The organism is Mesorhizobium sp. WSM4820 (genome assembly GCF_055811075.1).
Genome location: NZ_JBVVQN010000006.1, coordinates 1 through 56644 on the forward strand (window position 1 = coordinate 1; position 56644 = coordinate 56644).

At 64.4% G+C, this 56644-nt stretch carries 55 protein-coding genes, 1 tRNA gene and 1 riboswitch (1 of these 57 cut by a window edge); of the genes, 29 read left to right on the top strand and 27 right to left on the bottom strand.

All coding sequences use genetic code 11. The annotated features are described in order from the left end of the window. Positions 1-146: 146 nt before the first annotated feature. A riboswitch (cobalamin riboswitch) is annotated at positions 147-350 on the top strand. A 38-nt stretch (positions 351-388) separates the two neighbouring features. The 7 genes from AC0L2R_RS11575 to AC0L2R_RS11605 are packed head-to-tail and all read left to right on the top strand — an operon-like array spanning position 389 to position 9155. Beyond that, a complete protein-coding gene (locus AC0L2R_RS11575; protein WP_287056179.1) occupies positions 389-823 on the top strand; it encodes a DUF1636 family protein in 435 nt (144 codons plus the stop codon). Beyond that, positions 820-1857 (top strand): cobalamin biosynthesis protein CobW, encoded by a 1038-nt coding sequence (cobW, locus tag AC0L2R_RS11580; protein WP_023798847.1) that lies wholly within the window; start codon positions 820-822, stop codon positions 1855-1857. The genes AC0L2R_RS11575 and cobW overlap by 4 nt, the downstream gene beginning before the upstream one ends. A gap of 18 nt (positions 1858-1875) precedes the next feature. After that, positions 1876-5505 carry a cobaltochelatase subunit CobN gene (gene cobN, locus AC0L2R_RS11585; RefSeq protein ID WP_473508982.1) on the top strand — a complete coding sequence of 1210 codons (3630 nt, stop codon included), beginning with the start codon at positions 1876-1878 and terminating at the stop codon, positions 5503-5505. After that, positions 5502-7001 (top strand): precorrin-3B synthase, encoded by a 1500-nt coding sequence (cobG, locus tag AC0L2R_RS11590; RefSeq protein ID WP_473508984.1) that lies wholly within the window; start codon positions 5502-5504, stop codon positions 6999-7001. Before cobN ends, cobG begins: the two co-directional genes overlap by 4 nt. Beyond that, positions 6998-7639 carry a precorrin-8X methylmutase gene (locus AC0L2R_RS11595; protein ID WP_473508986.1) on the top strand — a complete coding sequence of 214 codons (642 nt, stop codon included), beginning with the start codon at positions 6998-7000 and terminating at the stop codon, positions 7637-7639. The genes cobG and AC0L2R_RS11595 overlap by 4 nt, the downstream gene beginning before the upstream one ends. Next, on the top strand, positions 7636-8394 hold the full coding sequence (locus tag AC0L2R_RS11600; RefSeq protein WP_287192445.1) for a precorrin-2 C(20)-methyltransferase: 759 nt from the start codon (positions 7636-7638) through the stop codon (positions 8392-8394). The genes AC0L2R_RS11595 and AC0L2R_RS11600 overlap by 4 nt, the downstream gene beginning before the upstream one ends. Further along, on the top strand, positions 8391-9155 hold the full coding sequence (locus AC0L2R_RS11605) for a precorrin-3B C(17)-methyltransferase (RefSeq protein WP_473508988.1): 765 nt from the start codon (positions 8391-8393) through the stop codon (positions 9153-9155). The genes AC0L2R_RS11600 and AC0L2R_RS11605 overlap by 4 nt, the downstream gene beginning before the upstream one ends. On the opposite strand, the gene AC0L2R_RS11610 is transcribed toward AC0L2R_RS11605, so the two are convergent. Then, on the bottom strand, positions 9119-9898 hold the full coding sequence (locus AC0L2R_RS11610) for a cobalt-precorrin-6A reductase (protein WP_473508990.1): 780 nt from the start codon (positions 9896-9898) through the stop codon (positions 9119-9121). The genes AC0L2R_RS11605 and AC0L2R_RS11610 overlap by 37 nt on opposite strands. 154 nt (positions 9899-10052) lie before the next feature. Between AC0L2R_RS11610 and cbiE the strand changes: the two genes are divergently transcribed. The 8 genes from cbiE (at position 10053) to AC0L2R_RS11650 (ending at position 17166) form a co-directional block, all read left to right on the top strand. Further along, the gene (gene cbiE / locus AC0L2R_RS11615) at positions 10053-11282 is read left to right on the top strand and encodes a precorrin-6y C5,15-methyltransferase (decarboxylating) subunit CbiE (RefSeq protein ID WP_473508992.1); all 1230 of its coding nucleotides are present in this window, start codon (positions 10053-10055) and stop codon (positions 11280-11282) included. Continuing rightward, on the top strand, positions 11279-11788 hold the full coding sequence (locus AC0L2R_RS11620) for a cobalamin biosynthesis protein (RefSeq protein WP_473508994.1): 510 nt from the start codon (positions 11279-11281) through the stop codon (positions 11786-11788). The genes cbiE and AC0L2R_RS11620 overlap by 4 nt, the downstream gene beginning before the upstream one ends. Beyond that, complete coding sequence (cobM, locus tag AC0L2R_RS11625) at positions 11785-12549, top strand: precorrin-4 C(11)-methyltransferase (RefSeq protein WP_473508995.1); 765 nt, start codon at positions 11785-11787, stop codon at positions 12547-12549. Before AC0L2R_RS11620 ends, cobM begins: the two co-directional genes overlap by 4 nt. Then, entirely contained in the window at positions 12546-13364 is an 819-nt protein-coding gene (cobA, locus tag AC0L2R_RS11630; RefSeq protein WP_473508997.1) for a uroporphyrinogen-III C-methyltransferase, read from the top strand. The genes cobM and cobA overlap by 4 nt, the downstream gene beginning before the upstream one ends. Beyond that, positions 13361-14671: a cobyrinate a,c-diamide synthase gene (locus tag AC0L2R_RS11635; protein ID WP_473508999.1), complete on the top strand. Its 1311-nt coding sequence runs from the start codon at positions 13361-13363 to the stop codon at positions 14669-14671. The genes cobA and AC0L2R_RS11635 overlap by 4 nt, the downstream gene beginning before the upstream one ends. 63 nt (positions 14672-14734) lie before the next feature. Beyond that, entirely contained in the window at positions 14735-15514 is a 780-nt protein-coding gene (gene cobS / locus AC0L2R_RS11640) for an adenosylcobinamide-GDP ribazoletransferase (RefSeq protein WP_473509001.1), read from the top strand. A 24-nt stretch (positions 15515-15538) separates the two neighbouring features. Next, positions 15539-16549: a nicotinate-nucleotide--dimethylbenzimidazole phosphoribosyltransferase gene (gene cobT, locus AC0L2R_RS11645; RefSeq protein WP_473509003.1), complete on the top strand. Its 1011-nt coding sequence runs from the start codon at positions 15539-15541 to the stop codon at positions 16547-16549. Between the two features lie 80 nt (positions 16550-16629). Beyond that, positions 16630-17166 (top strand): MgtC/SapB family protein, encoded by a 537-nt coding sequence (locus AC0L2R_RS11650; protein WP_473509004.1) that lies wholly within the window; start codon positions 16630-16632, stop codon positions 17164-17166. Positions 17167-17296: 130 nt separating this feature from the next. Here AC0L2R_RS11650 and AC0L2R_RS11655 read toward each other — a convergent pair. Together AC0L2R_RS11655 and AC0L2R_RS11660 are read right to left on the bottom strand one after the other, a co-directional pair. Continuing rightward, positions 17297-17372: transfer RNA gene (locus AC0L2R_RS11655), tRNA-Lys, on the bottom strand. Between the two features lie 105 nt (positions 17373-17477). Next, complete coding sequence (locus AC0L2R_RS11660) at positions 17478-18389, bottom strand: PhzF family phenazine biosynthesis protein (RefSeq protein WP_473509006.1); 912 nt, start codon at positions 18387-18389, stop codon at positions 17478-17480. 126 nt (positions 18390-18515) lie between these two features. On the opposite strand from AC0L2R_RS11660, the gene AC0L2R_RS11665 reads away from it, so the two are divergent. From AC0L2R_RS11665 to AC0L2R_RS11680, 4 genes are all read left to right on the top strand, one after another. Continuing rightward, positions 18516-19808 carry an efflux RND transporter periplasmic adaptor subunit gene (locus AC0L2R_RS11665; RefSeq protein ID WP_473509008.1) on the top strand — a complete coding sequence of 431 codons (1293 nt, stop codon included), beginning with the start codon at positions 18516-18518 and terminating at the stop codon, positions 19806-19808. 4 nt (positions 19809-19812) lie between these two features. After that, positions 19813-20517 carry an ABC transporter ATP-binding protein gene (locus tag AC0L2R_RS11670; protein WP_473509010.1) on the top strand — a complete coding sequence of 235 codons (705 nt, stop codon included), beginning with the start codon at positions 19813-19815 and terminating at the stop codon, positions 20515-20517. Positions 20518-20519: 2 nt separating this feature from the next. After that, positions 20520-21737 carry an ABC transporter permease gene (locus AC0L2R_RS11675; RefSeq protein WP_473509012.1) on the top strand — a complete coding sequence of 406 codons (1218 nt, stop codon included), beginning with the start codon at positions 20520-20522 and terminating at the stop codon, positions 21735-21737. 208 nt (positions 21738-21945) lie between these two features. After that, positions 21946-22101 (top strand): hypothetical protein, encoded by a 156-nt coding sequence (locus AC0L2R_RS11680; RefSeq protein ID WP_473509014.1) that lies wholly within the window; start codon positions 21946-21948, stop codon positions 22099-22101. Positions 22102-22129: 28 nt separating this feature from the next. Here the strand turns inward: AC0L2R_RS11680 and AC0L2R_RS11685 are convergent, their stop codons facing one another. Together AC0L2R_RS11685 and AC0L2R_RS11690 are read right to left on the bottom strand one after the other, a co-directional pair. Further along, positions 22130-22846, bottom strand: a complete 717-nt coding sequence (locus tag AC0L2R_RS11685) for a hypothetical protein (RefSeq protein ID WP_473509016.1) — start codon at positions 22844-22846, stop codon at positions 22130-22132. Between the two features lie 12 nt (positions 22847-22858). Then, on the bottom strand, positions 22859-23971 hold the full coding sequence (locus tag AC0L2R_RS11690) for an endonuclease/exonuclease/phosphatase family protein (RefSeq protein WP_473509018.1): 1113 nt from the start codon (positions 23969-23971) through the stop codon (positions 22859-22861). Positions 23972-24130: 159 nt separating this feature from the next. Between AC0L2R_RS11690 and AC0L2R_RS11695 the strand changes: the two genes are divergently transcribed. Together AC0L2R_RS11695 and AC0L2R_RS11700 are read left to right on the top strand one after the other, a co-directional pair. Next, a complete protein-coding gene (locus AC0L2R_RS11695; protein ID WP_473509020.1) occupies positions 24131-24697 on the top strand; it encodes a BA14K family protein in 567 nt (188 codons plus the stop codon). Between the two features lie 158 nt (positions 24698-24855). Beyond that, on the top strand, positions 24856-25140 hold the full coding sequence (locus AC0L2R_RS11700; RefSeq protein ID WP_473509022.1) for a PilZ domain-containing protein: 285 nt from the start codon (positions 24856-24858) through the stop codon (positions 25138-25140). 202 nt (positions 25141-25342) lie between these two features. On the opposite strand, the gene ilvC is transcribed toward AC0L2R_RS11700, so the two are convergent. Both ilvC and AC0L2R_RS11710 read right to left on the bottom strand, forming a co-directional pair. Further along, positions 25343-26362: a ketol-acid reductoisomerase gene (ilvC, locus tag AC0L2R_RS11705; protein WP_473491206.1), complete on the bottom strand. Its 1020-nt coding sequence runs from the start codon at positions 26360-26362 to the stop codon at positions 25343-25345. A gap of 137 nt (positions 26363-26499) precedes the next feature. After that, positions 26500-27153 (bottom strand): TetR/AcrR family transcriptional regulator, encoded by a 654-nt coding sequence (locus AC0L2R_RS11710; RefSeq protein ID WP_473509024.1) that lies wholly within the window; start codon positions 27151-27153, stop codon positions 26500-26502. A gap of 180 nt (positions 27154-27333) precedes the next feature. Here AC0L2R_RS11710 and AC0L2R_RS11715 point away from each other — a divergent pair, with 180 nt between their 5' ends. Next, positions 27334-27762, top strand: a complete 429-nt coding sequence (locus tag AC0L2R_RS11715; protein WP_473509026.1) for an anthrone oxygenase family protein — start codon at positions 27334-27336, stop codon at positions 27760-27762. A gap of 36 nt (positions 27763-27798) precedes the next feature. On the opposite strand, the gene AC0L2R_RS11720 is transcribed toward AC0L2R_RS11715, so the two are convergent. Next, positions 27799-28251, bottom strand: a complete 453-nt coding sequence (locus tag AC0L2R_RS11720) for a MarR family winged helix-turn-helix transcriptional regulator (protein WP_473509028.1) — start codon at positions 28249-28251, stop codon at positions 27799-27801. Positions 28252-28349: 98 nt separating this feature from the next. Between AC0L2R_RS11720 and AC0L2R_RS11725 the strand changes: the two genes are divergently transcribed. Further along, a complete protein-coding gene (locus tag AC0L2R_RS11725) occupies positions 28350-29111 on the top strand; it encodes a glutathione S-transferase family protein (protein ID WP_473509030.1) in 762 nt (253 codons plus the stop codon). Here the strand turns inward: AC0L2R_RS11725 and AC0L2R_RS11730 are convergent. Beyond that, a complete protein-coding gene (locus tag AC0L2R_RS11730; RefSeq protein ID WP_473509032.1) occupies positions 29074-30312 on the bottom strand; it encodes an FAD-dependent oxidoreductase in 1239 nt (412 codons plus the stop codon). The two genes, AC0L2R_RS11725 and AC0L2R_RS11730, sit on opposite strands and share 38 nt — an antisense overlap. Before the next feature lie 81 nt (positions 30313-30393). After that, positions 30394-30804 (bottom strand): winged helix-turn-helix transcriptional regulator, encoded by a 411-nt coding sequence (locus tag AC0L2R_RS11735; protein ID WP_023798817.1) that lies wholly within the window; start codon positions 30802-30804, stop codon positions 30394-30396. Between the two features lie 136 nt (positions 30805-30940). On the opposite strand from AC0L2R_RS11735, the gene AC0L2R_RS11740 reads away from it, so the two are divergent. Continuing rightward, on the top strand, positions 30941-31831 hold the full coding sequence (locus tag AC0L2R_RS11740) for an SDR family oxidoreductase (RefSeq protein ID WP_473509034.1): 891 nt from the start codon (positions 30941-30943) through the stop codon (positions 31829-31831). Between the two features lie 54 nt (positions 31832-31885). Here AC0L2R_RS11740 and AC0L2R_RS11745 read toward each other — a convergent pair whose 3' ends face one another. Beyond that, on the bottom strand, positions 31886-33799 hold the full coding sequence (locus AC0L2R_RS11745; RefSeq protein WP_027154982.1) for a potassium transporter Kup: 1914 nt from the start codon (positions 33797-33799) through the stop codon (positions 31886-31888). A 103-nt stretch (positions 33800-33902) separates the two neighbouring features. Continuing rightward, on the bottom strand, positions 33903-34643 hold the full coding sequence (locus AC0L2R_RS11750; RefSeq protein ID WP_473509036.1) for a pyridoxine 5'-phosphate synthase: 741 nt from the start codon (positions 34641-34643) through the stop codon (positions 33903-33905). Positions 34644-34755: 112 nt separating this feature from the next. Between AC0L2R_RS11750 and AC0L2R_RS11755 the strand changes: the two genes are divergently transcribed. Continuing rightward, on the top strand, positions 34756-35160 hold the full coding sequence (locus AC0L2R_RS11755) for a SpoIIAA family protein (protein ID WP_473509037.1): 405 nt from the start codon (positions 34756-34758) through the stop codon (positions 35158-35160). 58 nt (positions 35161-35218) lie between these two features. Here the strand turns inward: AC0L2R_RS11755 and AC0L2R_RS11760 are convergent, their stop codons facing one another. The 9 genes from AC0L2R_RS11760 to AC0L2R_RS11800 all read right to left on the bottom strand — a co-directional run bounded on the left by AC0L2R_RS11760 (position 35219) and on the right by AC0L2R_RS11800 (position 45960). Continuing rightward, positions 35219-36346 carry an ATP-dependent DNA helicase gene (locus AC0L2R_RS11760; protein ID WP_473491388.1) on the bottom strand — a complete coding sequence of 376 codons (1128 nt, stop codon included), beginning with the start codon at positions 36344-36346 and terminating at the stop codon, positions 35219-35221. Positions 36347-36472: 126 nt separating this feature from the next. Then, on the bottom strand, positions 36473-36895 hold the full coding sequence (locus AC0L2R_RS11765) for a nitrile hydratase accessory protein (RefSeq protein ID WP_473509039.1): 423 nt from the start codon (positions 36893-36895) through the stop codon (positions 36473-36475). Beyond that, complete coding sequence (gene nthB, locus AC0L2R_RS11770) at positions 36882-37541, bottom strand: nitrile hydratase subunit beta (protein WP_473509041.1); 660 nt, start codon at positions 37539-37541, stop codon at positions 36882-36884. The genes AC0L2R_RS11765 and nthB overlap by 14 nt, the downstream gene beginning before the upstream one ends. After that, entirely contained in the window at positions 37538-38143 is a 606-nt protein-coding gene (gene nthA / locus AC0L2R_RS11775) for a nitrile hydratase subunit alpha (RefSeq protein ID WP_473509043.1), read from the bottom strand. Before nthA ends, nthB begins: the two co-directional genes overlap by 4 nt. Before the next feature lie 65 nt (positions 38144-38208). Then, a complete protein-coding gene (locus AC0L2R_RS11780) occupies positions 38209-41373 on the bottom strand; it encodes an efflux RND transporter permease subunit (RefSeq protein ID WP_473509045.1) in 3165 nt (1054 codons plus the stop codon). Beyond that, the gene (locus AC0L2R_RS11785; protein WP_473509047.1) at positions 41370-42602 is read right to left on the bottom strand and encodes an efflux RND transporter periplasmic adaptor subunit; all 1233 of its coding nucleotides are present in this window, start codon (positions 42600-42602) and stop codon (positions 41370-41372) included. Before AC0L2R_RS11785 ends, AC0L2R_RS11780 begins: the two co-directional genes overlap by 4 nt. Positions 42603-42769: 167 nt before the next feature. Beyond that, positions 42770-43366 carry a LysE family translocator gene (locus AC0L2R_RS11790; protein ID WP_473509049.1) on the bottom strand — a complete coding sequence of 199 codons (597 nt, stop codon included), beginning with the start codon at positions 43364-43366 and terminating at the stop codon, positions 42770-42772. 150 nt (positions 43367-43516) lie between these two features. Next, on the bottom strand, positions 43517-44092 hold the full coding sequence (gene ilvN / locus AC0L2R_RS11795; RefSeq protein ID WP_091594244.1) for an acetolactate synthase small subunit: 576 nt from the start codon (positions 44090-44092) through the stop codon (positions 43517-43519). An 86-nt stretch (positions 44093-44178) separates the two neighbouring features. Then, positions 44179-45960 (bottom strand): acetolactate synthase 3 large subunit, encoded by a 1782-nt coding sequence (locus AC0L2R_RS11800; protein WP_473509051.1) that lies wholly within the window; start codon positions 45958-45960, stop codon positions 44179-44181. Positions 45961-46431: 471 nt separating this feature from the next. On the opposite strand from AC0L2R_RS11800, the gene AC0L2R_RS11805 reads away from it, so the two are divergent. Both AC0L2R_RS11805 and AC0L2R_RS11810 read left to right on the top strand, forming a co-directional pair. Then, positions 46432-48234, top strand: coding sequence for an NAD(P)-binding domain-containing protein (locus tag AC0L2R_RS11805; protein ID WP_473509053.1), 1803 nt, complete (start codon positions 46432-46434; stop codon positions 48232-48234). A 160-nt stretch (positions 48235-48394) separates the two neighbouring features. Further along, positions 48395-50233: an ATP-binding protein gene (locus tag AC0L2R_RS11810; protein WP_473509355.1), complete on the top strand. Its 1839-nt coding sequence runs from the start codon at positions 48395-48397 to the stop codon at positions 50231-50233. 216 nt (positions 50234-50449) lie between these two features. Here AC0L2R_RS11810 and AC0L2R_RS11815 read toward each other — a convergent pair whose 3' ends face one another. Continuing rightward, positions 50450-51241, bottom strand: coding sequence for a GGDEF domain-containing protein (locus AC0L2R_RS11815; protein ID WP_473509055.1), 792 nt, complete (start codon positions 51239-51241; stop codon positions 50450-50452). Positions 51242-51344: 103 nt separating this feature from the next. Further along, positions 51345-52313, bottom strand: a complete 969-nt coding sequence (gene miaA, locus AC0L2R_RS11820) for a tRNA (adenosine(37)-N6)-dimethylallyltransferase MiaA (RefSeq protein ID WP_473509357.1) — start codon at positions 52311-52313, stop codon at positions 51345-51347. On the opposite strand from miaA, the gene serB reads away from it, so the two are divergent. Both serB and AC0L2R_RS11830 read left to right on the top strand, forming a co-directional pair. Then, a complete protein-coding gene (gene serB, locus AC0L2R_RS11825; RefSeq protein ID WP_473509057.1) occupies positions 52303-53190 on the top strand; it encodes a phosphoserine phosphatase SerB in 888 nt (295 codons plus the stop codon). The genes miaA and serB overlap by 11 nt on opposite strands. Next, entirely contained in the window at positions 53187-53750 is a 564-nt protein-coding gene (locus AC0L2R_RS11830; protein ID WP_473509058.1) for a GNAT family N-acetyltransferase, read from the top strand. The genes serB and AC0L2R_RS11830 overlap by 4 nt, the downstream gene beginning before the upstream one ends. A 32-nt stretch (positions 53751-53782) precedes the next feature. Here AC0L2R_RS11830 and AC0L2R_RS11835 read toward each other — a convergent pair whose 3' ends face one another. The 4 genes from AC0L2R_RS11835 to hflC form a co-directional block, all read right to left on the bottom strand. Then, the gene (locus tag AC0L2R_RS11835) at positions 53783-53914 is read right to left on the bottom strand and encodes a hypothetical protein (RefSeq protein ID WP_473509060.1); all 132 of its coding nucleotides are present in this window, start codon (positions 53912-53914) and stop codon (positions 53783-53785) included. A 75-nt stretch (positions 53915-53989) separates the two neighbouring features. Continuing rightward, on the bottom strand, positions 53990-55504 hold the full coding sequence (locus AC0L2R_RS11840) for a DegQ family serine endoprotease (protein WP_473509062.1): 1515 nt from the start codon (positions 55502-55504) through the stop codon (positions 53990-53992). Between the two features lie 138 nt (positions 55505-55642). Beyond that, positions 55643-55855, bottom strand: coding sequence for a DUF2065 domain-containing protein (locus tag AC0L2R_RS11845; protein WP_287056277.1), 213 nt, complete (start codon positions 55853-55855; stop codon positions 55643-55645). A gap of 84 nt (positions 55856-55939) precedes the next feature. Beyond that, positions 55940-56644, bottom strand: the 3' portion of a protein-coding gene (gene hflC, locus AC0L2R_RS11850; protein ID WP_473509064.1) for a protease modulator HflC. 264 nt of this gene lie beyond the right edge of the window; only the last 705 of its 969 coding nucleotides appear in the window; its start codon lies off the right edge, out of view; its stop codon occupies positions 55940-55942.

Here is a 56644-nt window from a genome sequence, read left to right on the forward strand (position 1 = left end):
GCCGTTGCGGCCAGCTCTTTCTCCCCGTCACTATACGGGGAGAAATGCCCGGCAGGGCAATGAGGGGCAGCGCCGACGCGAAAATTGCCCCGCAGCGTTTCCCTCGCCGCGTCGTAGACGTGCGTTGACACGACTGCCTCCACAAGCCTAAATCCGGTTGAGACGGTCTCCTCTCGGCAAAGGGAGGAGCCAAGAGGGAATGCGGTGCGAAATCTCGATTTCAAATCCGCGGCTGTCCCCGCAACTGTAAGCGACGAGCCAAGGCCGATAACCACTGGGAAAATCCCGGGAAGGCGGCACCAAGGCGATGACCCGCGAGCCAGGAGACCTGCCGTCTAGGACATAAAAATCCGATCGCCTGGCGGGTTTTCCGGGCAAGGAGCCTGATTTGGAACGCGACAGCAGTTTTTCGGCTGAGACAGCGGGCGTATTGTCCGGCGATGATGATGCTCTGGCCGACGTCACCGTGATCGTCTGCGCCTCCTGCCGTGATGAGACCGGCTCCGACGGCCATCCTCGCGCCGGCGAATTGTTGGCCGAAGACACGCGCCGCGCCGCCTCTGGCGAAAATATCCGTATCCGCAGCGTCGAATGCCTCGGCAACTGCAAGCGCCGGCTCAGCGCCGCTATCCTGCGCGACGGCTGCTGGAGCTATGTCTTCGGCGACCTGACCGCGACCAGCGGCGCCGATCTCATCACCGGCGCAAAACTCTTCGCCACCTCGACCGACGGCCTCATCCCATGGCGCGGCCGCCCCGATTGCCTGAAGCGCGGCCTCGTTGCCCGCATCCCACCCCTCGACCTTTTGAAGGACCAGATATGACCACTTCCGTCTCGCGTGTGCCCTGCACCGTCGTCACCGGCTTCCTCGGCGCCGGCAAGACGACGCTGATCCGCCATCTGCTCGAAAACGCCGGCGGCAAGCGGCTGGCCATCATCGTCAACGAGTTCGGCGACATCGGCATCGATGGCGAGATTCTTAAGGGATGCGGCATCGACACCTGCCCTGAGGAAAACATCGTCGAACTGGCCAATGGCTGCATCTGCTGCACCGTCGCCGACGATTTCGTCCCGGCGCTCGACCAGATCCTGTCGCTGACGCCCAGGGTCGACCATATCCTGATCGAAACCTCCGGGCTGGCGCTGCCCAAGCCGCTGGTCCAGGCCTTCCAGTGGCCGACGGTGAAGAGCCGGGTGACGGTCGACGGCGTCATTGCTGTGGTCGACGGACCGGCGCTGGCCGAAGGCCGCGTTGCCAACGACATGGACGCCCTGCAGGCGCAGCGCGCGCAGGACGAGACGCTCGACCACGACGATCCGGTCGAGGAGGTGTTCGAGGACCAGCTCGCCTGCGCCGACCTGATCATATTGTCGAAGAGCGACCTGATGGACGCCGCCGGCTCGGCCCGCGCCAATGCCGTCATCGGCAAGCACGCCGCCCGCGCGGTGAAGATCGTGCCGGCCTCGCAGGGCAAGGTCGATCCGTCCGTGCTGCTCGGCCTCGGCCTTGCCGTCGAGGACGACATCGAGAACCGCAAGACCCACCACGACGACGAGCTCGATCACGAGCATGACGATTTCGACTCGTTCGTCATCGACATTCCGTCGATTGCCAATCCCGATGAGCTGGCGTTGCGTGTCGCCACGGCGGCGGAGGAAGAAAACGTGCTGCGCGTCAAAGGCTTCGTCGAGGTCGGCGGCAAGCCGATGCGGCTGTTGCTGCAGGCCGTCGGGCCGCGCGTCAACCACTATTACGACCGCGCCTGGACTGCCGACGACGACCGCCGCTCGCGCCTCGTCGTCATCGGCCTGAAAGGGCTGAACCGCCCGGCCATCGAGCGTATTCTCGCCGGCTGACCTCAGGCACGAGCCGCGATGCACATCCTCACCACCACATCCGCCTCGCTCGACGATCTTGCTGAGCCTGTCGATCTCAGGCAGACGCCTGCGGATGTCGTGGCGCTGTCCTTCACCGACAGCGATCTGGCCGGGCTGGCGGCGGCATGGCAGGCAGACGCGGATCGGCTGCCGTCGATGCGGCTGGCCGCCTTGCGCGATCTGCGCCATCCGATGTCCGTCGACCTGTGGATCGACAGTGTCGCCCGGCACGCCAGGGTTGTTCTGGTTCGCATCCTCGGCGGTTACGACTGGTGGCGCTACGGCTGCGACCAGCTCGCCTCGACCGCCCGCGCGCACGGCATAAAACTGGCGCTGCTGCCCGGCGAATGCCGCGACGAGGATTTGCGGCTGATCGAAGGCTCGACGCTGCCGCGCCAGGAGCTCGACGGCCTGCTCGGCTATTTCCGCGAAGGCGGCCCGGAGAATATGACGGCGCTGGTGCATCGGCTGGCAGGTCTCGCCGGATCAGATGTGGCGGTCGCGGAGCCGGTTGTCGTGCCGAAGGCGGGATTTTATGAGCCCGGACGCGGCGTCGTAGAGAGGCGGGACCTTTCGAATGTCGGCGTTCGGTCACACCCCCCTCTGTCCTACCGGACATCTCCCCCGCAAGGGGGGAGATCTGCCGTCACCAACACCGGCGCATTTCCTACATCGTCGGAGCTATCTTCAATATCTGCGATTGGCGAAAGCATCGATGGCGGCACAATCTCCCCCCTTGCGGGGGAGATGTCCGGCAGGACAGAGGGGGGTGGGACGGAGCTCGACGCCGGCAATACCTACGTGGGCGCCCCCATCATCCCCATCCTCTTCTACCGCTCGATGCTGCTCGCCGCTGATGTCGCGCCGATCGACGCGCTTTTTGAAGCGCTCGGGCAGCGTGGCATGGCCCCCGTGCCGATCTTCGTCTCCAGCCTCAAGGACCCGGCCTCGCTCGCCTTTGTCGAGACCGCGCTTGCCGCGCTGAAGCCGGCCGCCATCATCACCGCGACCGCCTTCGCCTCGGGTGCTGATCCCGGCGTCGAAACCCTGTTCGACCGCGCCGGCGTTCCTGTTTTTCAGGTCATCGTCGCGACGACACGCCGCGATATCTGGCAAGACAACCAGCGCGGCCTGGCGCCCGCCGACCTCGCCATGCATGTCGTCCTGCCGGAACTCGACGGCCGCATTCTCGCCGGCGCCGTTTCCTTCAAGGGCGAAAGCGAGGTCGATCCAGCATTGGCTTTCCGCGCCTTCGCCAACCGGCCGGAGCCTGACCGGGTCGCGCAGGTGGCGAACCGCGTCGAGGCGTTCGTGCGCCTGCAGCGCACGCCGCGCGAAAAACGCAAGCTCGCCATCCTGATACCCGACTATCCGAGCGCGCCAGGCCGCACCGGCTACGCCGTCGGCCTCGACGTGCCGTCCAGCGTGGTGGCGATGCTGCACGACCTGAGCGAACAGGGCTACGTCGTTGAAGGGATTCCGCAAACGCCGCGTGCATTGCTGGAGATGCTGGAGTGTGGTGGCGAAGGGTTGAGGTTGGAGGAGTATCTGACCTTCTCGGCGGAATTGCCGGCAGCGGCCATCGCTGAGGTGACGGCCGCATGGGGTAAGGCCGAAGATGAAACAGGTTTGCGCGAGGCACCCCCCTCTGTCCTGCCCGGCAGGACAGAGGGGGGTGTTCAAGCGCCTGCTTCTGCAAATTTCCCCTTCCGCGCCGCCACCTTCGGCAACATCACCGTAGCACTTGCCCCCGACCGCGGGCGTTCAGTCGACCGTCGCGCCGACTATCACGACCCGACGCTGCCGCCGCGCCATGCGCTGATTGCCTTTGGCCTGTGGCTGCGCAAGTCGCTCGATGTCCATGCCCTCGTCCATGTCGGCGCCCACGGCACACTGGAATGGCTGCCCGGCAAGACAGTGGCGCTCAGCGAATCCTGTTTTCCCGAGATCGTCACCGGGCCCCTGCCCGTCATCTATCCCTTCATCGTCTCCAACCCGGGAGAGGCGGCACAAGCCAAGCGGCGCATTGCCGCCGTCACCCTCGGCCATCTGCCGCCGCCTCTGACCGGCGCCGGTCTGGACGAGAACCAGCAGCAGCTCGAGCGGCTGGTCGACGAATATGCCCAGGCCGACGGGCTCGACCGCCGCCGCCGCGACCGCCTGGCGAGGCTGATCGTCGAAACCGCTGAAAAGACCGATCTCGCCTCCGAGGCCGGCGTCGCCGGAACCGACGCGCCCGACGAAGCGCTGCGCCGCATCGATGCCTGGCTCTGCGACCTCAAGGACTTCGCCATCAAGGACGGGCTGCACATCTTTGGCCGCTCGCCCGAGGGCGAGACCGATCCGCTGCGCCAGCAAAGTGCAGCAGCCGAGAAGTCAGCATTTTTCGCGGCCCTCGACGGCCGCCATGTCGCTGCCGGGCCGGCCGGCGCACCGGCGCGTGGCCGGCGCGATGTGCTGCCGACCGGCCGCAACCTGTTCACATCGGATCCACGCACCATGCCGACACCGACATCCTTCGATCTCGGCAGGGCGGCGTCCGACGAGGTCTTGCGCAGCTACATGCAGGCGCATGGCGACTGGCCGCGCTCGCTGGTTATCGACCTCTGGGGCTCGGCCTCGATGCGCACCGGCGGCGAAGAGATCGCACAAGGCCTGGCGCTGATGGGCTGCCGGCCGCAATGGGATGGCGCCACCGGCCGCGTCACCGGCATCGAGGTGCTGCCGCCGGCCACCCTTGGCCGCCCGCGCGTCGATGTCACTTGGCGCATCTCAGGCCTGTTCCGCGACATGTTCCCGACCCAGATCGCCCTGATCGATGCCGCCGCCAACGCCGTCGCCGCCCGCGACGAGGACGCGACGGAAAACCCGCTCGCCGCAAAAACCCGCGCCGATGGCAAGGTCAGCCCGCGCATTTTCGGCACCTCGCCCGGCACCTACGGCGCCGGTATCGAGGCGTTGCTGTCGAGCGGCGACTGGGCGGCGCGCGAAGAAATCGGTCGCGCCTATCTCGACGCCACCTCGCATGCCTATGGCGGCGCCGAGGGCGAAGCGATTTCGTCGCCCGGCGCGTTCGAGCGTCGCGTCGCCGAGGCCGACCTCCTCGTCCATACCGGAGACGACCCCGGCCGCGACATTTTGGAAGGCTCCGCCGATGTCGCCTTCATCGGCGGTTTTTCGGCAGCGCTTGCAGCGCTTGGCAAGAACGCCGACGTCATCGTCCTCGACACCACGGATCCGCAAGAGCCGAAGCCGCGCTCGCTTGGAGAAGCCGTATCTCGGGTCGTTCGCGCCCGCGCGGTCAACCCGCGCTTCATTGCCGGCCAGATGCGGCACGGGCCGCGCGGCGCTTCGGAATTCGCCGAGACCGTCGACCGTCTCGTCGGTTTCGCCGAGACCACCCATGCCATACCGGGCACGCTGATCGAGGCCGTGCACGACGCCTATCTCGGCGATCCCGAGGTGAGCGCCTTCATCCTGCGCGAAAATCCGGCGGCCGCGAAAATCATCGCCGAGCGTTTTTTGTCGGCGCGGCGGCGCGGTCTCTGGCACCCGCTGCGCAATTCCGTCGACGACGACCTCGCCGCCCTGATCGCCGAAGCCCGCGCGCTGGGGGTGGCGGCATGAACGCCTTCTCCCGACGCGGCGCCTGCCCTGCTTTGTCCGTGCCGATGCAGACCGGCGACGGGCTTCTGGTGCGGCTCAACCCGGTCGCTGGAGGACTCTCGCCGAAATCCTTGATCGGGCTCGGTGAATCCGCCTTGCGGCATGGCAACGGCATCATCGAAGTGACCGCGCGTGGCAGCCTGCAGATCCGCGGCCTGACATCGGCAAGCGCCCGGTTGCTGGCAATGGAGGTCGACGCGCTCGGCATCGCAGTGCGCACCGGCGTGCCGGTCGAGACCGGACCGCTGGCCGGACTGGATCCGCAGGAGATCGCCGACCCCCGCCCGCTGGCGGAGCGGATTCGGGCAGCGATTGCTGAAGCCGGGCTGGCACAGCGCCTTGGCCCGAAGGTTTCGGTGGTTATCGATGGCGGCGGACGGCTTGGCATGGATGCGGTGACGGCCGATGTCAGGTTGGCTGCAACGCGCACCAATGCGGGAATCAGGTGGCAGATGTCTGTTGCGGGTGATGGGCAGAATGCGAAGCCGCTCGCGACGGTGGGAGACGATGCGGCGCGCGATATCGCCATCGCGATGCTGAGGATGGTCGCCGAAAAGGGCCGCGATGCCCATGCAAGGGATTTGACGGAGAGGCAGTTAGTATCCCTCGCAAGCTGGCATTCCTTCACACCCCCCTCTGTCCTGCCGGACATCTCCCCCGCAAGGGGGGAGATTGAGCTCTCATCACCGCTTTCGCCAATCACTGGCCTTGCAGGACGAGCGGCGGCGTCGGAACTGCCGATCTCCCCCGTTGCGGGGGAGATGTCCGGCAGGACAGAGGGGGGTGCGCAGGATCGCCTGCCTGTCAAATTGTCCGAACCAATACCTTCGCCGATCGGCCTCTTTCCTCTCGCCAGCAACACGGCCGCCCTCGGCATCGGCCTGCCCTTCGGCAGCATGCCGGCGCAAAAACTCATCGGCCTCACGCAACACGCCCTCATCCTTGGCGCGGCCGAAATCCGCCTGGCGCCACGACGCGCACTGCTTTTCATCGGCCTCTCCCTGACCGCCTGCCACGCGCTTCAGCAGGCCGCCGCCAGCCTCGGCTTCGTCACCGATGCTGCCGACCCGCGCACGAAAATCTGCTCTTGCCCCGGTGCGCCGGCCTGCGCCTCCGGCCGGATCGCCGCGCGCGACATCGCCGAGACCATCGCCGTAGAAAACCGCGACCTCCTCGATGCCTCCGTCACCCTGCACATTTCCGGCTGCGCCAAGGGCTGCGCCCATCCCGGCCGGGCGGCGCTGACACTGGTCGGCGGCGATAACGGAGCCGGACTTGTCGTGGACGGGACGGCAAAGGCCCTTCCTGCCGGATACAGGCCAGGCTATGACGCCGCGCGCGGCGTTGGCCGCATTGCCGCAGCGATCCGCGAAGCACGATTTCGAGGCGAGACCACCGCCGCCTGCCTGACAAGGCTTGGCGCGGCCGGTGTCACCGAACCCTACCGACAGGAATGAACATGCCCGCCCCCTACGACTACATCCATGACGGCACGGCGATCTATGAGCGCTCCTTTGCCATCATTCGCGCCGAGGCCGACCTGTCGCGCTTTTCCAATGCCGAAGCCGATGTTGCCGTCCGCATGATTCATGCCTGCGGCCAGGTCGAGGCCAGCAGGCACTTTGTTTTTTCGCAAGCTTTTGTTGCCGCCGCTCGCACGGCGCTGGCGGCCGGCGCGCCGATCTTCTGCGACGCCGAGATGGTCTCGCACGGTGTCACCCGCGCCCGGCTGCCGGCCGGTAACGAGGTGATCTGCACGTTGCGCGACCCGCGGACGTCCGACATAGCGAAAAAGATCGGCAACACCCGTTCGGCCGCAGCCATCGACCTGTGGGGCGAGCGCATGGCCGGTTCGGTCGTCGCCATCGGCAATGCGCCGACTGCACTTTTCTACCTGCTGGAAAGGCTGCGCGACGGTGCGCCGAAACCGGCTGTTATCATCGGTATGCCGGTCGGTTTCGTCGGCGCTGCCGAATCGAAGGACGCGCTGGCCGAGAATTCCTACGGCGTTCCCTACGCGATCGTGCGGGGCAGGCTGGGCGGCAGCGCCATGACCGCGGCCGCCCTCAACGCATTGGCGAGGCCGGGCCTGTGAACGCGATTGTAAAAGGCAGGCTTGTTGGCGTCGGCACCGGTCCCGGCGACCCCGAATTGCTGACGCTCAAGGCCGTGCGCGCGCTGGCCGAGGCCGACGTCGTTGCGCATTTCGCCAAGCGCGGCAACAACAGCAATGCGCGCGCCATCGTCGGCGCGCATTTTCGTCCTGATTTGATCGAGTTGCCGCTGCTCTATCCCGTGACCACAGAAATCGACAAGGATCACAGCGATTACCGGTCGCAGATAGCGGATTTCTACGAAGAGTCGGCCGAAAAGGTCGCCGAGCATCTCAGCGCCGGCAGGATGGTCGCGGTGCTCTCGGAAGGCGACCCGCTGTTCTACGGCTCCTACATGCACCTGCATGTAAGGCTGGCGCACCGCTTTCCGACAGAGGTCATTCCCGGCGTCACCGCCATGTCCGGCTGCTGGTCGGCCACCGGAACGCCGATCGTCCAGGGCGACGATGTATTGACCGTGCTGCCGGGCACGATGAGCGAATTCGAGCTGACCCGCCGCCTCGCCGACACCGATGCCGCCGTCATCATGAAGGTTGGCCGCAACCTGCCCAAGATCAGGCGAGCGCTGGCGGCGACCGACAAGCTGGCGCGTGCCGTCTATGTCGAGCGCGGCACCATGCCGGGCGGCGTTTCGATGCGGCTGGCCGACAAGCAGGACGATAACGCGCCCTACTTCGCCATCGTGCTGGTCGCCGGCTGGTCAGGCCGGGCCGCCGCATTGGGAGCCGAAACATGAGCGGCCGCCTGACCGTTATCGGCCTTGGGCCCGGCAATGCCGACCAGGTGACGCCGGAAGCGAGCCGCGCCGTCGCCGAGGCAAGATTCTTCTTCGGCTACAAACCGTATCTCGACCGGCTCGACCTGCGCCCGGACCAGACCCGCGTCGCCTCCGACAATCGCGAGGAGCTGTCCCGCGCCAGCGACGCGCTGGCGATGGCTGCGCAGGGCCACGATGTCGCCGTTGTCTCGGGCGGCGACCCCGGCGTCTTTGCCATGGCGGCAGCCGTCTGCGAGGCGATCGAGGCCGGCCCGGCCGAATGGCGTGCCGTCGACGTCGCGATGCTGCCGGGCATCACCGCCATGCTCGCCGTCGCGGCCCGGATCGGCGCACCGCTCGGCCATGATTTCTGCGCCATCTCGTTGTCCGACAATCTAAAGCCATGGGACCTCATCGAATTGCGGCTGCTGGCGGCGGCCGGCGCCGGCTTCGTCATCGCGCTCTACAATCCGATCAGCAAGGCGCGCCCCTGGCAGCTTGGCCGCGCCTTCGAATGCTTGACTGCGATCCTTCCGGGCACCACGCCGGTGGTCTTCGGCCGTGCCGCCGGCCGTCCCGACGAGCGCATCGAGATTGTTCTGCTGGCGGACGCCGATGCGGAAAAGGCCGACATGGCGACCTGCATCATCATCGGCTCGCCGGAAACCAGGATCATCAAGCGCGGCGAAAAACCGGCGCTGGTCTATACGCCGCGTTCGGCAGCGGGCCCAAGAAAATGACCGACCAGAAGATTATCGACCATCGCGGCAAGGGCTTCGACGGTTTCAGCCGACGCAACGTCCGGCAGCGTCGGCCTGCGGATCATGACCACCTCGATGCCGAGTGCCCGCGCTGCGGCGATCTTGGCGTAGGTCGCCTCGCCGCCGCTGTTCTTGGACACGACGACATCGATGTGGTGTTGGCGAAGCAGTGCCTGTTCGTCGGCTTCCCGGAATTGCCCGCGCGCCAGGAGATAGGTCGCATAGGGCACAGCGAGCCTTGGCTCGACCGGGTCGACGCTGCGGATCAGATAATGATGCTGGGGCGCCGCCTCGAAGGCGGCGACCTCCTGCCGTCCGAGCGCCAGGAAAACGCGGCGCGGCACAGGGCCCGGCGCCGTCACCGCGCTGGCGACGCTGTCGACCAGCGTCCAGCGGTCACCTTCGGCCGGCTCCCAGCCTGGGCGCCTGAGCGCGACGATCGGCACGCCGGCCTCATGCGCCGCTGCCGCGGCATTGGCGGAGATTTGCGCCGCATAGGGATGCGTGGCGTCGACCAGCAGGTCGATGCGGGTCTCGTGAAGAAAAGCAGCCAACCCGTCGGCGCCGCCGAAACCGCCTACCCTCGTCGGCACACCTTGCGCGACGGGATTTTCGGTGCGGCCGGCCAGCGACAGCGTGAGCGAGACATCGGCGCGCGCGGCCAGCTTGCCCGCCAGTTGCCGGGCTTCGGTGGTTCCGCCGAGGATCAGAATGCGCTTCATTGGCACCACGTCAGGCCACGCCGAGCAGCCCCTCACCCTTACCCTCTCCCCGTGAAGGACGGGGAGAGGGGGACGCCAGCGTTGCGGCCAGTTCCCTTCTCCCCGTCACTATACGGGGAGAAGGTGCCGGCAGGCGGATGAGGGGCGGCGCGGCATGTCAAACAATAAACAGCCAACACCAAGATGGCTCACAATCGTCGGCATCGGCGAGGACAGTGTAGCGGGTCTCGGCGACGAGGCCAAGCGGCTGATCGCCGAAGCCGAATTCGTCTTCGGCGGCACGCGCCACCTTGCGCTCGTCTCATCGCTCACCAAAGGCGAGGCCCGTGCCTGGCCGACCCCTTTCGATGCCGAGATGCGCGAGGTGCTGGCGCTTTCCGGCAGACGCGTCTGCGTGCTGGCGTCGGGCGATCCGTTCTTCCATGGGGTCGGCGTCACCCTTGCTCGCAAAATTCCTGCCCAGGAGATGCAGGTGATTCCCGCCGCTTCTGCCTTCTCGCTGGCCGCCGCCCGCCTCGGCTGGGCGCTGCAGGATATCGAAACCATTTCGCTGCACGGCCGCCCGCTCGACCTGATCCGGCCGTTGCTGCATCCGGGCAGCCGCATCCTTGCGCTGACCTCGGACGGCGATGCACCAGCAACGATTGCGCGCCTGCTGGCCGAACTCGGCTTCGGCGTCTCGCAGATGACGGCACTTGAGGCGCTGGGCGGCCCGAACGAAAGGCTGCGCTCGGTGCGCGCAGACGCCTTCGACCTGCAAAAAATCAATCCGCTCAACGTTCTGGCGGTCGAAGTTGACTCACCATCGGAAGCACGCATCCTGCCGCTGACATCGGGCCTTGCCGATCATTTGTTCGAGCATGATGGCCAGATCACCAAGCGCGAAGTGCGCGCCATCACCCTGTCGGCCCTCGCTCCCAGGCGCGGCGAATTGCTGTGGGACATCGGCGCCGGCTCCGGCTCGATCGGCATCGAATGGATGCTCGCCCATCCGACGATGCGCGCCATCGCCATCGAGGCCGATCCAACCCGCGCCGCCCGCATCCGCCGCAACGGTTCCGCCTGCGGCGTGCCCGGTCTTGCCGTGGTCGAAGGCTCGGCGCCGCAGGCGCTCGCCGGATTGGAGACGCCGGACGCGATCTTCATCGGCGGCGGCGGCAGCGATACCGGCGTGCTGGAAACGGCCATCGAGGCTCTGCCTTCTGGCGGCCGGCTGGTCGCCAATGCGGTGACGCTGGAGATGGAGGCGCTGCTGCTCGCCCGTCACGCGTCGCTCGGCGGCGATCTCACCCGCATCGCACTATCCCGCGCTTCGCCGGTTGGCTCGATGCAGGCCTGGCGGCCGGCCATGCCGGTCACCCAATGGAGCTGGGTCAAGCCATGATGGTCGCGGGCATCGGCAGCCGCAAGGGCGTGAATGTGCAAGACGTTCTTGCGGCAATAGAAGCCGCGCTTGAAGTTCATGGGCTGGCGATGACGGCACTGTCTGCCTTGGCGACGACCGAATTCAAACGCAGCGAAGTGGCCATTCTTGATGCCGGCCGTAAACTCGATCTCCCGGTCATAGTGGTGGATGTTGCTGGCTCTGAACCGTCGCTCCCCCTCACCCGGCCTCCGCTTCGCTCGGCCGACCTCTCCCCGAGGGGAGAGGAGATCACGCACGCTGGCGCCAGTCTCTTCTCCCCAGCGGGGAGAAGGTGGCCCGAAGGGCCGGATGAGGGGGCCGCTTTGCTCAGCCGTTCCGACCTGTCGCAGGCGCGTGCCGGCACGCCGTCGGTTTCCGAAGCCTCGGCGCTTGCTGCCGCGGGCAAAGGCGCAAAACTGCTCGGGCCGCGCACCGTGCTTGGCCCGGTCACCTGCGCCATCGCCATCAGCGGAGACGCCGCATGACCGTCCACTTCATCGGCGCCGGTCCCGGCGCGGCCGACCTCATCACCTTGCGCGGCAGCCGGCTGCTGGCAAGCTGCCCGGTCTGCCTCTATGCCGGCTCGATCGTCGCCCCGGAATTGTTGCGGCACTGCGCGCCCGGCACGAAGCTGATCGACACCGCGCCGATGTCGCTCGACGAGATCGAAGCGGAATATGTGGCGGCCCACCAGGCGGGCCACGATATCTCCCGCCTGCATTCCGGCGACCTCTCGGTGTGGAGCGCCGTCTCCGAGCAGATCCGCCGACTGGAGAAGCACGGCATCGCCTATACGCTGACGCCGGGCGTGCCCTCCTTCGCGGCTGCCGCGGCAGCGCTTCGCCGCGAGCTGACCATTCCCGAAGTCGCGCAAAGCCTGGTGCTGACCCGCATCTCCGGCCGCGCGTCCAAAATGCCGCCTGGCGAAACCCTGGCCGGCTTCGGCCGCACCGGCGCGACGCTCGCCATTCATCTTGCCATCCACGCCGTCGACCGCATCGTCGCCGAGCTGACGCCGTTCTATGGCGCCGATTGCCCGGTAGCGGTCGTCTTCCGTGCCTCCTGGCCGGACGAGCGCGTGCTGACCGGCACGCTGGCGACGATCGAGGCGCAACTGGCCGCCGATCCGATGGAGCGCACGGCAATCATCTTTGTCGGCCGCTCGCTGGCAGCGGAAAACTTTGGCGAGAGCTCACTTTACGACGCCCACTACCAGCGGCGTTTTCGCGGACGGGACGGATTGTGAACGACGGCACCGGAAACAGCGGTGGAAACACCACGATCGAACAGGCTTTAGCCCGGCTCAACTTCAAGCCGCGCCAGCTTGAGCCCGGCCATGTCTGGCTGGCCGGCGCCGGCCCCGGCGATCCCGGCTGCCTGACGCTGGAAGTGCTGGCCGCACTTGGGCAGTGCGATGCCCTCGTCTACGACGCACTGGTCTCTCCCGATATCGTCGCCGTCGCCGCGGGCGCCGAGCTTTTTTACGCCGGCAAGCGTGGCGGCCAACCGTCGATGAAACAGGACGACATCACCGCTTTGCTGGTGCGGCTGGCGCGCGAGGGCCGCCGCGTCGTCAGGCTGAAAGGCGGCGACCCCTATATTTTCGGCCGCGGCGGCGAAGAGGCGCTGGCGCTGGCGCGCCAAAACATCCCGTTCCGCGTGCTGTCCGGCCTGACTTCGGGCCTCAGCGCGCTTGCCGGGGCCGGCATCCCGGCCACCATGCGCGGCATCAACAAGGCGGTGATCCTGGCCACCGGCCACGCCGCCGGCACCGACGACGACCTCGACTGGGCGGCAATCGCCCGCACCGGCCAGCCGGTCGTCGTCTATATGGGCATGGCCAATCTGCCGCTGATATCAGCCTCGCTGCTTGGCGGCGGTCTGCCGCCTTCGACGCCTGCTGCAGTGATCGTCGCCGCGACGACGCCGCAGGAGCGCATCGTCGTCGCCACGCTTGCCACCATTGCCGAGGAGGCGGCCGCCGCCGGGTTGACCGCGCCGGCGCTGATCGTCGTCGGCGGCATCGTCGCGATGCGCGCGGCATTGGCGGGCGAGCCATGACCCGCGCGATCATCATCGGCGCGCCGCGCTCAGGCTCGGGCAAGACCAGCGTCACCATCGGTATCTTGCGCGCGCTTGCCCGGCGCGGCCTCAAGGTGCGCGGCGCCAAATCCGGCCCCGATTATATCGACCCAGGTTTCCACACCGCCGCGACAGGCCTTTCCGGCGTCAATCTCGACAGCTGGGCGATGCCGCCTGCTTTGCTCAACGCGCTGGCCGGCGACGCAACTGAAGATGCCGATTTCATCTTCCTCGAAAGCGCCATGGGCCTGTTCGACGGGATTCCGGCTGCTCCGGGCCGCACCGGCTCGGCGGCCGATCTCGCACGGCTGTACGGCCTGCCGGTGCTGCTGGTGCTCGACGTTTCCGGACAGTCGACCACGGCGGCAGCCGTCGCCAAGGGTTTTGCCAGCTATGACCCCGATGTGCGCATGGCCGGCGTCGTGCTCAACCGGCTGGGCAGCGAGCGCCACCGCCGTCTCTGCGGCGACGCGATCGAGGCGATCGGCCTGCCGGTGGTCGGCGCGATTCTGCGCGATCCCTCGCTCAACCTGCCGGAGCGGCATCTCGGCCTCGTCCAGGCCGGCGAATATGAGAATCTGATGGCGCATCTCGACCGGCTGGCCGACATGGTCGAACGCTCGCTCGATCTCGACGCCATCATGGCGCTGGCGGCGCCTTTCGCACCCGCTACCGGCAGTTTCGAAGACGCGCTGCCACCGCCCGGACAACGCATCGCACTGGCAGAGGATGCCGCCTTCACCTTCCTCTATCCGCATGTCGCCGCGCATTGGCGCAAGGCAGGGGCTGAAATCATCCGCTTCTCGCCGCTTGCCGACGAAGCGCCCGGCGAAAATTGCGATGTCTGCTGGCTGCCTGGCGGCTATCCCGAGCTTCACGCCGGCCGGCTCGCGGCGGCTGCGAATTTCAGGGCCGGCATCGAGGCGTTTGCGGCAACACGGCCGGTGCATGGCGAGTGCGGCGGCTTCATGGTGCTCGGCAAAGCGCTGGAGGACGCATCGGGCGAGACGCACGCGATGCTCGGCCTGCTCGGTCACTCGACCAGCTTTGCCAAGCGAAAGATGAACCTCGGCTACCGAGAGGCGCGGCTGCGCGCCGATTGTCCGCTGGGGGACCGAGGCGCGCTGATCCGCGGCCACGAATTCCACTATGCGCAGATGATTGCCACCGGCAGTGACGAACCCTTGGCCGACCTCGCTGACGGCCAGGGCAATCCGCTCGGCGCCTCCGGTTACCGCCGCGGCCATGTCAGCGGCACATTCTTCCATGCCATTGCGAGAGGCTAGAGCATGATCCCGAACCGGAGGTCCGCGCCAGCGAAAAGTGGGAACCGGTTTTCGGAATAGATCATGCTCAAACTCGAGAACATGCCCCCTTCGCTTCGCCAGGCGCTCGATGACATCGCGCTCTGCGTCGTCTTCTTCACCCGGCTGCCGCTGCCGGTCGTCGATTTTCGCGACCGCAGCCTTGCTGCCGCGATCTGGGCGGCGCCCGTTGCCGGCCTCGCCGTCGCTCTGATCGGCGGCTTGGTTTACGCGGTCGGGACCTGGCTCGGTCTTGCCGCCGACCCGGCAGCAGCCCTCGCCCTTGCCGCGACCTTGCTCGCCACCGGCTGCATGCATGAAGACGGGCTTTCGGATGTCGCCGACGGCTTTGGCGGCGGCAGGACACGCGAGAAAAAACTGGAGATCATGCGCGACAGCCGCATCGGCGCCTATGGCGCCTGCGCGCTCGCCCTGTCGCTGCTGATCCGCTGGAGCGTGCTTTCGGAATTCGCCGGCCCGGCCCAGATGTTCTGGGCTCTGATTGCCGCGCATGCCGCCTCGCGCGGCTTGTTCGGCGCTTTCATGCATCTGTTGCCGCCGGCGCGCAGCGACGGCCTCTCGGCCGATGCAGGCACCGTGTCGGCCGAAACCGCCATTGCCGGCGCCGTGCTCGGCGCCGTCGCGCTGCTGGCGCTAGGCTTCGGTGGCGCGGTCGCCGCGCTTATCCTGCTCGGCCTGTTGTTTGCCGCCTTCCGCGAGCTGTGCCGCAGCCAGATCGGCGGCCAGACCGGCGATACGGTCGGCGCGCTGCAGCAGTCTGGCGAGATCGCAATCCTGCTCGTTGCTTCCGTTTTCCTTTCCTGACTCTGTTTCGGAGATTTTTCCCCCATGCCTTTCAAATCGCTTGATGAATTGCGCGCAGCCTGCCTCGATCTGCCTGCCGGCAGCGACGCCGCGGCAAATGCTGTCGCCCGCCGCCAGGACACGCTGACCAAGCCGCAAGGCAGCCTCGGCCGGTTGGAAACCATAGCCGCCTGGCTCGCCCGCTGGCAGGGCCGCGACATGCCGCAGCTCGATCGCGTAAAAGTTTTCGTCTTTGCCGGCAACCACGGCGTCACCGCACAGGGCGTGTCGGCCTTCCCGTCAGAAGTCTCCGTGCAGATGGTGGCGAATTTCGCCGGCGGCGGCGCCGCCATCAACCAGCTTGCCCGCATCGCCGGCGCCGAACTCGACGTTATTCCGCTCGACCTCGACCGTCCGACCGGCGATTTCACGCAAGTGCCGGCAATGGACGGCGAAGCCTTCCTCGCTGCCGTCTCGGCCGGCTACGGCGCGGTGACCAAAGACCTCGACCTCGTCTGTTTCGGCGAAATGGGTATCGGCAACACCACGCCGGCGGCAGCCATCTCGGCCGCCCTTTTTGGCGGCGGCGCGGAAAAATGGGCCGGGCGCGGCACCGGCGTCGACGATGCCGGCCTGGTGCGCAAGATCACCGCCATCGAAGCCGGCCTCAAGCGCCACGCCGAGGCCCTTGCCGACCCGCTGGGGATCGCGGCAGCCCTTGGCGGGCGCGAACTCGCCGCCATTTTCGGTGCGACGCTGGCCGCGCGCCATTCAGGCGTGCCGGTGCTGCTCGACGGCTTCGTCTGCACCGCCGCCGCCGCGCCCTTGGCAAGATTGCACCCCTCCGGTCTCGCCCACACGCTTGCCGCCCATGTCTCGGCCGAATCCGGCCATCGCCGGCTGCTCGAAGCGCTCGGCCTGCCGCCGCTGCTCGACCTCGGCATGCGGCTCGGCGAAGGGTCCGGCGCCTGCCTCGCCGTCAACATCGTCCGCTCCGCGCTCGAATGCCATGCCCGCATGGCAAGCTTTGCCGAGGCCGGTGTTTCGGAGAAGTAATCTCGTCAATTGGAATCCAGTCTTGCCCTGGGGAACCTGGCCGGCCCGAGCACGTTGTGGCCGGTCAGCCCAGGTTACGCATGCAACAGCTTTTCCAGGAATTCGGCCATCCGACATACGTCCCGTTCCCCGTTATTGCGGCGAGGCTTCTGCTGGCGTCGATCTTCGGTGCGGCGATCGGCTTCGAACGCGAATGGCGAAATCGGCCTGCCGGGCTTCGCACCCATATCCTGGTCTGCGTGGCGGCGGCTACCTTCGGTATTCTGACGATTGAAATTATTCACGCGCCGATGTTTCAGCAGGATTCCGTAAGGGTCGATCCGATTCGTGTTGTCGAAGCGGTTACCGCCGGCGTCGCGTTCCTTGCTGCCGGAACGATTTTGTTTTCGAAGGGCGAGGTTCACGGGCTGACGACCGGGGCTGGCATGTGGCTCTCCGGGGCAATCGGCGTGGCCTGCGGGCTCGGTCTGTGGCAAGTGGCGGCACTCGGCACGCTTTTGGTGCTTGTCGCAGCAGGCCTTCTCTATAGTTTTGCCCACAAGTCCGGTATTGGCGAGAACACCGGACCAGAAAAGCCCAAGTCGGAAGAAGACGTGTCCAAGCCACCCAAAGGCTGAGGCTGCAACTGGGGCTGAGGCTGCAACTGGAACCGAACGCGAATTGGAAACCAACCGTCAGGATTGGAAACCGCTATGTTCGCAACCCTCTTCCAAGTAGCGAAAAAGCGGGCAATATCAGCGGATTAAATGGTGGGTGCGACAGGGATCGAACCTGTGACCCGCTGATTAAGAGTCAGCTGCTCTACCAACTGAGCTACGCACCCACTCGCCGGTAAAACCAGCGTCGGCGGGCATATAGCCGCCGCCATCCGCCATGTCCAGCCCTGCCGGATTCATTTCCCGACAAATCGCTGAAGTGCCGCACATCGTCAGACGAACAGCTTGCCTTCCGCCACCTTGACGGCATGGCCGCCGATGCGGGCGGCGGCCAGTTTGCCGCCTTCGACATTCAGTTCGAGGCGGATGCGCGAAGGCCGCCCCATCTCCAGCCCTTGTTCGATCCAACGCTGGGAAACACCCTCTCTCGGGCCGTCGAAATGCATGATCGCGCCAGCGAAGGCGGCCGCCGCCGAACCGGTCGCCGGATCTTCATAGGATGGATTGCCCGGCACGATCATGCGGACATGGAAGGCGCTGTCGTGGTTCACCGTCTCGCGGCAATAGACATACGGGCTGGCGAGGGCCCAATCGCTCTTGCGGGGCGCCAATTCCGACCACGCCTGGTTGTCCAGCCTTATCCGCGCCGCCGCCTCCAGATCGGCGACTGGAATGGTTACGTAGGGCACGCCGGCCGACCAGAACGAGACGCGGTGGTTTTCGAAGCCGATTTCGTGCGGCCCCAGGCCAAGTGCCGCCCCGATCGCCTCCGGGTCGGCGGACAATTCCAGCCGCTCCGGCAGTTTGGCCAGGTCGAACTCGGCGAAGATGGCGCCGGCGTGCTTGCTGACGGCGCAGCGCACCGGGCCGATATTTTCTTCCAGCACAAAAATGCCGGCGGTGTCGCCATCGCCAGCCATTTCCGCAAGCGCAATCGCAGCGCCCACCGTCGGATGGCCGGCGAACGGCATCTCATAGTCGGGCGTGAAGATGCGGATGCGGGCGCGGTGCTTGGGATTGTCGGGCGGCAGCACGAAAACGGTTTCCGACAGGTTGAACTCGCGCCCGATGGCCTGCATCGCCGCCGTGCCCAGCCCTTTGCCGTCGAGAACGACGGCAAGCGGATTGCCGGCCAGCCGGTCGGTGGTGAACACGTCGTAAAGCAAGTAATTCCGGGTCAGCATTGTAGAAAGCCTTCTGCCTCAATCCCAACAGGGGCCCAAACATGGGCGAAATTTAATTTGATATTTGAACCATTCGGCCTGATCAGTGCACCGGTTGGGACATCACTGGTATTATAGGGGTCCGGCGTGGACCAGATTGTCAATCTGCCAAAGACGGAATCCACTTCCGAGATAAAGACGGCACTCGGGCTCGACCGCCTGGGTCTGAAGAAGAAACGGCGTCGCGGCTGGCTTTATGGCCTGCTTGTGCTGGTCGTCGTCGCCGCAAGCCTGGCGGGGTACCAATGGTATGCCGCGTCTCCCGCCAAGATCGACTATACCACCGTGCCGGCCGCTGTCGCCGATCTCACGGTCGAAGTATCGGCGACCGGCACGCTGCAGCCGCTCACCCAGGTCGACATTTCGAGCGAACTGTCCGGCGTCGTCCGCTCGGTCGCGGTCAACGAGAACCAGCAGGTGAAGAAGGGCGATGTGCTGGCGGCGCTCGACACCGCCAAGCTGGAGGTGCAGATCGAGCGCGCCGAGGCTTCCGCCAAGGCGGCGGCTGCCAATGTCGAGACCGCCACCGTAACCCTCACCGAAAACGAACGGGCGCTTGTGCGCGCGGCGGCGCTCACCAAGCGCGGCATGGCGACTGACCAGTCGCTTGAAGCGGCGACAGCGACGCGCGACCGCTCCAAGGCAGCGCTCGACAGCGCCAAAGCCAGTCTGGCCATCGCCAATGCCGATCTCAAGGCGCAGCAGACGGACTTCGCCAAAAGCACCATCTATGCGCCCATCGACGGCATCGTTCTGACGCGCTCGGTCGATCCCGGCCAGACGGTTGCCTCCTCGCTGCAAGCGCCGGTGCTGTTCGTCATCGCCGCCGACCTGAGGAACATGGAATTGAAGGCAGCGGTCGACGAGGCCGACATCGGCGCGGTCAAGCCCGGCCAGCATGCCCGCTTCACCGTCGACGCCTTTCCCGAGCGGCCGTTCGATGCCGAGATCCGCGACATCTCCTATGCTTCGGTCACCACCGACGGCGTCGTCACCTACGACGCGCGGTTCGAGGTCGACAACAACGAGCTTCTGTTGCGGCCTGGCATGACTGCCACCGTTTCGGTCGTCACCAGAGAGGCAAAAGGCGTGCTCACCGTACCGTCGACGGCTTTCCGCTACCGGCCGGCGGCATCTGCTGCCCGAGCGTGGAGCCTGAGCGACCTGTTCACGGGCCGTATGGGCCGTCCACGCGGCAACCGCCAGCGCCAGGCGACGGCGCAGCCCACCGACGGCTCGCGCACGCTCTACGTGCTGGAGAATGGTCGGCCCCGGCCGGTCAACGTCAAGGTCGGCTCCACCGATGGCGAGCTGACCGAGATCACCTCCGGTCTCGCAGAAGGTGCGCAAGTCATCACCGCCGCGCAGCAGCGGAGCTGAAATCATGTCAGGCTCGCTGCTCATCACCTTCGACAAGGTCTGGAAAAGCTATGGCCAGGGCGAGGCCACGGTGCATGCGCTGGCTGGCGTCGATCTTGCCATCCGCAGCGGTGAATTCGTCGCCATCATGGGTCCGTCCGGCTCGGGCAAGTCGACGGCGATGAACATCATCGGCTGCCTCGACACACCGACGGCCGGAACCTACAGCTTCATGGGCATCGATGCTGGCCGCCTCGACCGCAACCGCCGCGCCATGCTGCGCAATCTCTATGTCGGCTTCGTTTTCCAGGGCTACAATCTCCTGCCGCGCACCACCGCGGTGGAGAATGTCGAACTGCCGCTGATCTATCGCGGCGTCGCCGCCCGCGAGCGTCACGACCTCGCCATGAAGGCGCTGGCCGAGGTCGGCCTTGTCGGCCGCGAGCACCACACGCCGGCCGAGCTCTCCGGCGGCCAGCAGCAGCGCGTGGCGATCGCACGCGCCATCGTCACCAGGCCGACGCTGCTCGTCGCCGACGAACCGACCGGCAATCTCGACACCGCACGCACGCACGAGATCATGGAGCTGCTGACGCGGCTGAACACCGAGCTTGGCCTGACCATCGCCATGGTCACCCACGAGGCCGATGTCGCTGCTTATGCCGAGCGCACAATTCGCTTCCTCGACGGCCACGTCGCCTCCGATGCCCTGAACCTTGAGGTGGTGTAACCATGATCTGGGAAACCGTCCGCCTCTCGCTGCTTTCAGTGCGCCGCAACGTGCTGCGCTCGTTTCTGACGCTGCTCGGCATCGTCATCGGCGTTGCCGCCGTCATCGCCATGCTCACCATCGGCTCGGGCACCACCGAAAAGGTAAAGGCCGACATTTCCAAGCTCGGCAGCAATTTGCTCGTTGTCCGCCCCGGCCGCCCGGCCGGGCCCGGCGGACCGGGAGGGCTCGACCAGGCCACACGTCCGCTCGGCAGCAAGGAACTTGCCGCGCTTGTCGCACATTTGAGCGGCGCCCGCGCCATCTCGCCCGCCTCGCAAAAGCAGGTCCGCGTCATCTTCGGCACCGAAAGCCTGACCTCGGGTGTCACCGGCACCGACAGCGCCTATCTCGATGCGCGCGACTGGAAGCTGATCTCGGGCCGACCGTTCAGCGATTCGGAAATCCGCTCGGGCACCGGCGTCTGCCTGATCGGCGAAACCGTGCGCCAGCAGTTCTTCGGCGCCGGCGACCCCGAAGGCGAGATCATTCGCGTCAACCGCACCTCGTGCAAGATCATCGGCCTGCTCGAGCCAAAAGGCTATACCGGCTTCGGCCAGGACCAGGACAATGTCGTGCTGATGCCGCTCGCCGCCTACCAGCGCCGCATCGCCGGCAACCGCGACGTCGACTCGATCTACGTCGCCGCCGACGACAGGACGCCGACCACCGAGCTGCTGCCGCGCGTCGAGGATATCTTGCGCGATGCACGCCGCATCCCGCCGGACCGCGAAGACGACTTCTCGATACGCGACATGACCCAGATCGCCGACGCAATGGCGAGCGCCACCACGACGATGACCGGCATGCTGGGAGCGGTCGCCGGCGTCAGCCTGTTGGTCGGCGGCATCGGCATCATGAACATCATGCTGGTGTCGGTCACCGAGCGCACCCGCGAGATCGGCATAAGGCTGGCCATCGGCGCGCATGAGAAGCACATCCTCATCCAGTTCCTGGTCGAGGCCACCGTGCTGTCGCTGCTCGGCGGCATCATCGGCATCCTGATCGGCCTGGCGCTGGCCGGCCTCGCCTCGCTGACGCTGGCGATCCCGTTTGCGCCAAGCCCGGCGGTGATCCTGCTCGCCGTCGGCTTCTCGGCGCTGATCGGCATGGTGTTCGGCTTCTTCCCGGCGCTGCGCGGCGCGCGGCTCGATCCGATCGACGCGCTGAGGCATGAATAGCGCGGCGCAGCGTGCGTCGCCCTTCAGATGTCCCCAAAATATTGACGCGGCCGTCGCCCTGCCCCTGTCGCGGAACAGCCCGCGGTGCTAGCAATCGCCTTGGGGATATGGGGAATAGTGGGATGAGCAAGAAAGAGCGGGTGGCTTTGGTGACGGTGATCATCGAGGCCGCATTGGCGGGGCTTGGTGGTACTTGGCCAGCTATGGCATGGCCAACCCCGATCATGTCACCGCCGACTTCCAGCAGGTTGTCGGTCAGACGATGGGAACGACGATGGGTGCGCTGCTGGGTATCGGCGTCATGCTGTTTTTCGTCGCCGCCCGCAACGACCGCAAAACCATCGAGAACAAAATGCGTCGTTAACCCCTGTCGGCAAACTCCTGTCGACAAACTATCCCTTGCCGGCAAAATGCCACTCGATCAGTGGCTTCATGTGCGGCATCAGCCCGTCCGGCAGGTCATCGGCACTGCGGATGATGACAGGCCCGTCGATCTCCGGCTCTGCCTCGGTGGCGACAAAGGCGCTGATGCGCTGCGCGACCTCGTCGGCGGATGCAGTCTCGCGATAGCGGCGAAAGATCACCGTGCCGGTTGCCGTCGACAGGGCATAGTAGCGCCTGCCGCGCGCCGCGCCGGCAAGGTCGAGGCCGGTTTCTTCCCGCACCTCGCGGATCATGTTGAAGTCGACATCGACAAGGCCGTCGCGGAAATCGGTTGGCTCGAACGAGCCGGCGGCGAAGTAGACGCGACCGGCATTGACGGTGTGCGACGCCATGCGGATCGCCACCAGCGCATTGTCGCCGGCGACCAGCATGGCATGGGCATAGGCGTGCTCGGCCCCCGCCACCTGGCGATTGCCGCGCCAAAGCATGAAGGTCGAGTAGCGCACCGCATGGCAGCGGCCGACGAGGCAGCTGTCGCGATAGCGGAGCGCCGAAAGCAGCACCACGGTGCCGTCGAACAGCGCCGGGTTGGCTGCGGTCTCGCGCCGCCAATTCTCGGCGATCGCTTGCGCATTGTCGCGTTCGAACGGATGCGGGCCGGGGTCGAGCCTGACGTCGACGGCGTCGACCGGAAGGATGAAGTTGCGCGGCAGGTCGAAGCTCAACGAAAACGATCCTCAGGTCATTTCAAGGGTGATCGCCACAGGACAGTGGTCCGACGCCTTCGGCCGGTCCCAGCCGCAACGCGGAAACCGGTCCACCTCCTGGCCTGCCGGAAAGATTGTGCGCCAGGGCTGGCCGTTGCGGATGATGTCGGGAACGGCGGTCGCGTTCCTGGCTGCCAGTGCCTTCGACAACAGGATGTAGTCGAGCTGGCACAGATGCCGCTCTTGCGGCCCGCGCGTATGGTACAAGGTCCAACGGTCCATTTCCGGGCGCCGCTCGACCGCATTCTCGCAAAAGCCGCCGGCGGTGAGCACGTTGAGGCAGGACTGGCTCTCATCGATCACCTCGAAGCGGTAGCCGTCAAAGGCGTCGCCGGAGATATTCACGCGCTGCCGATAGTCGTTCATGTCGCCGCAGATCGCCCAGTATTTGTCGGCGGCGTGGTCCCCACCGAAACGCTCCTCGATGATCCGGCGCACCGCTTGCGCCTCGGCGATGCGCAGCGGCATCGTCGCCTGGCGCCCGTCGAGACCGTTGCGGGGCGCGCCCATCGACTTGAAATGCACCAGATAGAGCGTCAGCGGCACGCCACCGACGGTCAGGTCGATTTCCAAGCAGTCGCGCCGGAAGATGCGCTGGTTGGCCTGATGCCCGAACGCTGCCAGGTCCGGCGTGTGCAGGCCGAACTGCTCGAACGTGACATAGGCGTGGCTTGTCATGCGCACGAATTCGATCGGCTGGCCCTGCGCGGTCTCGTTGCGCATCATCACGGCGACGTCGATGCCGCGCGAATCATTGCCGGCGGTGGTGTATTTCTGGCGGTAGCCATGCCCGACCATCCTGAACAGATAGCCGTGTTCGAAAGCCTTCAGCGCCTCGATATTGTCGACCTCCTGCATGCAGATGATGTCGGCGCGGGTGGCGGCGATGGCCAATGCCGTCAGCTGGCGCGTATCGTCGGATTGCGCGATCGCCCGCGCCTGCTCCAGCATCTTGTATTCGGCCTCGCTCTGGATGTCGAAGAGCGCCAGCGTGCGATCCTCGTTGAGCTGGTTGCGGTATCCGGAAAAATCAAACCTGTTCATCAGGTTTTCGACATTGAAGGTGGCGAGGCGCAGCGACATGGCGGTGACCTTTGCCCACAAGCGCGGCCGAAAACAAGGGCCCGCCCTGCCCGCGATGGTTGACGAAACCTTTCCGTTCATCCTCCGTTCAGGCGCGAAGCTGCATGAATGACATTCTTCATCGTCGGGCGTGGGGCCTGAGATCTCTTGGAGAGTGCAATGAACCCGCTCTTTTCTTTTTCTGTCAGATCCGGGCTGCTGGCTCTGGGTCTGATGGCCGGCCTGTCGGCCCCCGCGTTCGCCGGACCGATTGCCAAACCCGTGCCGCCGATGCCGGCCAACGCCGTCGCCCCCGAGATTGTGCCGGTCCGCGAAAGCTGGGCCGGCGGCAACGACAGGCGGAGCGAATGGCACTGGCGCAATCGGCACGGCGGCCGGGAGTGGCGCGGTGGCAATGATCGGAGATGGCGCGGTCGCGACGAAGCCTGGAGATGGCGTGATCACGACGACCGGCGCTGGCGCCACCGTCGTCATCACCGCCGTCACTTCAATGATTCCGCGATCTATTTCGGCCTGGGTCTCGGGCTGCCCGCCTACAACTATTATAGTGGGCCGAGCTATTATGAGCCGCGCTACTACCCGCCTCGGCGTCAGTATCGCACGGAGCGGCTTTCCAGTGCCCATGTCCGCTGGTGCTACGACCGCTACCGGTCCTATCGCGCCTGGGACAACACGTTCCAGCCCTATGGCGGTCCGCGCCAGCAGTGCTGGTCGCCCTATAGCTGAGTGGTGCGACTGATGAACTCCAACGGCGCCGCGCCGCGCGGCGCCGTTTTTCATCTGACTTCTTCTGAAGTCCTTTGCGTCCTTTTCTGCGCGACGATAACGCTATGTTTATCAGGCGGGCCTAATTATCCTGCCGATCGCACCAGGGATTATGCGCGATGGCTGAAGACGAAAACAGGGACAAACGCAGGCAGCGCGTCTTCAAGGGCGCGACGATCCTGACCGGCATCACCAATTCCGAGGTCACGTGCACGGTGCGCAACATGCATGACGGCGGCGCCGAATTGATGGTCTCGATCGACGCTCGCGTGCCCGACGAGTTCCTGCTCTATGTGCCGACCGACGGCATCGCCTACAAGGCAGTGGTCCGCTGGCGCCGCGAGAACCGCATCGGCGTGATGTTCACCGGCACCGAGCCAAAGCCCTCCTGGCACTACGGTTAAATCCCCTGAACCGCGTTCTCCAACCAGCCAACCACACGGCCTTCATGTAAAAAGCCGGCGGAGCGCTCCGCCGGCTTTTTCCTGTGCTAAATTGCGGATTTCGGTCAGTTCTTGGCCTTGTCGACCAGCTTGTTCTTCGAAATCTCCGCGCGCCCGCAAGGCGAAGCCCGAGGACGCGCAAGGAAACGAACGTGGATTTCGATCAGTTCTTGGCCTTGTCGACCAATTTGTTCTTCGAAATCCACGGCATCATCGCGCGCAGCTTGGCGCCGACTTCCTCGATCTGATGGCTGTCGTTGTTGCGGCGGATGCCCTTGAAGCGCGACATGCCGGCGCGGTATTCCTGCATCCATTCCGAGGTGAACTTGCCGGTCTGGATATCCTTCAGCACGCGCTTCATCTCGGCCTTGGTCTCGGCGGTGATGATGCGCGGGCCCGAAACATATTCGCCCCATTCGGCGGTGTTCGAGATCGAGTAGTTCATGTTGGCGATGCCGCCTTCGTAGATCAGGTCGACGATCAGCTTGACCTCGTGCAGGCACTCGAAATAGGCCATTTCCGGCGCGTAGCCGGCTTCCACCAGCGTCTCGAAGCCAGCGCGGATCAGCTCGACCAGGCCGCCGCACAGGACAACCTGCTCGCCGAACAGATCGGTTTCGCATTCCTCGCGGAAATTGGTCTCGATGATGCCCGAACGGCCGCCGCCGACGCCGCAGGCATAGGACAGAGCGAGATCAAGTGCATTGCCCGAAGCATCCTGGTTGACCGCGACCAGGCACGGCACGCCGCCGCCCTTCTGGTATTCGCCGCGCACCGTGTGGCCAGGCCCCTTCGGCGCGATCATGACGACGTCGACCGAGGCCTTCGGCTCGATCAGGCCAAAGTGCACGTTGAGGCCGTGGGCAAAGGCGATCGCCGCGCCATCGCGGATGTTCGGCGCGATTTCGGATTTGTAGATGTCGGCCTGCAGCTCGTCCGGCGTCGCCATCATCATCAGGTCGGCCCATTTGGCGGCTTCCGCCACGCTCATCACCTTGAGCCCGTCGGCCTCGACTTTTTGGGCGGTCGCCGAGCCGGCCTTGAGGCCGATGGCGATTTCCCCAACGCCAGAATCCTTGAGATTGAGCGCATGCGCCCGGCCCTGGCTGCCATAGCCGATGATGGCGACCTTCTTGCCCTTGATCAGGTTGAGATCGGCGTCGCGATCGTAATAGACACGCATTTTTCTTCCTTCCCGTTTTTGAATTCAGAGCATGATGCCGAAAAGTGTGAAGCGGTTTTCGGACGACATCATGCTCTATCTCTTGATTTAGAGCCGGATTCAGATTTCAGGTCGACTTGACCTGAAATCATCCGGCTCTAGGGGCCTTGTGGCCCGGTTTTTGCTCCGTGAAGAGCGAGAAACTGCTGCGTCGCCCGGACGGCATCGCCGCCGATCGCCGCATCAGTCAATTTTAGCCGGTCGCCGAGCAGCAGGCGGATCTGCACGTCGCGGGCGACCAGCCCGAAAAAGGTTCGGAATGCCTCTTCGGCATCCGAGAACTCGAGAAGCCCGGCCTGCCGACCGGCCTCCAGCACCGGCTTCAGGCGCCGGGCCAGCGCGAAGCGACCGTTCTCCAGCACGATGGCGCCAAGATCGTCGTTCCCCGACCCGGCACGGCCAATGGCGACGCGGTTCAGCGCGATCGATGTGTCGCTCGAAATCACCTTGAGCCAGTCCGAAGCGAAGCGTGCGAGGCTCACCGTCAGCGAAGCCAAGGTAAGCCCCTTGCCGTCGACCGGCACCACCCGCACCTTGGAGGCCTGCCATTGCACAATTGCCGTCAACAGCCCGTCGCGATCGCCGAACCATTTGTAGAGCGTTTCCTTGGAACAGCTTGCCCGCCGCGCCACCGCGGTCATGGTCAACTGATCGCCCTCCTCGACCAGCAGGCGAAGTGCGGCGTCGAGCACGGCTTTCTGCCGCTCGGTCAGCGCTTCGCTGGTGTCGATGTCGACGCTTGCCTGCAACAAACTCTTTTCCTGCTCGATAACGGCGGCGACCAGGGCCGTACCGTACGTTACGGTTCGGCGCGTCTATGACGTATTGTCGGACCCGGGGCAAGCCCTATCTCCGCCTTTTTGACACTTCCAGGCCGGAAACGGCCACCGCTCGTACGGCCACCGCTCGTACGGCTTATCGCGGAGAGAAAAATGCTCGTCGGCCTGCTTGCATTGACTGTTGCCGCCGCTTTCGCGGGCGCCGCCATTTATATCAGCGTTGCCGAGCAACCGGCGCGGCTTCGCCTCGACGACCGTGCACTGCTGCAGGAATGGCAGCCTTCCTACAAGCGCGGCGCCGCCATGCAGGCGTCGATTGCCGTCGTCGCCTGTGTTCTTGGTGTCGTTGCCTGGTGGCAGACCGGCAGTCTCGCCTATCTCACGGGGGCGGTGCTGATCATCCTGCCATGGCCATGGACGCTGATCGTAATGATGCCGACAAACCGGTTGCTGGAGGCGATGGACGCGGCCGCCGTCAATCTGCAAGCGAGGGCGCTGATCGTCAAATGGGGCAATCTGCATCTGGTTCGCGTTATGCTTGGCGTGCTGGCGGCACTGGCATTCCTCTGGGGCAGTGCCTGACGGCTGCAAGCGACCTTCAGCGCCAGCGGGACCACATCACTCCGGCATCGCCGGATGACGCAGCCGCCCGAGCAGAGCCAACAAGGTTTCCAGGTCATCATCGGAGAGCCTGGCGCCGACCAGCTCGGCGATCGATTGTCCGTAGACGGCCCACATCCGGCGGCGCATCTCGCGCCCCTTGCCGGTGATGCGGACCGTCTGTCCGCGACCGTCATCGGCAACCCTGAGCTTCTCGACCAGCCCGTCCGCTTCGAGCCGCGCCAGCAGCCGCGAGACGTTGTACTGCGCAAACAGGGTGCGCTCGATCAGCTGGAACGGCCGCAAGCCGCCCTCGCCGGCTTCGGCAAGCTCATGCAGCACGTCGTACCAGGCAAGCGGCGGCAAGCCGGCGTCCTTCAGCGCGTCTTCGGCTCGTTCCAGCAGCTGGCGCGAAACGCGCATCAGGCGCGCCCAGGCTTTGATGGCCGCCGGCGAAGGATTCTCCGTCATGATGCAGCATAGGCGATAGATGCAATTGCATCAAGCTTGCCAATGGATGCAAATGCATCTATATAGATGCAACTGCATTTATATCGGAAGGCACTGCCATGAAACATGAAACCTGCGAGATCGCCAACATCCTGGAGACAGGCGGCCTGGTGACCGACAAGCTCGTTCTCGTCAGCCACCACCTTTGTCCCTATGTGCAGCGCGCGGCGATCTCGCTCTGCGAAAAGGACGTGCCGTTCGAACGCCTCACCATCGATCTCGCCAAAAAACCGGCCTGGTTCAAGGCGATATCGCCGCTCGGCAAGGTACCGCTGCTGCGCGTGCGGCAGAATGGCGAGGAAACCGTGATCTTCGAATCGGCGGTCATCCTCGAATTTCTCGAGGAAACGCTGGCCAACCCACTCCACCCTGCCGACCCGCTGGCCCGCGCCCGGCATCGCGCCTGGATCGAGTTCGGCTCGGCCATCCTCAACGCCATCGGTCGATTCTATTCCGCTCCGACCGAGGCCGCCTTCCTTGCCGAAAGCGAAACTCTGTCGGCAATGTTCGATCGTCTCGAAGCGGAACTGGCGGCTGGCCGGACTGGGCCATGGTTTGCCGGCGAGCGCTTTTCACTGGTCGATGCAGTCTATGGGCCAGTCTTCCGCTATTTCGACGCCTTCGATCGGATCGGCGCGTTCGGCATGCTGAGCGGAAAGCCGCGTGTCGAGGCCTGGCGAAAGCGATTGCACGAACGCAAGTCGGTGAAGGACGCCGTCACCCCGGACTATCCACAGCGCCTCCATGTATTCCTGCAAGCCAAGGGTTCGCACCTTTCGAAACTCATCCGCCGCAGCGAGGCGGCCACTGCGCTTCCTTGATACCGATCCGCCTGAACGGATCGACCACGGTTCCAGCCACCATCGAGGCAAGGATGTTTGGCGCCGGCGGGATTCTTGCCACCGACGCCACCAGCCTGTCGCGGACGAACGGCATCACGGTCGAATCCGACTGGTAGAACGGCGTCAGCATCAGCGACAGCGCCTGAAAGACCCGGACATGCCATCGCCGCGCCTGGACATAGACCTCCAGCGCAGTATCGACACGATCCGTTCCTATGAGCGCATAGTTGAGCGCCGCTGCGTCGAGCAGCGCCATGTTCGCCCCTTGCCCGAGCTGCGGGCTGGTCGAATGCGCCGCGTCGCCGATGATCGCCCATCGCCGTCCGGCCGGCACCTTGAGGGTGTGATGGCCGTAGCGCGCCAGCGAAAGCTGATCGAAACTGTCGATCTGGCGCGTGAACGCCTCGCATTCGGGCCACAGCCGAACCACCCTCGCCTTCCAGGCGTCGAGGCCTGTCGCCCTGACCTGCTCTGCGTCCGCCGGCTTCAGGCTCCAGAAGAACGCCGCCATCTTCTCGGCGCCCGGTTCCGGCCTGCCGATCGGCAGCACGCCGATCATCACGCTCGCTCTGTCGTAGCGCTGCAGCAGCGCGTGCTCATCGAAACCGTCGCCGCGCCAGCCGAGCGACGCCCAGAACGCGCCATAGGCGAGCGGCCGAGGTTCACCCGGGCTCTCTACGCGCTGCCGCAATCTGGAGCGCGAACCGCTAGCATCGACGACCAAATCGAACGGCCCTATCCTTCGCCCGTTGCCGCAGATCAGCGTTGCCCGTTCGCCGGTTTCCAGCGTCTCGAGCTCGACGCCGGTTTCGATGGCGATCGCCTCGCGCTGGACGGCGCCGAAAAGCACGCCGAACACGGCCGCTCGGTGCACCGCCAGCCCGAAACGACTGCCGCGCTGCGCAGCATAGCGGACGTCGAGCACGGTGCGGCCGGTTTTCGCATCGGCGCCATGCAGGCGGTCGATGCGGCTGCCCAGCGCCAGGATATCGTCGAGCAGGCCAAGATCGGCAAGCACTGTCAGCCCGGTCGGCTGCAGGATCAGCCCGGACCCGACCGGCTTTGGCTCGTCGAAGCGCTCGAAGATGGTGACCCGATGCCCGGCACGCTTCAGATAGAGCGCCGCGGCCAGCCCGGCCGGGCCGGCGCCGGCAATCGCGATGTCCAGAGAATTGCCCATTGCCGCCGAATCGTCTCGCCCAGGCCGGACAATCCTTCAGCGCTATCGGCAAATCAAGCCATCGCTCCTGGTATCGATGAGTCAGGTCTCGGCGGCGTCGAAAGCGTTCCGCGCAGCGCGCACCGCGCCATGATTGAGCTCGGCCCATTGGAGCAGCTGATGCAGGGGCCCGAACATCGAGCGTCCGAGATCGGTCAGACTGTATTCGACGCTCGGCGGCTTGGTCGGGAAGACCTCGCGATGGACATAACCGTCGCGCTGCAAATCGTGCAGCGTCTGGGTGAGCATGCGCTGGGAAATGTCGGGCACCAGCCGCCGCAATTCGCCGAACCGGTACGGCTTTTCGGCCAGCGCCATCATCAGCAGCGAACTCCATTTGTTGCTGATGCCCTGGATCACGTCGCGCACGGGACAGTCGGCAAGGTTGCCGCCGCCGCTGCACGCTTTGTAAATCTCGAGCTTCGACTTCAGACTGACGACCTTGCTGTCCATCGCTGGTTCCCTGCGCCTGCCTACCTCCCGCAAAACTGCCTTCTTTACGAGGGTCGGTCAATTCCTATTTTAGTGCTGGTCTCTTTTTGAGACTTATATAAGCACCCGCCGCTCCGGCGCAACGACAGGACTTCCCATGACCGATACCCTTCTCGTCACCGGCGCCTCCGGCCAGCTTGGCCGCGGCGTCGTCGATCATCTGCTGGACACGCTCAAGGTTCCGCCCGCACGGATCATCGCCGCCACCCGCAATCCGGAAAACCTCGCCGAGCTGGCAGCGCGCGGCGTCATCATCAGGCAAGCCGATTTCGATGACACGGCGTCGCTTGTCGAAGCATTCAAGGGCGCCGGCCGGGTCCTGATCATCTCGACCAGCGAGCTCGATCTTCGGGGCAAGCGGCTCAAGCAGCATGAGAATGCCGTCGCAGCCGCGAGGCAGGCCGGCGTTTCGCATCTGCTCTACACCTCGATGCCCAATCCTGAGCCGGGATCGCCGGTGCTGTTTGCGGGCGATCACTACGGGACCGAGCAGGCGATCAAGGCGAGCGGCATCCCCTACACGATTTTCCGCAACGGCTGGTATCAGGAGAACCTGTTCATGTCGCTGCCGCACGCCATTGCCTCGGGACACTGGTATACATCCGCGGCCGACGGCCGCATCGCCCATGGCGCTCGCGACGACATGGCCGCGGCGATCGCTGCCGGTCTTGCCTCAGGCGCCAGCGAAAGCACGACATACACGCTGACCGGTCCGCAGGCCCATACCGTCGCCGAGATCGCGGCCCTGGTGACCGACGTCACCGGAAAGCCGATCGAGGTCGTCCAGCTTTCGGACGAGGCGTTGACCGAGGGCCTGAAGGCTGCCGGCGTTCCCGAGGGCTTTGCCCCAATCGTCACGTCTTTCGACACCAACACGCGCTCCGGCCGCATCGGCATGGTGACCGACGCGATCGAGACACTGTCGGGCAGGAAGCCGCAATCGCTGAAGCAGTTTCTTGAAGCGAACAAGGCAGCGCTGGCCGGCTGAAGGCCGCAGAGTTTCTGACAAAGGCCGTGCCTTTCGACAGGCACGGCCTTTGGTCTAGATAGCCACCTGCGTTCCGATCTCGACCACACGTCCAGTCGGGATCTGGAAATACTCCGTCGCATCGGCTGCCGTGCGCGCCAAGCCGATGAACAGCTTGTCCTGCCACACCGGCATGCCGGAGTTGGGTGACGCCTTGAGCGAGCGCCGCGACAGGAAGAAGGATGTCGTCATGATGTCGAACTTCCAGCCCTGCTTGCGGCAGATCGCCAGCGCACGCGGGATGTTGGGCTGTTCCATGTAGCCGAAGGTCAGTGTCACCCGCATGAACAGATCGTTGATGGTTTCCATCTTGACCCGGTCGCTGTCGGGCACCACAGGCTGCTGCGCCGTCACCACCGAGAGGATGACGTTCTGTTCGTGCAGCACCTTGTAGTGCTTCAGGCTGTGCATCAGCGCGGTCGGCGCGCTGACCGGATCGCTGGTCAGGAACACCGCCGTGCCGGACACCAGCTGCGGTTTCTTTTTCAACAGATTGGCAGCAAGGAAATCGAGCGGAATCTCGTTCCTGCGCGTCTTGTCGAACAGATAGCGGCTGCCGCGTATCCAGGTCCCCATGATCAGCCCCATGATGCAGGCCACGGCGATTGAAACCCATCCGCCTTCCACGAATTTCACGATGTTTGCCAGGAAGAAGCCGGTGTCTATCGTGCCAAACAGCAGCGCCAGCGCCGCAGCCAGCGCGGTCTGCCATTTCCATTGCCACCGCATCACCACGAACAGCAAGATCGTGGTCATCAGCATCTCGCCTGTCACCGAAATCCCATAGGCGGAAGCCAGCGAACTCGAACTGCCAAAGCCGACGACCAGCAGCATCACGCCGAGCGCGAGAATAAGGTTCACGCGCGGCATGTAAATCTGGCCAAGCTGCATCTCGGAAGTATGCTGAACTTCGATCCTGGGCAGAAGATTGAGCTGCACCGCTTGCCGGGTCAGCGAAAACGCCCCGGAGATAACGGCTTGACTGGCGATGACAGTCGCTGCTGTTGCGAGCCCGACCATCGGTATCAGTGCCCACTCCGGCAGCATCTGGAAGAACGGATTGTCGGGCACGCCGCCATGAGCAAGAACGAATGCGCCTTGCCCAAAATAGCTGAGCAGCAGGCAGGGAAAGACGATCCAGAACCAGGCCAGCACGATTGGGCGGCGACCAAAGTGGCCGAGATCGACGTAAAGCGCTTCGGCACCGGTAACCGCCAGAAAAACCGCACCGACGGTGAGAAACGCACCCGCTTTGGCTTCGGCAAGATAGGCGACTGCATAGTAGGGGTTGATTGCCAAAAGCACCGACGGATCATCGCTAATGTGCACCAATCCGGCAATGCCGATCGCCAGGAACCAAAGCGCCGTCACGGGCCCGAAAACCGAGGCCACCCTGCCGGTCCCGAAGCGCTGCACGGCGAACAAGACGGCAAGAATCACCAATGTAATGGGAACCACGTATGGATCGAACGCCGGGGTCACGACGCTCAGCCCTTCCACCGCTGAAAGCACCGAAATGGCCGGCGTTATGATCGCGTCGCCGAAAAACAGTGCGGCTCCGCACAGACCGATGACAAGAATGATGCCGGAACCAGCCGGATAGGCTTTCCGGGCCAGCGCCATAAGCGACAGGGTACCGCCTTCACCCTTGTTATCCGCCCGAAGCACGAAGGCGACATACTTTATGGTCACGATAATCGTCAGTGCCCAGACGATCAGCGACAGAATGCCCAGGACGGCACTGCGCGGATCGGTGCCGGACGAAGCATGCAATGCTTCGCGAAGCGCATAGATAGGGCTGGTGCCGATATCACCATAGACCACGCCGAGGGCGCCCAGCATCAAGACCTTGGTGCTGTGCTTTTCGACCTCAGGATGGCTGGATTGTTCGACTGGTTCTGCCTCACTACCACTGTTGGTAAGGGCCATGGACGACACTCCGATAAGCGCGCGGTGCTCTACGCTTGCTGCGATGCAATATCAAGTGCCCCTACGTGATGGCTGCCATGTCCGCAAAGCGAGGCTTCCATCTCTACCACCCACAGGCCTTCAGAAATCTTTTGACCGTATTGGCCATGCCATACTCCAACGCATCGGCTGTCAACCCATGTCCGATCGACACTTCAGCCAATGCCGGGATGCGCTTTGCCAACGCCGGCAGGTTGCTCACCACCAGATCGTGGCCGGCATTGACCTGAAGCCCGGCGGCAAGTGCTGCATCCGCGGTTTTTCCCAACCTTTCCAGCTCATTCGCCGCTTTTGCCGAATCGGAATGAAAGCTGCCATACGGCCCCGTGTAGAGCTCGATCCGGTCGGCGCCGGTGTCGCGCGCGGCGTTCATGCCTGACGGATCCGGGTCGGAAAACAACGACACGCGAAAGCCTCCCTTTTTCAGCCGTTTGACGATCGGTGTCAGGAACGCCGCCTCGGCGGCAAAGTTCCAGCCATGGTCGGAGGTGGCCTGGGCAGGGTCGTCGGGCACCAGCGTCACCTGCTCCGGCTGGTGCTTTTCTACAAGCGCCAGGAAATCCTCGCTTGGATAGCCCTCGATGTTGAACTCTGCCTTGGGGAATTCGTCGTCGATCAGCGCCCTGATCTCCGGCAGGTCGGAATGCCTGGTGTGTCGCTCGTCGGGCCGCGGATGCACGGTCAGGCCATGCGCGCCCGCGGCCAGCGCCAGGCGCCCGAGCCCGATGAGGCTTGGCCACGGCAGGTCGCGCCGGTTGCGCAGCATGGCGATGGCATTGAGATTGACGGAGAGTTTTGCAGGCATGGCTTCTCGGGTCCGGATTAAATCGCGGCCATCTATACCGCCTTTGGCGGGAACAGACAGGGGGTTTGCGGTGTTCCAGAGGGACGGATAATATCCAGCAAGAGGAAGACCCGTGAATTATCTTGAAGACGTGCCGGCGGTTCGCCGCATCGACACCGACCGCGACGACCTGTTCGCCATCGACGTCGTCGGCCATGTCACGGCGGCCGACGCCGAAAACCTGTTCGGATTGCTGGAGGCCGCCTACGCGCTGCACCCGAAAATCGACGTGCTGGTGCGCCTGATCGACCATGAAGGCGTCGATTGGGCCGATGTGTCGGACCAAACGCTTGAACAGGGCACGGCCCATGCCGTGGAGCATGTCGGCCGCTGCGCTGCGCTCGGCGAGCCGAACTGGGTACCCAGCGCGCAGAGCTTGCTGCCTGCCTCCTCGCCTGTCGAGCTCAGGCATTTCGAGGCAAAGGACGAAGCATCCGCCTGGGAATGGCTCGACGCCAGACCGCTGGCCCCACGCTGACGCAGGTCGACCCCGTGCCAGTCCCAGATTCCTGGTCCATGGGAGCTGCTCGACCGGCCTATCTGACGATCGTTAGCCGTTCCGCCGCCCGCGTGATTGCCGTGTAGAGCCAGCGCTGGCGGGTTTCCTTGAACGCCCAACTTTCGTCGAAAAGCACGATCTCGTTCCACTGCGAGCCTTGCGCCTTGTGCACGGTCAGCGCGTAGCCATAGTCGAAATCGTCGAAGCGTTTTTTCTGCTGCCAGGGAATGTCGGCGTCCGGGTCCTCGAACGCCGCTTTGAGCAGCTTGATCTTGGCGACGCCGCGGTCCGGATCGTCCTCCTCCGGGGAGACCAGCAGATTGATGCCGGGTTTCACCGTCTCGCGCGACGAGGTCATCACCTTCCACAGCGAACCGTTGAGCAGTCCCTTGGCCGGGTCGTTGCGCAGGCAGACGAGCTTGTCGCCGGCCTGTGGATAGTCGGCATTGAACCCCTTCAGCTCGCGCAACCGCTGATTATAGCGACGCCGCGTCCTGTTGGTGCCGACCAGCACCTGGTCCGCCTTCAGCACCAGCTCCTGGGTGACGTCTTCCTTGCCGATCACCTGCGCCGCGCCATAGTCGCCGCGCATGAATTCGCGGCCCTCGCGCACGTCGAGCGCCAGCCGGATGATCGGGTTGTCGCGCGCCTGCCGGTGGATCTCGGTGAGCAGAATATCCGGTTCATGCTCGGTGAAGAAGCCGCCGCCCGAGATCGGCGGCAACTGGCCGGGATCGCCGAGAACCAGGATTGGCGTGCCGAAACTCAACAGGTCGCGGCCAAGCTGCTCGTCGACCATCGAGCATTCGTCGATGACGACGAGCTTGGCCCGCGAGATCGGGCTTTGCCGGTTGAGCGAAAAGGTCGGCGACATCGAAGTCTTGCCGGTCACCTCGTCCGAAACCGTCTCCTCGCCCTTCGGCCGATAGATCAGCGAATGGATGGTGCGGGCATTGACCGCGCCCTTGGAACGCAGCACCTGCGCCGCCTTGCCGGTGAAGGCAGCGAACTGCACCTGGCCGTCGACATGCTCGGCGAAATAGCGCGCCAGCGTCGTCTTGCCGGTGCCGGCATAGCCGAACAGCCGGAACAGCTGCGGCTTTCCGGTCTTGAGCCAGGTGGCGACCGCTTTTAGCGCATCGTCCTGTTGAGGAGAGAATTCCATCAGCGCGAGAGACCGGATTCGCGAGGGAAAGACAAGGCCGCCAACGATCATCGGCGGCCGGCCGCACCGCGCAATTTAACAGGCAAGGATCAGAACGTAAAGAGAACAAGCATGATTCGAGACGGTCTAGCCGGCCGTTCCGCCACGACCTTCGGTCGGGCCGCCACGACCTTCGGTCGGGCCGCCACGACCTTCTGCCGGGCTGGGATCGTTCTCGAGCAGGATCGGCTTGCCGTGCGGCGTTGCATGCGCGGCGCGTTCCCAGGCGGCAGCGAGCGCATCTACGTCGCCCTTGCCGGCAACCCCTTTTGCCGACAGCAAATTTTCCAGCGCCGCCAGCCAGTGCTCGTAATAATCGTGGCCATCGCTTGCGGCACCAGGCTGCTTGACCTCGGCGGACAAGGCGTCCGCCCATTCGCTCCAGGAGAACAGGCCGCTGTCGTGCAGCGCGACCGTCATGGCGAAGGCTTCCGCCTGCCACGGCTCGGCGAATGCCTGCGCATCCGCCGGCAGCGTGGCGGTGGCTGACTTCGCGTCACGCCGGCTCAAGATAGCTCTCCCAGGCATCGATCGACACGGTCAGCGTCGGGTCGGCGCCCTCGCCCCAGATCTCGGCGCCGTCAAAAACCACCGTATAGACCCATTGCGGGTTTTCGCCATGGCCATGTGCATTGGTGTCAGGGAAGACAAAACCAGCGCGCACCGCCTCGATCGTTCCCTGCTTGCCGCGTGCGTAGCGTGGCAACCTTGTGTGGCCGGTCGGATGGAAATTCTTCGTCCGCACCATATCGCCTGCCTTGAACCGGGCCGGCGCGGCGATCGGCCGGTCGCATGGGCCGCCCTTGGCCAACACATCAGGCACGTTTTCGGCCTTCAGCACCCGCTTTGGCGTCGCGGCAGGGTCGACCGCCTTGCCCGCGGCCAGATCGCGGTCGCTGACGAAGCCGTGCCGCTTTAGCAAGGTTTCGAGCGCCTTGATCCAGATCTCATAATAGCTCGAGCCATAATAGTCGGCGGGATGCAGCAATTCCCGCGCATGCCGGCTCTCGTCGATGGTCCAGGCGCCCATGGCGCCCGCGCACAAGGTCACGCCAAGCGCCCGCCTTTCCCAGGCGGCATGGAAACAGGGCTCGTCCTTTTCGGGTGCGACCGGCCCGAACCCCATCTGCCCGCCGAGATCCTGCGGCCCGTTCATGCCGGCTCCCGCGCCAGTCCGGTGCCGATCATCGCGTCGCGCGTCACCAGATCCGCCAGCCGCTCCTCGCTCCAGCTGTCGGTGCCCTTCGGCCGCATCGGCACGACCAGGTAACGCAGCTCGGCGGTAGAATCCCACACCCGGATCTTTGTCGTTGCCGGCAAGGTCAGCCCGAATTCCTCGAGCACGCCGCGCGGATCGATGACCGCGCGCGAACGATAGGGCGGCGCCTTGTACCAGACCGGCGGCAGGCCGAGCACCGACCACGGGTAGCAGGAGCACAGCGTGCAGACGACGAGGTTGTGCGTGTCCGGCGTGTTGAACACGGCCTGCATGTGCTCGCCCTGCCGCCCGGTGTAGCCGAGCGAGCCGATCGCCGCCCTCGCGTCGCGTTTCAGCAAAACGGCAAAGTCCGGCTCGACCCACGCCTTCGCCACCACCTTGGCGCCGTTGCGCGGACCGATCTTTGTCTCATAGGTGTCGACGATCACGTCGATCGCCGCCGGATCGATCAGCCCCTTCTGGGTGAGGATCGTCTCCAGTGCGCGCACCCGGGCGGCAAAAGGATCAAGCTCGCTGTCGTGATCATGATCGTGGGACATGGCCGTAAATTAAGGCTGCAAGCGTTCCACCGCAAGCGCCACGGCTTGGGCCAGCCCGTCGGCTTCTATTCGGCCGCCGCCTTGTGCGGCTCGCCCTGCAACGCTTCTCCGTTCTCGAACAGCGACGGCTGGTCGACGGCCTCGACAGGTGGCTGCTCGTGCCGGCGCTTCGGCCACAGCCCGACAAGCCAGCCCGAAAAATGCTCCATGTAGACATAGATGACCGGCGTGACGAACAGCGTCAGCGCTTGCGAAGCGACGAGGCCGCCGACCACCGCCACGCCGAGCGGCTGGCGCAGTTCGGCGCTGGCGCCGGTGCCGAGCGCGATCGGGATCGTGCCCATCAGTGCCGCCAGCGTCGTCATCATGATCGGCCGGAAGCGCATTAGGCAGGCCTTGTGAATGGACTCGAGCGGCGACATCCCCTCGCGCCTGAGTTCGAGCGCGACGTCGATCATCATGATGCCGTTCTTCTTGACGATGCCGATCAGCATCAGGATACCGATGACCGCGATCACCGACAGGTCCATCCCCGCAAGCCGCAGTGCAACAAGCGCGCCGAGCACCGCCGACGGCAGTCCGGTCAGGATGGTGAGCGGATGGATAAAACTCTCGTAGAGGATGCCGAGGACGATATAGATGGTCAGGATCGCGCCGGCGATCAGCAGGCCCTGGTTCGCAAGCGAGTCCTGAAAAATTTTCGCCGTGCCCGAAAAAGTGGTCGAGATCGTCGCCGGCATGCCGATCTTCTCCTTCAGCGCATCGATGCGGCTCACGCTGTCGCCGAGCGCGACGCCCTGCGGCAGGTTGTAGGAAATGGTCACCGCCGGAAGCTGGCCGAGCTGATTGACGGTCAAGGCGCCGGCGGTCCGATCGACGCGGGCAAAGGCGCCGAGCGGCACCAGGCTGCCGCCGGCCGTCCTCACCTTGATCGCCAGCATCCTTTCCGGCGACCACTCGATCCTCGGGTCGAGCTCCATGATCACCTCGTAGCTGTCGGCCGAACCGAAGATGGTCGAGACCTGCTCGGTGCCGAAACCGCCATAGAGGCTGGAGCGCAACGTATCGGTGTCGACGCCGAGCGTCGCCGCCTTGTCGCGGTCGACCACCAGCGACGCCTGCAGGGCGTTGTTCTGCAAGTCATTGGTGACGTCGGTGAAGGCACTACGGTCGGCGGCCATCGCGTCGGTGAGCTTCTGCGCCCAGCTGTCCGCCGCGCCGATGTCGAGGCCCTGCACGACGAGCTGATAGGCGCTGGCCGAAGCGCGCGCGCCGAGCCGCAGGTTCTGCACCGGCTGCATGAAGGTTTCGATGCCGGGGACATTGGCCAGCTGCCGCCGCAGATCCGAGAGCACCTTGTCGATGTCGGGGCGTTGGCCCTTGTCCTTCAACTGCACATAGAGCCGGCCCTGGTTGAGTGCGTTGTCGCCGCTGCCCACCGACCACCCGACATGCGAGACATAGGGTGAATGGGTAAAGACATCAGCCACTTGCCCCTGCAGCTTCACCATGGCGTCGAACGAGATGTCCTGGCGCGCGGTGGTCGTCACCGAAATCTGGCCGATATCCTCCTGCGGAAAGAAGCCCTTCGGCGAGGTCTGGATCAGCCAGGCCGACAGTGCGGCCGTGCCAATGAAGACGAGAAGAACCAGGAACCTGTGCCGCAGGCAAACTGTCAGCAGCCAGTCATAACCCCGCATGAAGAAATTGTGCCTGTGACCTTCGCCCTGCGCTGCTTCGCGCTCAGCCCTCGAAACCGACAAGAGCCGCGAGCACAGCATCGGCGTCAGCGTCAGCGACACGAACATCGAGGCCAGGATGGCGACCGTCACCACCACCGCGAATTCGTTGAAGATGCGGCCGATCACGCCGCCCATCAAAAGCACGGGGATGAACACAGCGACCAGCGAGATCGAGATCGAAATAATGGTGAAGCCGATTTCGCGCGCACCCTTGAGTGCCGCGTCGAAGGCCGAGAGCCCCTCCTCCTCCATGTGGCGAAAAATGTTCTCCAGCATGACGATCGCGTCGTCGACGACAAGACCGACCGCCAGCGTCAGCCCCATCAGCGAGATGTTGTCGATGGAAAAGCCGAACAGGAACATGGCGCCGAGCGTGGCGATCAGCGAGATCGGCACCGCCACCGCCGGGATGATCGTCGCCGTTACCCGGCGCAGGAACAGGAAGATCACCATCACCACCAGCGCGATGGTGAGCAGCAGCGTGACCTGCACGTCGTCGACCGCCTCGCGGATCGACGTCGAGCGGTCGTTGAGCAACCGGATGCTGGCCGCCGCCGGCATCTGATCCTGGAAGGACGGCAGCATCGCCTTGACCCGGTCGACAACGTCGACGGTGTTGGCATCGGGCTGACGCTGCACCGCCATGATGATCGCGCGGGTGCCGTCGTACCAGCTTGCCGTCGTCGTGGTCTCGACCGAATCGATGACGCGGGTGACCTCGCCGAGCCGGACCGGACGGCCGTTCCTGGTGGCTATGATGATGTTGGAAAATCCCGCCGCGTTGTTCAGTTGGGTATTGGCGGTGATCGTCAGCTGCTGCTTGTCGTTCTGCAGCACGCCGAGCGGCGTGTTGCTGTTGGCCGAGGCGATCGCCGTCTGCAGCTGGTCGATCGAAATGCCTCGTGCGGCGAGTGCCGTCGGATCGATCTGGACGCGCACCGCGTATTTCTGCTGGCCGAAGATCGAGACCTGCGCCACGCCTTCGATCGTCGACAGCGACGGCGAGATCACATTCTCGGCAAAGGCATCGAGATCTGTCAGCGGAACCGTATCGCTGACCAGCGACATCAGCAGGATCGGCGCATCGGCCGGATTGACCTTGCGATAGCTCGGCGGGCTGGTCATCTCGGGCGGCAATTGCCGCTGCGTTCGCGCGATCGCCGCCTGCACGTCGGCGGCGGCCGCATCGATATCGCGGTTGAGCACGAACTGGATGGCGATCGAGGTCGAGCCGAGCGCGTTGGTGGTCGAGATCGAATCGATGCCGGCGATGGTGGTGAACTGCTTGATCAGCGGCGTTGCCACCGAGGTCGCCATGGTTTCCGGCGAGGCGCCGGGCAGCGAGGCCGAGACGTTGACCACCGGAAACTCGGCGCTCGGCAGAGCGGCCACCGGCAGGAACTTGTAAGCGAACAGCCCGCCCAGCACGAGCGCAAACGACATGAGCAGGGTGGCGACAGGCCTGCGGATGCAGAATTCGGAGATCATGGCCGCGTCCCGCCCGCCTTGCCAGCCTCGGCAACCCTGGGAGACGCCAGATCACCGGCCTCGCGTTCGCGGACCGGCGCGCCGTCCTTCAGCTTTGCCTGGCCTTCGACGACGACATTTTCGCCGCTTTTCAGCCCCTTGCCGATAGCGCTGTTGTCGCCTTCGGTCAGTGCGACCTGGACGGGCCGCACCTCCACCGTGTTGTCGGGCTTGATCACATAGACGAACGGCCCCTTCTGGCTAGGCTGCACCGCAACCGTGGGAACCGACGTCATTTGCGGCATGATGCCGGCATCGAGCACGACATTGACATATTGGCCCGGCCACAGCGAAAGATCGGGGTTGGGCACGCTGGCCCGCGTTGCGATCGTGCCGGAGGCGGTGTCGACGCTGGAATCGACGAAATCGAGGGTCCCCTTGCCGATCGGGGTCGGGTCGCCGTCCCTGGTCAGCGTGACTGCGGCTTGCCCCGGCGCCGCCAGCGCTTTGTGCAAAAGGGCAAGATCGCTTTCCGGAAGATTGAAGTCCACCCGCAACGGGTCCATCTGGGTGATGGTCACCAGCGGGGCCGACGTGCTGCTGCCGCTGTTGGTGGTGACGAGATCGCCGATCGCGACGCTGATCGCACCCAGCCTGCCGGAAATCGGCGCCGTGATCGTGGCAAAGCTGAGTTGGACCTCGTCCGCATCGATCGTTGCTCTGTCGGCATCGACCGTGGCCGCGGCGGACTTCTGCGCGGCGATCGCCTGGTCATAGGTCTGCTGCGTGCCGGCCTGCCTGGCGACAAGAGCCCTGGCCCGCTCAAGATCGGCCGTCGCACTGGCAAGCAGCGCCTGGTCCTTGGCGAGCGTCGCCTGGTCACGGGCCAGTTGCGCCTTCAGCGCGCGGTCGTCCAGCGAGAACAGAGGGTCGCCGGCCTTCACCATCTGCCCGTCCTTGACGGCGATCGATGTGATCTGGCTCGAGATCCGCGCATTCACGCTGACCACGGCAGGGGAGGATACAAAGCCGATGGCGTAGCGCCGGATCGGGAAGTCGGCCGTCGAAGCGGTGGCGGCAACAACGGCGGTAGCACGTGCGGCATTTGCGGCGGCCGCCGGTTTGTCAGGCGCCGCCTGACCCGCTGACAGCATCTGCCGGACCTTGTCCGTTGCCGCGGGCGAAAGATAGAGTCCGGCCGCGACAAGGCAGGCGACCGCCAGCATCGCCAGCACGATCTTTCCACGCATCGTCAAAGACCTTCCATCCGACACGCCGTGGTTCGGTGGTCATGTCTGGGTATAACTCGCAGCCTCGTGCCGCGGTTTCACCAAATAGATAGAGGGCGCCGAGGGCAAAAAAGGGCCAAAACCCGGGATTACGAAGATTTAATGTGCAGTGCACAATAAAACGGCAGCTACTGCAGCATCGGCCACAACGTCGCTGCCAGCAGCACGCCCATGGCGATGTTGAACCATTTCAGCCGCACCGGGTCCGACAGAAAACCGCGCAGCGCCGTGCCGAAACCTGCCCACACCGAAACGCTCGGCAGGTTGACGACGGTGAAGGCTATCGAAACCAGCGCCACCGACAGAAACGGATGCTCCGGAACGGCATAGACGGCCATGGCGGTGATCGCCATCACCCACGCCTTTGGATTGACCCACTGGAACGCTGCCGCATCGATGAAGCGCATCGGTCGCGCCTTGGCCTCGCCCTTGCTGCTGAGCGAACGCGACATGGCGATCTTCCAGGCGAGATAGAGCAGATAGACGCCGCCAGCGATCTTCAATGCAGTGTCGAGAACCGGAAACGCAATCAGCACCGCGCCAAGACCGAAGCCGACGGCAAGCAACAGCACGAGGAAGCCGATGCTGATGCCCAGCATGTGCGGAATGGTTTTGGCAAAACCGAAATTCACGCCGGAAGCCAGAAGCATGAAGTTGTTCGGACCCGGTGTGATCGAAGTCACGAAGGCATAGACCAGCAGGGCAAGGAACGCATCGAGGGTCATTGGCTTCTCCCAAGCAGGTCAGCAATATTGTCCTTTTACCTCAGACGCACAAAGGCCAGCTCACGGCGGCAGCCGGGCCAGAAGGTCAGGATCAAGCCGACAGAATAAATACAGGCGGTGCCAGAGCACTGGACCCAAAGCGCCGGATGATCACATCCCTTGCGGGCCGCGATTCATCGCCGCCACGCCGGTGCGGCAGATCTCGACCAGGCCGAGCGGCTTCATGATGGCGATGAACTGGTCGATCTTGGAGCCCTTGCCGGTGATCTCGAAAATGAAATGCTCGGTGTTGGCGTCGATGACGCTGGCCCGGAAGGCATCGGCCAGCCTCAGCGCCTCGACGCGGCCCTCGCCGGTGCCGGCCACTTTCACCAGCGCGAGTTCCCGCTCCAGCGGCCGTTCCTGGCCGAGCTCGTGCGAGCGCACGGTGAGGTCGACGACACGGTGCACCGGCACGATGCGCTCGAGTTGGTGCTTGATCTGCTCCAGCACATGCGGCGTGCCGCGCGTCACGATGGTGATGCGTGACAGATGCTTCTCGTGCTCGGTTTCGGAAACGGTCAGGCTCTCGATATTGTAGCCGCGTCCGGAAAACAGGCCGATGACCCGGGCAAGCACGCCCGGCTCATTGTCGACCAGCACGGAAAGCGTGTGGATTTCCGGTCTTTCCGTCTCCTTGGCGATGAAGTAGGCGGAACCGGTGGGTTGAAGGTGCTGTGCGTTCATGACATGAATCTCGATTTCAAACTTTGAGCTGTTTTTCTGTTTCCACACGGCTTCCGACAGCCCTGCCTCGGCTCGGGCGACAGGGGTTACACCAGTTCCCTGCCCTTGGCGTCGATGGCGTTGGCCACCGCCTCGTCGGTCGCCTCGTCCGGCAGCAGCATCTCGTTATGCGCCTTGCCCGACGGGATCATCGGGAAGCAGTTGGCAAGCGTGGCGACCCGGCAGTCGAAGATCACCGGCTTCTTCACCGAGATCATCTCCTTGATGGCGTCGTCCAGTTCGTCCGGCTTCTCGCAGCGGATGCCATGGCCGCCATAGGCTTCGGCGAGCTTGACGAAATCCGGCATCGCTTCGGTGTAGGAATGCGACAGCCGGTTGCCGTGCAGAAGCTGCTGCCACTGCCGCACCATGCCCATATACTGATTGTTGAGGATGAAGATCTTGATCGGCGCCTCGTGCTGCACCGCGGCGCTCATCTCCTGCATCGTCATCTGCACCGAGGCGTCGCCGGCAATGTCGATGACCAGCGCATCCGGGTGCGCAATCTGCACGCCGAGCGCCGCCGGCAGGCCGTAGCCCATCGTGCCGAGCCCGCCGGAGGTCATCCAGCGGTTCGGCTTCTCGAAATGATAGTGCTGCGCCGCCCACATCTGGTGCTGGCCGACCTCGGTGGTGATGTAGGTGTCAATGTCCTTGGTCAGCGCATAGAGCCGTTGGACGGCATATTGCGGCATGATGACGTCGTGGTTCATCTTGTAGGCAAGCGAATCCCGCGCCCGCCATTTCGCGATCTGCTCCCACCACGGGTGCAGCGCCTTCTTGTCGGCCCTGGCGGTCGCCCGCCACAGCCGCACCAGATCCTCCAGAACCCGGCCGACATCGCCGATAATGGGCACATCGGTGTGGACGTTCTTGTTGATCGACGACGGATCGATGTCGATATGGATCTTTTTCGAATTCGGCGAGAACGCGGTGAGCCGGCCGGTGATGCGGTCGTCGAAGCGCGCGCCGATGCAGACCATGACGTCGCAATCATGCATCGCCATGTTGGCTTCATAGGTGCCGTGCATGCCGAGCATGCCCATCCAGTTCTTGCCCGAAGCCGGATAGGCGCCAAGGCCCATCAGCGTCGAGGTGATCGGGAACCCGGTCAGGTCGACCAGTTCGCGCAGCAAATGGCTGGCTTCCGGGCCGGAATTGATGACACCGCCGCCGGTATAGAGGATCGGCCTTTTCGCGTTGGCCATCAGCTCGACCGCCGCCTTGATCTTGTCCAGGTCGCCCTGGACCTTGGGCTGATAGCTGGTGCGCGGCGCCGTCTGCGGCGGCACATAGATGCCCTTGGCGAACTGCACGTCCTTCGGGATATCGACGACGACCGGACCGGGGCGTCCTGTCGTCGCGACGTGAAAGGCCTCATGGATGATCGCCGCGAGATCGTTGACGTCCTTCACCAGCCAATTGTGCTTGGTGCAGGGCCGCGTGATGCCGATCGTATCGCACTCCTGGAAGGCGTCCGAGCCGATCAGCGAGGTCGGCACCTGCCCGGTCAGGCAGACCAGCGGGATCGAGTCCATCAACGCATCCTGCAGCGGCGTGACCGCGTTGGTGGCGCCCGGCCCCGATGTCACCAGCATGACGCCGGCCTTGCCGGTCGAGCGCGCATAGCCTTCCGCCGCATGACCGGCGCCCTGCTCGTGACGGACGAGGATGTGCTCGACCTCGTCCTGCTGGAAGATTTCATCATAGATCGGGAGAACCGCGCCGCCCGGATAGCCGAAAACATGCTTGACGCCATTGTCCTTCAACGCCTGCACCACCATTTCGGCACCGGTCATTTCGCGCCGCTCGTTCTGTCCACTGCTCATCGGTCTGGTCCCGTATTGTCCGCCATCGGGCGATTGCTGGTCGTTTAGTCGTGTTTCGGGCAATAAAAAAGGCCCCCGAGGGAGCCTGTGTCTGCGCATGGGGGGTTTCGCCCGGCGGTTACACCGCCTTGCCCATACGCTTTCCTACTACGAGAATGAGTGCCGTTTTCATGGTGGCGGACAATAGAATTGGTTTTGCGCCGCTGTCAACGGCGAATATGCACGATGCCGGGCGGTTCGAGCCAATTGACCGTATCCGGCAGGCCCGGTTGCACCCATCGCCTCGAACCACCGTTCCGTACGACCACCGGCACGATCAGTGTCCGCGATCATCGCGATAAGCCATTGAAACCGCGCCAAACTATTTGACGACGTGACGCGGCACGCAGTTTGCCGCGATACTCCGGTCGACCGGCCTGGGAGGGTCCGGCACGCCGCGACGACGACCAGCACTTCACGGGAGGAAATTCGATGCTCGACAAGGCCCCAGCCAAGAAACTATCCGACCTGCTCGACCAATTCAGCGCAGCGCTCGCCGCCGGCGACATCGACGGAGCGGTCGGGTGCTTTCAGGAAGACTGCTACTGGCGCGACCTGGTGTCCTTCACCTGGAACATCAAGACCATGGAAGGTCGCGACCAGGTGCGCGATATGCTGATGAGCCAGTTGGCGACGATAAAGCCATCGAACTGGGCGCTTGCGAAAGGCGAAGACGCCACGGAGAGCGACGGGCTGCTGGAAGGCTGGATCAGTTTCGAAACGGAGGTTGCGCGCGGCTTCGGCCATATCCGGCTGAAGAACGGCAAGATCTGGACACTGCTCACCACCATGGTCGAGCTGAAGGGCCATGAGGAACCCGCCGGCTTCGCCCGGCCGATGGGTGCCAAGCACGGTCACGGCAAGAACCGGCCGACGTGGAAGGAGGAGCGCGAGAAGGAGGCGACCGAACTCGGCTTTGTCAGTCAGCCCAACACGCTGATCATCGGCGGCGGCCAGGGCGGCATCGCGCTCGGTGCCCGGCTGAGGCAGCTCGGCGTGCCGACCATCATCGTCGAGAAGAACGAGCGTGCCGGCGATTCATGGCGCAAGCGGTACAAGTCGCTCTGCCTGCACGATCCGGTCTGGTACGACCATCTGCCCTATATCGACTTTCCTCGGAACTGGCCGGTCTTCTCGCCCAAGGACAAGATCGGCGACTGGCTGGAAATGTACACCAAGGTCATGGAGCTGAACTATTGGTCCTCCACGCCGGCCAGGAGCGCCACCTATGACGATCAGAAGAAGGAATGGACGGTCGTCGTCCATCGCGACGGCAAGGACATCACGCTGAAGCCGAAGCAGTTGGTGCTGGCCACCGGCATGTCGGGCCGACCCAACATCCCGCAGTTCAAAGGCATGGAGAAATTCAAGGGCGATCAGCACCATTCCTCGAAACATCCCGGTCCAGACAGCTGCGTTGGCAAGAAAGTCGTCGTCATCGGGTCGAACAATTCCGCGCATGATATCTGCGCCGCACTCTGGGAAGCCGGCGTCGACGTCACCATGGTGCAGCGATCGACCACGCATATCGTCAGATCCGACACGCTGATGGATATCGGACTCGGAGCCCTCTATTCGGAGCAGGCCGTGCAAAACGGCATGACCACGGCCAAGGCCGATCTCATCTTCGCCTCGCTGCCCTACAAGATCCTGCACGAATTCCAGATCCCGCTCTACGAGAAGATGAAGGAGCGTGATGCCGCATTCTACGAGGGCCTGGAAAAAGCTGGCTTCATGCTCGACTGGGGCGACGACGGTTCGGGCCTGTTCATGAAATATCTCAGGCGCGGTTCCGGCTACTATATCGATATCGGCGCCTCCCAGCTGATCATCGACGGCGCCATCAAGCTGAAGAGCGGCGTCGACGTGAAGGAGATCAAGGAACATTCGGTCCTGCTCAGCGACAGCACCGAACTGCCGGCCGATGTCGTCGTCTATGCCACCGGCTACGGATCGATGAACGGCTGGGCGGCGGAGCTGATCTCGAAAGAGGTCGCCGACAAAGTCGGAAAATGCTGGGGGCTCGGCTCGAACACCACCAAGGATCCCGGTCCCTGGGAGGGCGAGCAGCGCAACATGTGGAAGCCGACGCAGCAGGAAGCGCTCTGGTTCCACGGCGGCAATCTGCACCAGTCACGCCACTATTCGCAGTTCCTGTCGCTGCAGTTGAAAGCACGGCACGAGGGCATCGCGACGCCGGTCTACGGCCTGCAGCAGGTCCATCACGCGGGATAGAAGTTCAAGGCTGTCGCAGGGATTCGCCGCCGGTCGGTTCAATTTTCGCGACCGGCTTAATCGTCCCTACACCATCCGACCTCACCCCCCCTTAACCGCGTCGGCGTAAGGTCGATCGCCTTGGGGAAAATTGGGAAGGGAAATGGGGAACAGCCTGTCCATGTTCGTCGACCGCGACGCCTCCGTTGGAGAGCCGACATTGCAGGAGCGCCGCAAGGCGGAGCAGAGCGACAAGCGCGTTCTGGGCAATGTCGTCCAGTGCGACGGCGCGCGCGCCACCATCAGCGCCCATGCCGCCGATATCGTAGGCACGGTCACCGGCCATTGGAGCGTCGGCAAGATGATCTCCATCAACCTTGGCAACACGCGGACCGTCGGGCTGGTCTACGCGGTCGGCAAGTCGGATCGCGCCTGGCACGATGAGGGCCAGAACCCGATCGAGGTCAGTATCGAGCTCATCGGCGAGGTGCGCGACGGCGCCGAGCCCGGCGCCAAACCGGTTTTCGACCGCGGCATCACCACCTATCCGCATATCGGCGCCATCGCCCACCGCATCCGCAACCGCGACCTGCAGGCGGTCTATGACCTCGCCGGCCGTCACTCGATCACCATCGGCACGCTGTCACAGGATGAGGCGATCGACGCCAACATCGCTATCGACGACACGCTGGCGCGCCATTTCGCCATTGTCGGCACCACCGGCGTCGGCAAATCCACCGCCGTCTCGCTGCTTTTGCGCAAGTCGATCGCCGCTCGACCCGACCTGCGCGTTCTCATCCTCGATCCGCACAACGAGTTCGCCGCGTCCTTGCCAGAGCACTGCGTCAGGGTCGATTCGGCGACGCTGGACCTGCCCTTCTGGATGTTCAAGCTCGAGGAGTTTGCCGAAGTGCTGTTCCGCGGTCGAGAGATCGTGCCGGAAGAGGTGGACGCCTTGCGCGATCTTATTCCCGCGGCCAAAAACCTTTATCGCAACCCGAATTCGGGCACGTATCTCAGGCGCGGCAGCGATGCGCTGACCGCGGACACGCCGGTGCCCTATCGCATTGTCGATCTCATCAAGCAGATCGACGAGCGCATGGGACTGCTGGAAAGCAAGAACGACCGCCCCACCCTCAAATCGCTGAAGACGCGCATCGAATCGGCAGCCTCCGATCCGCGCTACCGCTTCATGTTCAACTCGCGGCTGATCGAGGACACCATCCACGAGACGATCGGCAACATCTTCCGCGTGCCGCATCACGGCCGCCCGGTGACCTGCTTCGAGATGGCAGGCATGCCTTCGGAAGTGGTCAATTCCGTCTGCTCGGTGCTGGCGCGTCTGGCCTTCGACCTGGCGCTGTGGAGCGAAGGCCGGCTGCGGCTGCTTTTGCTGTGCGAGGAAGCGCACCGCTACATGCCGGCCGATCCGCGCCTTGGTTTCGCGCCGACCCGGCACGCGCTGTCGCGCATCGCCAAGGAAGGCCGCAAATATGGTTGTTATCTCGGCATCGTCACCCAGCGCCCGGGCGAACTCGACCCCACCATCCTGTCGCAGTGCTCGACCTTTTTTGCGATGCGGCTCGCCAACGAGCAGGACCAGGCGATCATCCGCTCGGCGATCGCCGATTCCTCGGCCTCGACACTGGCATTCCTGTCTTCGATGGGCCAGCGCGAAGCCATCGCCTTTGGCGAAGGCGTGGCGACGACCATGCGTATGAAATTCGAAAAACTATCCGAGGGCCTGATCCCGGGCACAGCCAAGCGCGAGGAAGCCTTGCCGTCCGAGCTTGGCCATGATGTCGATCTGGTGGCGATCGTCGAACGGCTGCGCAACGTGCCAAAACCGCAGCAGGCGATGGCCTTCGCCGAAGTCGTGGATTCGAGCCGGCAGGCCGGCGATCCCGACTATCGCAAGCCGCCCGCCCCGACTGTTGCACGCGCCCAGCCGGACGACGATTTCGACATGCGTTATGGCCTGAAACCCGCAACCTTCGGCCTGCGCTCGCAGAACGATTGAGCCGGGCGGCTTTAGCTTGTGAGGCTAAGGCGCTTCCAAAGTTAAAACTATGTCACCCTAGGAAACCAGGGCAAATCCCGGAAGGGAATTCATCAGGCCGGATCGAATGACGTGGCTTTCGAGAACCCGGCGCGGAGTGGACATTTGAGTCCATAAGCACCGAAAGTCGAGAAAGCTGCGTCAGTCGGCCGGCCTCATGAATTCTTCTCCGGGATTTCAGGCGCAGACGCGGTTGCGGCCTTGCCTCTTGGCCTCGTAGAGCTGGCGGTCGGCGCGGCGATAGAACTCTTCGGCGGTTTCCTTGCGGTCCCAGATGGCAAGACCGACGCTGGTGGTGATCTTCAGCCGGACATTGCCTGACAGTATCGACATGTTGGCGATCGCCTTGCGGATGCGTTCGGCGAACCTGGACAGCAGTTCGGCGTCCATGTTGGGGGTGACCACCGCGAACTCCTCGCCACCCAGGCGCGCCACCACGTCGTGATAACGCGTCATGTCCTTGAGACAATTGGCGACCGCCCGCAGCACCTGGTCACCGACATCATGGCCGTGGGTGTCGTTGACCTGCTTGAAATGGTCGAGATCAAGGATCATCAGCCCGACCGGCTTGTCGATGCGACGGAATTCCTCGAGATATTCCTTCAGTGCATCGTCGAAATAACGCCGGTTCTGCATGCCGGTCAGGCCGTCGGTCAGCGCCGCATGCTCCAGCGTTTCCGAACGGGCGCTGAGCGAAACCGTCATGGCGCGCAGCTTGCCTTCTTCCGTCGCCTGCTTGCGGATCAGCGGGTAGATGAAGAAAATGCCAAAGAACAGGGCAGTCGCCAAAAGGACGCCGGTCCCAAACAACAGCTTGTTGAGATAAGTGGTCTTCTCAATCGCGGCAGGCGTAATGATCTCCGCCGCGAGCGCCTGCAGAAGCCCATAGGCGTGAAGCGTCACCAGGCCGGCGGCCAGGATCACGAAGATGAAGACGAAAAAGGCTGATTCCGCCTTGTGAAAACGCATCTGCTCCCCGTTGCAAAACCCCAAAGACGTTATGGCATCGACGGCCTTACGGAGGGTTAATTGGGACAACTTCAACGGGAGGTCTTCCCTTAAAGTCAACTTTTCAGGTTGCACTCGAAAAGGTATCCAAGATCGTGGATTCCACACGATCACCAGGGCGCAATCTCAGCCATTCCGGACCCAACTGATGCCTGAACCAGGTCGCCTGGCGCTTGGCATATTGTCGCGTCGCGATCTTCGCGCGCTCGATCGCTTCGGGAAAACTCAGCTCGCCGGCCATTGCGGCCTGGAGTTCGCGAACGCCGATGGCTTTCATCGCAGGCAAGTCGGGATCGAGACCAAGATCGGTGATCTGCCTGACCTCGTCGAGGGCGCCCTTCTCCAGCATGCGGTCGAACCGCGCCTCGATCCGCTCCACCAGCTCCGCTCGGTCCGGCTCGATCACAAGGAAGCGCGTGCTGGCTCTGTCGATCAGTGGACGGCCGCGCGCCGCCTGCCATTCCAGGATGGAACGGCCCGATGCGTCGAGCACCTCCAGCGCCCGCACGATGCGCTGGCCGTCGGTCGGCTTCAGCATCATGCCGGCTGCAGAATCCCTGCGCAGCAGGATACGGTGCAGCCTGGCTGCGCCCTGCTCCTGGAGTTCGTAGCGCCAGCGCTCACGGAACGACTGCGGAATGTCGGGCATTTCCGAAATGCCCTCCGCAAGCGCGCGGAAATAAAGCCCGGTGCCGCCGACGAAAATCACCGGCCGTTCGACGAACGCGCCGTCGTCGATGAGCTTCATCACGTCGCGCAGCCAGGCGCCGGTGGAATAGGCGTTGGCGGGATGGACATGCCCGTAGAGGAAATGCGGGACGCGGGCGAGTTCGGCAGCAGTCGGCCGCGCCGTCAGCACGTCAAGCACCGAATAGACCTGCATCGAATCGGTGTTGACGATGACGCCGCCGTTGCGCTCGGCGAGGTCGAGCGCAAGGGCGGACTTGCCGCTGGCGGTCGGCCCGGCTATCAGGATCGCGTTCTTAACGCGGCCCTCGCCCGCCTGCCCGTCGGAATTTTCGATGCCGCTGATCGCCACGCTTGTATCCCATCCCGCCGGTCGCGCATTGTCGCCGGCGCTTGCGAATATGGCGTCGCGGTCGGTCGGCGCAAGGACTGTTCGCTGGCTGGCCGAAGGCATCGCCTGTGAATTCGCCCTGCCCGAGACGGCCGAAGCCGCTGAAACGACCGCCAGCCTGCGCGCCGTGCTTGCACCCGAACCGGTTGACGTGATCGTTCAGCGGCCCGAGGGCAGGCGAAAGAAAATCCTTATCGCCGATATGGATTCGACTGTTATCGACCAGGAGTGCATCGACGAACTCGCCGACGAGATCGGCGTCAAGGATTACGTCGCCGCCATCACGGCGCGATCGATGAATGGCGAGATCGCTTTCGAGCCGGCCTTGCGCGAGCGGGTGGCGCTGCTGAAAGGCCTCGACACTGCCGTGGTCGACCGCATCATCGCCAATCGCCTGACGCTGGCTTCCGGTGGCCGCGCGCTTGTCCAGACCATGCGGGCCAACGGCGCTTGGACTGCACTCGTGTCGGGTGGCTTCAACGTCTTCACCGCACGCATCGGCGCGATGCTCGGCTTTCAGGAGAATCGCGCCAACCGCCTGATCGAGCAGGATGGCCGCTTCACCGGGCTGGTCGCCGAGCCGATCCTGGGGCGCGCCGCCAAGGCCGATGCGCTGCTCGAGATTTCGGCGCGCCTCGGGCTGACGACCGCCGACGCCATTGCTGTCGGCGATGGCGCCAACGACCTCGACATGATCCGCCTTGCCGGCACCGGTGTGGCGCTTCATGCCAAGCATGTCGTGGCGGCGGAGGCAAAATTCCGCATCGACCATGGCGACCTGACCGCGCTTCTCTATCTGCAGGGCTACCGGCGGGAGGAGTTTGTGAAGTGACGCCAATCCGCACCGAGCGCCTGATCCTGCGCAACTGGGAGGATCGCGACCGCGACCTCTTTTACCGCATCAACTCCGACGAGCGCGTCATGGAGTTCTTTCCGTTTCGCCGCGACCGCGCGCAGGCCGACGCCAAGATGGACGAGTTCCGCGCCTGGATTGCCGAGGATGGCTACGGTTTCGCTGCCGCCGAGATAATTGAAACGCGCCAATGCATCGGCTTCGTCGGCCTCCTCGACACCGATGATTTGCCGTTCCTGCAGGCCGGCACCGTTGAGATCGGCTGGCGGCTGGCACCCGAATTCTGGGGCCATGGCTATGTCACCGAGGCAGCCGAAGCCTGGCTCGCCTATGGCTTCGAAACGCTTGGCCTCGAGGAAATCGTTTCTTTCGCCGTCAGGGATAACAGCCGGTCCACTGCCGTCATGGAACGCCTGGGCATGACCGCCGACCCGACCAGCGATTTCGACCACCCCGGCATTCCGGACAGCCACGCCAGGCTCAAGCGGCATGTGTTCTACAGGCTGACAGCCAAGGATTGGCAGAAAAACCGGCGCTGATCAGTGCCGACCCTGATCAGTGCCGACCCTGATCAGGACTTGTCAAACGGAAACTCGTCGCCGGGCTGCGGCGGTTTTGCGCCGACCCGATCGAGCACTTTCGCGAAATCGTCGCCCGATGCATCACCAGCCCGTCGGCGCAGGAAATCGGCCGCTGTCTCCATGGCTCCAACCTTTTGCGACACGGCCGACGCGATCCACTGGTTCAGCGACACACCATCAGCACGCGCCTCCGGGACTCAGTCCATCCGGATCGTCACAAACCGCAATTCGCCGCTCTTCGACGCCAGCATCAGCAGCGCATTCTTGCGTCCCTGCTCCTTCAGCGCAGCAATCCGGTCCATGACATCCTTGGGCGTGGCGACCGATTCCTGCGCGATCTCGGTGATCACCTCGCCGGCCTGGATGCCGCGTTCGGCAGCGGCCGAATCCTTGGCGACGTCGGTGATGACGACGCCGGAGACTTCGGCGGCAATGCCGAATTTCGTCCGCGTCTCGTCGTTGAGGTCGCCAACGGTCATCCCGAGCACGGACGCCGTCGGGACGGCAGGCGCCTCGTCGCCAGTGTCCTTGTCGGTATTGCCGTTCTCGCCGCTGGCAAGCTTTTCGCCATCTTCGAGCCGGCCAAGCGTCACCTTCACGGTCTGCTCGACGCCCTTGCGCACGATGACCACGTCGACAGCCTTGCCGACCGTGCTCTCCGCGACGACGCGCGGCAGGTCGCGCATTTCATTGACGTCCCTGCCGTCGAACTTGATGATGACGTCGCCCGCCAGGATGGTGCCGTTGTCGACAGGCCCGCCCTTGATGACGCCGGCGACCAGTGCGCCCTTGGCGGTCGCCATGCCGAGGCTCTCGGCAATATCGTCCGTCACCGGCTGGATACGCACACCGAGCCAGCCGCGCCGCGTCTCGCCGAACTGGCGGAGCTGGTCGACGACGCCCAACGCCAGCTGCGAGGGAATGGAAAAGCCGATGCCGATCGAGCCGCCGGACGGCGAGATGATCGCCGTGTTGATGCCGATCACCTCGCCGGCGCTGTTGAACAGCGGCCCGCCGGAATTGCCGCGGTTGATCGCGGCATCGGTCTGGATGAAATCGTCATAGGGGCCGGAATTGATGTCGCGGTTGCGGGCCGAGACGATGCCGACCGTCACGGTGCCGCCGAGGCCGAACGGATTGCCGATCGCCATCACCCAGTCACCGACGCGCATCTTGCTGGAATCGCCGAATTTCACCGCCGTCAGCTTGTGCCCTTTCGGATCGACCTTCAGCACCGCCACGTCGGTCTTGGTGTCGGTACCGACCAGCGTCGCCTTCAGCGTCACGCCGTCGGAGAAATTCACCTCGATGTCGTCGGCATCGGCGATCACGTGGTTATTCGTCACCACGATGCCTTGCTCGGCGTCGACCACGAAGCCTGAGCCCAGCGACTGCACCTTTTGCGAGGGATTGCCCTGTTCGCCGGGACGGTTCTTGAAGAAATCGTCGAAGAAGTCCTGGAAGGGCGAGCCCTCTGGAAGCTGCGGCATCGGCACCGCGCCCGGGCCCTCCGTGCCCTTCACCCTCTGCGAGGTCGATATATTGACCACGGCGCCGAGCAGGCCCTGCGCCAGATCGGCGACCGAAGCCGGGCCGTCGTCGGCGGCCGCGGGCATCACCAGCGACGGGACGGAAGCGGCGCCGATAAGAAGTGCTGCAGCACCCGCGGTCAACGTCCGCCTCGCCGCGCGCAAAAAGCTGTTGGATGTCATCGAGAAGTCTCCCGGTGTCTCTGAGAAGAAAGGCGCTCGCCGAAAACGCTGCGTCGAGCCATGTTGGCAAGAAATACGGCACGTTTGCGGCTATGGCTATCGGCGGAGGATAAATCCTCCGTTATCCCGAAATCATCGTCATCCACCCCGCACCAGCCAGACCAGGCCGACACCAACGGCGATTGCAATCAGCCCGGCGACCCGCAGCGTATTTTCCGGCATCGACAGAACTTCGCCGGCAAGTTTCTTGGCGAGGCCGGGAAAGCCGCCATAGACCAGGCCCTCGACACTACAGCGCCGCGCATCCTTTTGGACGCGCAAAGGACGCTGTAGCACTTTGATTTGGCGCATGATCCTTTCCGAAAATCGATTCCGATTTTCTGGGTCATGCGCGAGAACCAGGCCTATTGCCGCCAGAAAGTCCTGCACCGGCCGTTACTGGCCGGTGCCTGGCTGCGCTGTCGGTGCAGCGGGTGCACGGGGCACAGCTGCTGGCCCAGGCGCTGCCGGTGCAGCCGGCGTGTCCGCGCCGGCGGGATTGCGGAAGAAACGGAAGAAGTCCGAATTCGGCGACAGCACCATCGTCGTCCCGGTACTGTTCAGCGCGGTGCCGTAGGCATTCATCGACCGGTAAAAGTCGAAGAAGGCTGGATCGCGCTGGTAGGCGTTCGCGAAGGTGGCGCTGCGTTGAGCTTCACCTTCACCGCGCAGGATTTCAGACTCTCTTCGTGCCTCGGCGACGATCTCCACCACTTCGCGGTCGGCGCGCGCCCTTATGCGCTGCGCCGCCTCGTTGCCGCGCGCCCGCAGCCGCTCGGCTTCGGCCAGACGCTCAGCCTTCATGCGGTCATATGTCTGTTGCGAGACTTCCGCCGTCAAATCGGTCCGGCGAATGCGGACATCCTCGATCTGCAGGCCGAGCGACGTGGCGTCGGGCCTCAGCTGATCGCGCACTTCGCGCATCATCACGGCTCGCTCTTCCGAGAGCGCCGCCTCGAAGTCGCGCAGACCATAGACACGGCGCAAGGCGGCGTCGAGACGCGTCCTCAAGCGTGCCTCGGCCAGCTCGATCTGGCCGGACACCGCGGAGCGAAACACGCGCGGATCCGAGATCCGATAGGCGATGAAGGCGTCGACCTC

Coding starts and splice junctions, on each gene's coding strand:
- AC0L2R_RS11695 (WP_473509020.1), top strand. CDS start 24,131: ATGAACCCGCTCTTTTCTTTTTCTGTCAGATCCGGGCTGCTGGCTCTG.
- cobN (WP_473508982.1), top strand. CDS start 1,876: ATGCACATCCTCACCACCACATCCGCCTCGCTCGACGATCTTGCTGAG.
- serB (WP_473509057.1), top strand. CDS start 52,303: ATGCCGCTGATCGCCACGCTTGTATCCCATCCCGCCGGTCGCGCATTG.
- AC0L2R_RS11805 (WP_473509053.1), top strand. CDS start 46,432: ATGCTCGACAAGGCCCCAGCCAAGAAACTATCCGACCTGCTCGACCAA.
- cobM (WP_473508995.1), top strand. CDS start 11,785: ATGACCGTCCACTTCATCGGCGCCGGTCCCGGCGCGGCCGACCTCATC.
- AC0L2R_RS11785 (WP_473509047.1), bottom strand. CDS start 42,602: ATGCGTGGAAAGATCGTGCTGGCGATGCTGGCGGTCGCCTGCCTTGTC.
- AC0L2R_RS11700 (WP_473509022.1), top strand. CDS start 24,856: ATGGCTGAAGACGAAAACAGGGACAAACGCAGGCAGCGCGTCTTCAAG.
- cbiE (WP_473508992.1), top strand. CDS start 10,053: ATGTCAAACAATAAACAGCCAACACCAAGATGGCTCACAATCGTCGGC.
- AC0L2R_RS11610 (WP_473508990.1), bottom strand. CDS start 9,898: ATGAAGCGCATTCTGATCCTCGGCGGAACCACCGAAGCCCGGCAACTG.
- AC0L2R_RS11725 (WP_473509030.1), top strand. CDS start 28,350: ATGAAACATGAAACCTGCGAGATCGCCAACATCCTGGAGACAGGCGGC.
- AC0L2R_RS11650 (WP_473509004.1), top strand. CDS start 16,630: ATGCAACAGCTTTTCCAGGAATTCGGCCATCCGACATACGTCCCGTTC.
- AC0L2R_RS11810 (WP_473509355.1), top strand. CDS start 48,395: ATGTTCGTCGACCGCGACGCCTCCGTTGGAGAGCCGACATTGCAGGAG.
- AC0L2R_RS11670 (WP_473509010.1), top strand. CDS start 19,813: ATGTCAGGCTCGCTGCTCATCACCTTCGACAAGGTCTGGAAAAGCTAT.
- AC0L2R_RS11595 (WP_473508986.1), top strand. CDS start 6,998: ATGAACATGCCCGCCCCCTACGACTACATCCATGACGGCACGGCGATC.
- AC0L2R_RS11715 (WP_473509026.1), top strand. CDS start 27,334: ATGCTCGTCGGCCTGCTTGCATTGACTGTTGCCGCCGCTTTCGCGGGC.
- cobS (WP_473509001.1), top strand. CDS start 14,735: ATGCTCAAACTCGAGAACATGCCCCCTTCGCTTCGCCAGGCGCTCGAT.
- AC0L2R_RS11740 (WP_473509034.1), top strand. CDS start 30,941: ATGACCGATACCCTTCTCGTCACCGGCGCCTCCGGCCAGCTTGGCCGC.
- AC0L2R_RS11835 (WP_473509060.1), bottom strand. CDS start 53,914: ATGGAGACAGCGGCCGATTTCCTGCGCCGACGGGCTGGTGATGCATCG.
- AC0L2R_RS11620 (WP_473508994.1), top strand. CDS start 11,279: ATGATGGTCGCGGGCATCGGCAGCCGCAAGGGCGTGAATGTGCAAGAC.
- AC0L2R_RS11815 (WP_473509055.1), bottom strand. CDS start 51,241: ATGCGTTTTCACAAGGCGGAATCAGCCTTTTTCGTCTTCATCTTCGTG.
- cobW (WP_023798847.1), top strand. CDS start 820: ATGACCACTTCCGTCTCGCGTGTGCCCTGCACCGTCGTCACCGGCTTC.
- AC0L2R_RS11760 (WP_473491388.1), bottom strand. CDS start 36,346: ATGGAATTCTCTCCTCAACAGGACGATGCGCTAAAAGCGGTCGCCACC.
- AC0L2R_RS11750 (WP_473509036.1), bottom strand. CDS start 34,643: ATGCCTGCAAAACTCTCCGTCAATCTCAATGCCATCGCCATGCTGCGC.
- ilvN (WP_091594244.1), bottom strand. CDS start 44,092: ATGAACGCACAGCACCTTCAACCCACCGGTTCCGCCTACTTCATCGCC.
- nthA (WP_473509043.1), bottom strand. CDS start 38,143: ATGTCCCACGATCATGATCACGACAGCGAGCTTGATCCTTTTGCCGCC.
- cobT (WP_473509003.1), top strand. CDS start 15,539: ATGCCTTTCAAATCGCTTGATGAATTGCGCGCAGCCTGCCTCGATCTG.
- AC0L2R_RS11800 (WP_473509051.1), bottom strand. CDS start 45,960: ATGAGCAGTGGACAGAACGAGCGGCGCGAAATGACCGGTGCCGAAATG.
- AC0L2R_RS11790 (WP_473509049.1), bottom strand. CDS start 43,366: ATGACCCTCGATGCGTTCCTTGCCCTGCTGGTCTATGCCTTCGTGACT.
- AC0L2R_RS11840 (WP_473509062.1), bottom strand. CDS start 55,504: ATGACATCCAACAGCTTTTTGCGCGCGGCGAGGCGGACGTTGACCGCG.
- AC0L2R_RS11605 (WP_473508988.1), top strand. CDS start 8,391: ATGAGCGGCCGCCTGACCGTTATCGGCCTTGGGCCCGGCAATGCCGAC.
- AC0L2R_RS11845 (WP_287056277.1), bottom strand. CDS start 55,855: ATGCGCCAAATCAAAGTGCTACAGCGTCCTTTGCGCGTCCAAAAGGAT.
- AC0L2R_RS11680 (WP_473509014.1), top strand. CDS start 21,946: ATGGCCAACCCCGATCATGTCACCGCCGACTTCCAGCAGGTTGTCGGT.
- cobG (WP_473508984.1), top strand. CDS start 5,502: ATGAACGCCTTCTCCCGACGCGGCGCCTGCCCTGCTTTGTCCGTGCCG.
- AC0L2R_RS11660 (WP_473509006.1), bottom strand. CDS start 18,389: ATGCTGACCCGGAATTACTTGCTTTACGACGTGTTCACCACCGACCGG.
- AC0L2R_RS11675 (WP_473509012.1), top strand. CDS start 20,520: ATGATCTGGGAAACCGTCCGCCTCTCGCTGCTTTCAGTGCGCCGCAAC.
- AC0L2R_RS11780 (WP_473509045.1), bottom strand. CDS start 41,373: ATGATCTCCGAATTCTGCATCCGCAGGCCTGTCGCCACCCTGCTCATG.
- AC0L2R_RS11735 (WP_023798817.1), bottom strand. CDS start 30,804: ATGGACAGCAAGGTCGTCAGTCTGAAGTCGAAGCTCGAGATTTACAAA.
- nthB (WP_473509041.1), bottom strand. CDS start 37,541: ATGAACGGGCCGCAGGATCTCGGCGGGCAGATGGGGTTCGGGCCGGTC.
- AC0L2R_RS11745 (WP_027154982.1), bottom strand. CDS start 33,799: ATGGCCCTTACCAACAGTGGTAGTGAGGCAGAACCAGTCGAACAATCC.
- AC0L2R_RS11635 (WP_473508999.1), top strand. CDS start 13,361: ATGACCCGCGCGATCATCATCGGCGCGCCGCGCTCAGGCTCGGGCAAG.
- AC0L2R_RS11690 (WP_473509018.1), bottom strand. CDS start 23,971: ATGTCGCTGCGCCTCGCCACCTTCAATGTCGAAAACCTGATGAACAGG.
- AC0L2R_RS11720 (WP_473509028.1), bottom strand. CDS start 28,251: ATGACGGAGAATCCTTCGCCGGCGGCCATCAAAGCCTGGGCGCGCCTG.
- ilvC (WP_473491206.1), bottom strand. CDS start 26,362: ATGCGTGTCTATTACGATCGCGACGCCGATCTCAACCTGATCAAGGGC.
- AC0L2R_RS11730 (WP_473509032.1), bottom strand. CDS start 30,312: ATGGGCAATTCTCTGGACATCGCGATTGCCGGCGCCGGCCCGGCCGGG.